Below are 47,307 nucleotides of genomic sequence, written 5' to 3' on the forward strand. Positions count from 1 at the left end.
AGGCGTGCTCTCCCTTCCGAGTGCGCCAAATATAAAAGCCCGGTCTATGCACCGGGCTTTTTCGTTTCTGCTCGTCGGATTTCCAGCCACAGGCATAGCCTGCGGCGTTCGCGCGCCTTGCAAAGCGGTGCTTTGTTAAAGACAGGCGTGCTCACCCTTCCGAGTGCGCCAAATATAAAAGCCCGGTCTATGTACCGGGCTTTTTCGTTTTATCTGCTTGGTGTGGGTTGCCAGCGAAACTCCGCTGTCGTTATATTTAGGCATCAAGTCCCTTCGCACAGCGGTTGTGCTGCTATCATCAGATTTTGCCGCCATTCAAACTCACTCGCTATGAGCCGCACGGCTCCCTAGAGTTGCAGGCTGCGGTACTGTACAATTCGCGCCTCAAAAAATTTTCATTGGCTGAGATTATGGAAATCGCACCCCTGTTGAACACGTTGAAAGATCTTGCTGAGCGTACCGATACGCTTAGGGGGTATCTTTGACTATGCCAACAAGAAAGAGCGTCTGAAAGAAGTTGAATTGGAGCTGGCCGAACCTGAGGTCTGGGAAGATCCCGATCGGGCTCAGGAGTTAGGTCGTGAACGTTCTCAACTTGAGGAAGTGGTTAACACCATTGAAGAGTTGGACGCGGGTGTTGCCGATAATCGTGAACTCCTTGAAATGTCCGCTGAGGAAGGCGACGAAGCGGGCATTCTCGAAATTGAAGAAGAAATAAAGTCACTGGATGCGGCGCTGGAGAAACTTGAGTTCCGGCGTATGTTTTCCGGTGAAACAGATCCCAATAATGCGTTTCTGGATATCCAGTCAGGTTCCGGTGGTACCGAAGCTCAGGATTGGGCGGAAATGGTGCTGCGCATGTATTTGCGGTGGGGTGAGGCAAAGGGTTTTAAGACAACTCTAGAAGAAGCTTCAGCGGGGGAGGTCGCAGGTATCAAAAGTGCGACCATTCGCTTTGAAGGTGATTACGCATTTGGCTGGTTGCGAACAGAAACCGGCGTTCATCGTTTGGTGCGTAAATCGCCCTTTGACTCAGGTAATCGCCGCCATACATCTTTCTGCTCAGTCTTCGTCTCGCCGGAGATTGACGATAATATCGATATAGAGATCAATAAAGCGGACATTCGAGAAGATACTTATCGTTCTTCGGGTGCCGGTGGTCAGCACGTTAACAAAACCGATTCTGCGGTTCGTTTAACGCATATTCCCAGCGGCATTGTTGTTTCTTGTCAGAGTCAACGTTCTCAGCACAAGAACCGGGATCAGGCGTGGAAAATGTTGCGTGCTAGGTTGTACGAACAAGAAGTTTTGAAGCGCAATCAAGAAAAGCAGGCGCAAGAAGACAGCAAAGCGGATATTGGTTGGGGCAGTCAAATTCGATCCTACGTCCTCGATGATCAGCGAATCAAAGATTTGCGTACTGGCGTGCAAACATCAAATTGTCAGTCAGTTCTCGATGGCAGTCTTGATATGTTTATCGAAGCCAGTTTGAAAGCAGGTCTGTAAGGCGTCATTTTTTTGTGACCCTTAAAACTCTCACTCTTAATAGCACGGGAAGATTGCCATGAGCGAAGGTCAACCATTAGCGGACGAAAACAAACTGGTTGCCGAACGTCGTAGTAAGCTGGCGCAAATGCGCGAGGAGGGGAATGCCTATCCCAACAGCTTCCGGCCAGATGCATTAGCCGGTCAGTTACAGCAAGAATTTGGTAGCTACGAGAAAGCCGAACTGGAGAATCTGAGTAAGCTCTGTGCTGTAGCTGGGCGCGTTATTCGCAATCGTGGCGCGTTTATGGAGTTGCAGGATTCTACTGGTAGAATTCAGTTGTATGTGACAAAAGAGGCTCGTCCTTTTGCCAAATCTCTCGATCTTGGCGATATCATTGGCGTACAAGGCAATCTGCATAAGTCGGGGAAAGGCGAATTGTATGTAGAAATGGCCGACTACCAACTATTGACCAAAGCGTTGCGACCTTTGCCAGATAAATATCACGGGCTAGCAGATCAGGAAATGCGTTATCGACAGCGTTATGTCGACTTGATTGCGAATCCGGAGGTTCGTGATACGTTCAGGGTAAGGTCAGAAGTGGTGGCTTTTATCCGTAGCTATCTAAACGGCAAACGCTTTTTAGAAGTGGAAACTCCCATGCTGCAGGCGATACCTGGTGGGGCAACCGCGCGTCCGTTTGTAACTCATCACAACGCCTTGGATATCGACATGTATCTGCGCATTGCGCCAGAGCTTTACTTAAAGCGCTTGGTGGTTGGCGGGTTTGATCGGGTGTACGAAATCAATCGTAACTTCCGTAACGAAGGGCTGTCCACTCGGCACAATCCTGAATTTACGATGCTTGAATTCTATCAAGCGTATGCGGACTATCATGACTTGATGGATTTAACGGAAGATATGCTGCGAAAGCTGTGTGAGAACGTATTGCAGACCACGCAAGTCAGAAGCTCAGTTCGCAATAGCGATGGAGAGATCGAACAGGAGACTGTTTACGATTTCGGGCAGCCATTTGAACGGCTGTCTGTGTTTAATTCGATTTTGCACTTTAATTCGGACATCTCTGCGGAAGACCTGGGGAATCTTGAGTCTGCGAAAAAGATTGCGGCAGACCTGGGCATTCCGTTAAAGGATTCGTGGAGATTAGGTAAGGTACAGATTGAAATTTTTGAGAAGACCGTTGAGCACCGTCTTATCAATCCAACGTTCATTACCGAATATCCCACTGAGGTGTCTCCACTCGCACGCCGCAATGATGAAAACCCATTCGTTACCGATCGATTCGAGTTCTTTGTCGGTGGTCGTGAAATTGCCAATGGTTTCTCTGAGTTGAACGACCCTGAAGATCAGGCAGAACGGTTTCAGGCTCAAGTCGCAGAAAAAGACGCCGGCGATCAGGAGGCCATGCATTTCGATGCGGATTACATTCGTGCCTTGGAATATGGGTTGCCCCCCACTGCGGGGCAGGGAATTGGGATCGACCGTTTGGTCATGTTGTTGACCGATTCTCCGTCCATTCGAGATGTATTGCTATTCCCGGCAATGCGCCCTGAGTAAACTGATCTACCTCTAATAAAAGTTACTGCGGACTCTGATTCTGTCCGCAGCGTCAAAAAACGGACAATCCTTCATAATTTTGTCCGACAGGCACACTTTTCAGCCGGTGTTATACTTATTTCAAGTCTTCCCGAAACGGGAGGCACCGGTGTGTGTTTCTTTTTCATCATATCGCTACTCCGCCGCTGCCTGGTATGTTTCTCGAGGGCTTGTTCGATGTCACAAGGGACGAGCTGGAAGTATGCAAGAGCCACAGTTTGATTTTGACGCGCAGAGTATTGCGGAGGCGGATCCGTCCCGGCAATTCCAAATGTTTTGCATGCTTTTGGAGCGGGGGTTTGCCATGCATACCGGCCACTCTGAGCGGTTGATTGTGGACTATCGTCTAGATGATGGCGGTGCAAAAAGCTACATTCCCAGGGTGAAGCCCAAGCGGGGGGTAAACTTCCGTGTGCCGGAGAGCTGGTTAAAATCCAGTCACCTATTTCTATTTTATGAGCCTAGCAGCGGTACTAAAATGCCGGAGCTGGTGAGTTACGATACTCAAACGGACGGGTTTGTACCTTACAATTTTTCTCAGGATGACTACTTTGACCGGTTACTGTCCAGCCAATCGGATCTGCCGGTGCTCAAGCTATCTACGCTTAGAGGTTTACATTACATCAAAGATACGATTTGTCTGCAGATGTTCTTATTGAACTTCAAGCGATTGAACAGCGCGGATCCGAAGCTTGCGGATCAGATTCGTCAGCTGTTAGTCAGGAAATTACGTCGCTTTGTTGAATACACCCTGCCGTGGATACATGCAGACCATTCGGAGAGTGTCGCCAAAGAGTATTTGCAAGCCCATGGCAACGCACGCCATGAGCCTCAGCCGGACTTTCACTCGGATGACGCAGCGAGCCAGGATCGACCTTTTCTCAGCTGGGATTGATTAAGTTATCAATCCCAGTACTTCTTTTGTCCCATTGTCAGGACTCAACGAAGGCTCTTTCGATGACATAATCTGCTTGATGGCCATGGCGGGATTCCTGATATCCCTCGGCGTTCAGCCAATCCGTGGTGTCCTTCAACATTGCCGGACTGCCACAAATCATAAATCGGTCGTCCTGCACATTCGGCATCGGTAAGTCGATGGCGCGGCTGAGTTGACCGCTCTTCAGTAGCTCAGTGATCCTACCTTGGTTTTTATAGGGTTCACGAGTGACCGTGGGATAGTAAATCAGTTTTTCCTGGATTAACTCGCCCAGGTATTCATCGTTAGGCAGTTGCTGCAAAATAAGGTCTTGGTAGGCAAGTTCGGAAACGGTACGTACACCGTGAGTCAAAATAACCTTGTCATAGTTTTCGTAGGTCGCTGGGTCTTTAATGATGCTCATAAAGGGTGCCAGTCCTGTGCCGGTACTGACCAGGTACAAATGTTTTGCAGGGCTTAGGTGATCCACAAGCAGCGTGCCTGTTGGTTTGGTGCTGATTAACAGGGGATCCCCAACCTGAATATTCTGCAGGCGGGATGTCAGCGGGCCATCTTGAACCTTGATGCTGAAGAACTCGAGTTCGTCTTCATAGTTCGCGCTGGCAATACTGTATGCGCGCATTAATGGGCGGCCTTCGACTTCCAGGCCAAGCATGACAAAGTGGCCATTTTCGAACCTGAGGCCGGCATCGCGGCTGGTGCGAAAGCTGAAGAGCGTGTCGTTCCAGTGATGCACATGAGTAACTGTTTCGCTGATCAATTTAGCCATATGAACTACTCCTATTACTGATGGCGAGAGATTAACCCCATTTTATTAATGGGTAAAACAAATTAATTGACTTATATTTATCAGTAAAACCGATATATGGACGTTTTGAGGGCGGAGTGACATGCATTTTTCTCTTCGGCAGCTGGAAGTGTTTTTAGCCGCTGCTCATTTTGAAAATATTTCCAGGGCGGCAGAGAGCCTATCGATGTCTCAGTCTGCTGCCAGTAGCTCTCTGCGCGACTTCGAGCAGCAATTCAATGTGCAATTGTTTGATCGGATCGGTAAACGACTGCAGCTAAACGATCTCGGCCGAGCAACTCGGACGAAGGCTGAATCCTTGTTGGCTCAGGCTCAGGAATTTGAACGGGGGCTTCGCGACCGGCGCGAACTTGGAGACCTGCAGGTCGGGGCGACGTTAACCATCGGGAATTATCTCGCTGTCGAAATGATGGCGAGGTACATGTCTGATCATCCGGATACGAATGTTCAGTTGAGAGTCGCCAATACAGCCAGTATTGCTAAACAGGTTGAGAATTTTGAACTAGATGTCGGTTTGATCGAGGGGGAGCTGCATCACCCGGATCTCGATGTTATTCCATGGCGGGAAGATGATCTGGTGATTTTCGCTGCGCCGGATCACCCGGCCGTCTCTGGTCGTCCTCTTTCTGATGAGGATCTTCTGAACGTTGATTGGGTGCTGCGCGAGCCCGGTTCAGGGACGCGCCAGACATTTGATCGAGCGATGCAAGGCCTTTTGCCTCAGCTGCGTATTCGCCATGAGCTACAGCATACGGAAGCCATCAAGCGTGCGGTGGAATCCGGGCTGGGGGTAGGGTGTTTATCGGAAATTACCCTGAGGTCAGCCTTTCAGCGTGGAGATTTAGTGCCTCTGACGGCGCCTCAGAGAAACTGGCATCGGCAGTTTTACATTATTCTTCATCGGCAGAAGTACCGAGGGCCGGCGATCCTCGCCTGGCTGACGCTGTGTCAAAACTACTTTGGTGCGTGATCAAAGAGGTATCACGATACAGCAAGACGCTGTTTGCGATCATCGTAGAGCTTAACCAGATCATCAACCGCATCTTGGTCGTAAGGTTTGAGGCTGCCTAGAACCATACGTTTTTCACCTTGGCCGATGGTGTTGCCGTTTTCCTGCAAGGTGAATGGTAGGTGGACGACGCCGCGACGACCTTCCAATTCAAGAAATGGATTATTAAGCGTCAGGCTCGGAGATACAAAATCGAACGTGTTGAGTTCGATTTTCATCGAGGCATAGATAACCAAAGGGCGTGCAGGATTGACCATGACATCGTGTTGCTTCCAGAGAGGGACCAGCACATGGGGAAAGGTGGTTCCAGAAAAGGCAACGTACTGACGAATAAGCTGTTCCAGGTTTTCACCGGACGCTGCGCATTCACCTGCGCTTTCGAGTGTCAAAAGCGTTTTCCCCTGCTCATTGACCAGCACCACTTGCTCACTGTCGTCTTCTTTAAAGTGCAGAGGTGTTTCGTCAGTAACCATATCGGAAAAAGTCACAGACATGGATTCGTGCAAACCCGCGTGCCAGAGTGTGCACGCAAAAAGCAGATCTCCAGGAACACAAAATCGCTTCGCATCAATATCGTGGATAGGATTAAAATCGTCAGCGATTCGTTTGGCAAATTCGCTCGCCTTCTTCTTAGGAATTTGGAAGTGTGCGTCTTTCGAAGAAAGGTCGCCGAGAATGAACTCTTCAATAAACATATCGTTATCAACTGAAACAAATGGCGTCGCAAAATCAGCGTAGGGTAATCGCGAACGCTCTATGTGAGTAGTAAAGGTTTTGTCTTATTATTACATTGTGCCGAGATAATAGCAGTTGTCGGGTGATAGAGCGAAGTTTCGGTAGCCTGAGAGTGATATATGGAAAAATGGGTGTTGTTGGGGACATAAGTGTCATGCAAGAAATCGTCGAAGAGCTGTTATCTCTGAGTGAAGATGTTCCGGTTGAATTGGCAGAACCAGAGTTTGAACACCTGGTGGAAGTCCAGGAAATTATTCTCCTGCCAATCCCCGCTGAATTGAGAGAGTTTCTATTGGGTTGTGGCACCGTTGTATATGGCGATTTAGAGCCGGTTACCATCGCCGATCCTCAGTCCCATACATACCTGCCAGATGTTACCAGCCAGGCGTGGGATCTCGGTTTGCCAAGGGATCTGGTTCCCCTGTGTGAACACTCTGGAGGGTATTTCTGTGTGGATCAGGGGGATGAGGTGCGTTTTTGGCAAGACGGTGATTTCACCGATGAACAGTGGCAAAATGTGTGGTATTGGGTTCGCGACTTTTGGATGCCACGGGGTTAGAAAATGTGAAGGAGAGATCGGCTCGAGCCGACCTCAAATTCTTAAGTATTAATGAGCATTCGTAAACCGCTCAAGCGCAAGGAAGCCCGCCCCAAACGCTCGGAACTGGTCGCTGCTGTCTCTCGCAGGTGAGCGATTTCTTCATCGCGAATGCTTGGATTGATTTGCTGCAGAGCTTCTAGGCGCTCAATTTCCCCATCATAATATTCCTGCATTTGCGCCCGAGCGGTTACTCGCAAATCCGCTTCGATGTCAGATGCACGTTGCTCCAAGTGTTTGACAATCATTTCCAGTGGCTCCCGCGCGCGGGTTACCAGTTGTCTTGCCATATGTGTTTTGACGGGCTTTGCAAGTTGATCCAGTTGAGCGCCAGAGACTGCGCCTTCCAAGGGGCGCAACTGCTGATCGGTTAGAAAGCGTACGACTTTCGATTGCGTAAAACGATGAAGCTGTAATTGGCGTGGCGCAGGGCAATAAAACTGGAACAGCCCCTCTAACAGCAAGCTGCCAGGTGGTAGCGGGGGGAGTTTGATTGTGCAGACGCAATTATTGCCACGTTCGCCGTTTTCGAAGATATCCATCAACGCATCCACCATGGGATGCTCCCAAGTCAAAAACATCATATCTTCACGGCTGAGCGCCTGCGTACGAGACAGAGTTGCCGTAACGCCTTCATCGCCTAATCCGGGCAGTCGATCAATTTGCATGTGATCTGAAGGTCGAATAATCAAAGATTCTGTGCTTTGCGCTTCGTGTTCCACACCGAGAAGATCGAAAGCCGATGCTAAAAAGTCGTGTAGACTGGCGTCAGCTTCTGCTGCTTCAACATCGGCCACCAATTGCTTGGCAGGCTGTTGGCGGCAAGAGTTTAATTCAATCAGGCGATCTCGACCCTGTTTCAACTCGGCCAATAGGGACTCTGTTCTATTTCGAGTTTCTTCGATAACCGGGGAAAGTGATGCATCATCATCGAGAGCCGTTTGAAGCGCTTCGGCGAATTCGCCATAGACTTGTTGGCCGATAGGGCAGACGCGCTCGAAACTGTTGAGCCCTCGATGTAGCCAGTTTAAGATTTTCTCGTCGCGAGACCCTTCGATATAGGGTACATGAATATTCACCGTATGGCGTTGGCCGATGCGATCCAAGCGACCAATTCGCTGCTCAATCAGGTCGGGGTTGAGCGGCAGATCAAACATTATTAAATGGTGGGAAAACTGGAAGTTTCTGCCTTCGCTTCCGATTTCTGAACACACCAGCACCTGCGCGCCGAACTCCAGGTCAGCAAAGTAGGCTGCGGCCCGATCGCGTTCAATCAAACTCATGCCTTCGTAAAAGATAGCGCTACGAATTCCGCCACGTAAACTCAGATAGGTTTCAAGTTCTTGTGCGACGTCTGGTGAACCGCAAATGATAAGGACCTTATCTTGCCGGTGTTCTTTCAGCCAATTAACCAACCATTGCACTTTGGGGTCTTCGGAATAGTCCGAATGCGTTTGTTCTGCGGCGGTCAACGGATGCCGCTGTAGTTGGCGTTCGGGAAACCCTTGTACAGCAGCCCGAGTATTGCGAAACAGTACCCGTCCGGTGCCATGACAATCCAACAGCTGGTTAACAGCATGCTCCCTTGCTGCGCTCGTGTCTTCCTCTGGCGCGTGGAAATACCCTTTCTCTGTCCATTCCGCCACTATACTGAGGCAATCGTCGCTACCGAGTGCGGCCTCAAGAGGCTGGTCTGACAATAGCGCTTCCGCAACGCGACTTACTTGTCGATATTCTGCCTGTTCGTTTTGAAACTCAGCAAAGTCAAAAAAGCGATCTGGGTCGAGTAGCCTTAAGCGTGCGAAGTGACCATCCAAACCCAGCTGCTCTGGTGTTGCGGTTAACAGTAACAGTCCGTTGGCGTTGCCGCCGAGCTGCTCAATGGCTTTGTAAGCTGGCGAGGGTGCATCCTGATGCCACTCTAAATGATGAGCTTCGTCAACGACCAATAGATCCCAGGAGGTGGCGAGAGCCTGGGCGAGAATATCCGGGTTGTCGCTCAAAAGCTGCTGGCTGCAGAGTATGAGCTGTGCAGAATCGAATGGGTTTTCCAGCAGAGGTTCTTCTTCGAGTTCGACTCCGAGATCGTCGGTTTCGGGCGGTTCAAAATACGCAGCGGACAGCAAGGTAAAATGCAAGTTGAAGCGTCGTAGCATTTCTACCAGCCATTGATGAACCAGGGTTTCAGGAACAACGATTAAAACCCGTTGGCTGAGTCCGGTGATCAATTGCTGATGAATGATGAGACCGGCCTCAATGGTTTTTCCCAAACCGACTTCATCCGCGAGCAATACCCGCGGCGAAAAACGGCGGCCAACTTCTCGCGCTACGTAGAGCTGGTGAGGCAGCAATTCAACCCTGGGGCCGGTCAGACCTGTGGTCTGTAATCCCGATAAGCGATGTTGATGCTCCAGCGTTTGATATCTGAGTTGATAATTTTGCAGGGAGTCTATCTGTCCGGCGAAAAGGCGTTCTTGCGGTTTGCTGAATTGCACATGACAATCGAGCAGTACTTCGCCCCAGCTTTCGATGTTTCCCTCTGCGTCCGCGCCGTGATAAGTGATATATCCTGCGTCTTCGGAAATCTCCGTAACAGTAATTTCTCCGCCGTCATTGTCATTGATGGTGTCACCTTCACGGAATCTGACGCGGCTTAGTGGCGCGTTGTTTTTTGCGTAGACTCGTTGTTCTCCGGCAGCGGGAAACGTCAAGGTGACATAGCGATGATCGATATGGCTGACAATTCCCAAGCCTAATTCGGATTCCGGGTTGCTGAGCCAGCGTTGGCCGGCGGTAAAAGAGAGTTCGTTAGATGGTTTCATAACAAGGCGCGTCCTGACGTTAGATCGATGAGTCGACGATGGCGCCTTTCAGCGCACCTTCGAAAGCTTTGACTCGAAATTGATCATTCGGATGAGCGGCGGTTATCTCCTGTGAAAGATGGCGGGCAATCTCTTCGACGGTGGTTTCGCTGTCGATGAGGTAACAGGATTGCTGTGGTAGACAGAGTTCGAAACTGCCTTGTGAGCTTTCGTAAGCGAAGCGGAACTGCTGGCCATCGTCTTGGACGATATCTTCACGGCTGCCAAGGTAAATATCGCGAAATCGTTCCGCCCACTGCATTTCCAATTGCGAATCTCTCTGTCCATTGCGCCAGAGTTGAATTCTTGAACGATGGCCGTGGGCAATACGCTGGCAGTTGCCCTGATGTTTTTTGAGCCCATGACTGTAGTGATAGCAGGCACCATCGATGGTTTCTTGTCGAAAGCTAAGGCGGACGTCAGTGACGCCGGCGGGCAGAAGGGAAGCTATTTTGTCCTGAACCCATGCGCTGATGGATTCTGGTGTAATGGTGGATTTTTGGACCAGAGTAAACGCTTGATGGGGAGCAGATGTCTGCAGGCTCACATCGCCATAGTGCCAGGTCAGGCTGGTGCGACCTGGTGATTGCTGCAGATTTAGACAGTCAGCGAGCTCTGGGACCAAAAGCTTGTGGTCCAAATGTTCGTCCAGCCATTGGCGCAATGTCGATTTCAAAATGCCGAAATCACAGATCATCCCTTGATCATCCAGCGCTCCCTGAACTTCCAGGTCTGCCAGCCAGGTCTCGCCGAGCAGTCCTCGCTCAGGATGTAAATAGCTGAAATCGACGTTCGTCAGGTTGTCAACGAATAGCAACATGAAGGGCACCGCGTAAAAAAGCGGCACATTTTAACCGAGCAGATCGGATGAGTCTCTAGAATGGACTGCTAAATTTACTCCGGGCGTTTTGATTTTCCGTTGGGCGGCCTTTTTCGCTTTGTTATTATGCGGCGGACTTTACTTGGGGAATATCATGTCGGATCGAAAAATTCAGTTGGATGCTTCTTGGCTCGCGTTGTTACAGGATGAGTTTGATCGTGAGTATATGCGCCAATTACGCCAGTTTCTGCAGCAGGAGAAGCTAGCGGGAAAAGAGATTTTTCCGGCTGGAGTCAATATTTTTAACGCCTTGAACAGTGTACCTTTCGATCAGGTCAAAGTGGTTATTCTGGGACAGGATCCCTACCACGGGCCGGGCCAGGCTCACGGATTGAGTTTCTCCGTTCCTCCCGGTGTTTCCGTGCCGCCGTCACTGCAGAACATCTATAAGGAGCTGGCGCGTGACACCGGGTTTGCACACCCTGGGCATGGTTGTCTGCAAGCCTGGGCTGAGCGTGGCGTCCTATTGCTTAATGCCACTCTGACGGTGGAAAAGGGGCAGGCCGGGTCTCACCAAGGCCGAGGCTGGGAAGAATTTACTGATGCTATTGTGACCTTGCTTAACGAGCGGCGAGAGCATCTGGTTTTCATGTTGTGGGGGAGTTACGCACAACGCAAAGGCAAGGTTATTGATGCGTCTCGACATTTGGTTTTGAAGTCGCCCCATCCGTCACCGCTTTCGGCCCATCGCGGGTTTATTGGCAACGGGCACTTTTCAGCAGCGAATGATTATCTGGAATCGCAGGGGCTTGGGGCGGTTGATTGGACGCTTGAGTGACGTCTTGATCTTCCAGAAAAACGCTTAGTCTCCCAGCATCGCCATGGCGGCTTCCATTTCTTCACTGAGATCTTCGATATTTTCAGAATGCATCTCTGGGTCGAGTCCCAGTCGGCCGAAGGCAGTGACCGTTTTGTAGTCAATACGGGCGTAATCGTGGTTGGTGCCCATGTAGCTTTGCAGCATCGCCACCGTCACGATGTCCGCGTAATCCGCCGTGTCTTGTACTCGAGCAAAATCGATATGTTGACTGGGCACGCGACGAATTTCTTCAGGGAATTGCCATTTTTCAAGAATTCGGTCGCCAATGATCGGGTGTAGGGATTCAATGACGCGATCCAGGGTAATCCCGTCTTTAAGCAGTGCCGGATTGCTTTCAGCGTAGGTCAAAATGGGCAGTGCACCAATGCGATGTGTCAGTCCGGCCAGTGTGGCTTGGTCCGGGCGCAATTTTGTACGGTGTTTGCAGAGAACGTGGCATATGCCAGCGATCTCGCTGGAGCGAGTCCAGATTTCACGCAGCCGACGGTCGACCATATCCGACGTTGCCTGAAACATTTGCTCCATAGCGAGGCCCGTGGCGATGTTGCAGGTATATTCCATGCCGAGCCGCATCAGTGCCATTTTGAGGTCTTCGATCTGCTGAGCGCCTCTTAGTAGAGGGCTGTTGGCGACTTTGATAATTCTGGCGGCAATACCGGCATCGTTGCCAATAACCTTGGCCAGGTCTGCAATACTGGCATCTGCATCCTCTGAAATTTCCCGGACTTTCAACGCAACTTCCGGCAGGGTTGGCAAGACCAACTTGTCGGTTTCAATAGCGTTCAGTATTTCCCGGCGAACGGTTTCGATGATTTGGCTCATCCACTATCCCTTCATGGTACTCAGCATTGATTCCATTAAGGTATAGCATAGGGAAGCGCTTCGCGTTTGAACTTATTGGCGTCATTTTCGGCCGTTCTATGCTCTTCAGTTTGGAGTAATTCCCCTTCGGCCAATTCGCCGTTGACGATGGCAAGGCAGTCGCATCCATCTGCTCCAGCAACCGCGTTTACGACAGTTGCTGCCACTTTTTCACTGATATCGCTGTACAGATCTGATCCAGCAGAAGGGGCATCCCCATGACCGGCATGAAAGCGGTACATGTGTCGTTTCAACTGGCCTTTGTACTGCATGCGAGCGATGATTTCCTGGCCCGTGTAGCATCCTTTTGTGAAATTTATGCCAGCGATGGCAGGTGCGTGGAGATTGAGCCAGTGGGGCAGAAATTCACCACTGGTTGTGTCGGTAACCCAGCCTTTACCCGATAAAATTTCTGCGCGTTGCCAGAGTTTTTCGCCGTCTAGGAGGGGGTCATTTACCGCTCCTCGGGGCAGCGGTGCGGTGCTTGGGAGCCAGTATTCCATGCGCTCGTCATCGAGAGAGACGGCATATCCATCTTCAAAGGTTCCCGTCGTGTCTTCAGGGGGCTCGTCGGCGTTTTTCAGAACACCATAAATGTTAAAAGATTCACTAAGATCTTCCACATTGGCTTTCGAAAAAACAATGTATTTGCTTAGTGAAGCCAGGAGCTGCGGCAAAGTCGACGCGGGCAGTCGTATCATGAAATGATCGTCGGCAATTTTCAGAAGGTCGAAATTCGCAACCATACGACCTTTCGCGGTGCAATGGCAGCCATGCTGAAGCTGCCAGGGGGGCAGCGCCAGTACGTCACAACTCAACTGACCTTGAAGAAATTTGCCGGCGTCTTGTCCACGAACTTGCAATAAGGCCAGATGAGAAAGTCGGAAGAGCTTCTCGGTGGTGTTGTCCATGTGACTTTCATCCTGCATTCTGGGTTAAAATCGGTCCAGCCTCGCCTGCTGGATCTAGGCGGACTATAATCTCGCCCTCACAACACTTTCAACTGACTTCGGGATCTTTTGTGGAAAGAAATCGCCTGTTTTGGGCTAGCCGTCGAGGCATGCTAGAGCTGGACTTGGTACTCTTGCCTTTTCTTGAAAACGTATATGACAGCCTCGAGCAGGCGGATAAGGAGCGCTATCAGGCCCTATTGGAGTGTGAGGATCAGGATCTATTTGCCTGGTTTATGCGACGCTCCGAGCCAGAAGACGCTGAGTTGTGCAAGATTGTGCGTATTATTCTGGCAAATACAGGTCTGCAACCGTCGTAGGTGATTGGTAAGTCGGCTCTGTCTTAACTGGCGTTCGATCGATGGAAGCAGGAAGGGGCGAAGTTCTAACGGTTGGTCATTCTACCAGCGAGCGCCGAATTCTATGGGGGAGTTGGGGGCTATCCGTTGTTTTACTGCTGTGCCTGCCGCTGGCTTTGTGGATAAAAACCGGCTTCTTTGTCGTTTTTGTTTTCGTGGCGCTGGCGGTTTCAAAGGCGCAAATGATTTCATCGGCTACGCCCAGGTTAAGGGCGGTCCGCTTGACCGACGCAACTCATGGTTGTTATTTCGATTTCCAAGAGGAGTCTTCAGGGGCGTTTTATTGGCTTGTCAGCAGTTGGGTGCTCGCCGATCATCTCGTTCTGTTATCGGTAGAGAGGGAGTCCTCTTCGGATGCAGCGCCTGTTAGGCGCCAGCGTAAAGTGTCCGTCATTTTATGGCGCGACGCCATGAGTCCCAGGGCTTGGCATCGGTTTCGGGTCTGGCATCGCCGCGCCGTAACGTTTAAGTCGCTAGAATCCGCTCCGCGTTAGCGTCCGCTGACAAACAGCTGCTGTGCGGCAAAATTATTTGGCATTAGAATGGTGTCTCGAGCGAGTTCTTCAGTATTTGGGTAGTCGAGAGAGTAGTGAAGGCCTCGACTCTCTTTGCGCTGCATTGCTGAGCGGATGATCAGCTCGGCTACCATAGCCAGATTTCTCAGCTCTATGAGGTCATTGCCCACTTTGTAGTTGCTGTAGTATTCCTCGATTTCCCTCTGCAACAATTTTATGCGATGTTGGGCTCGTTCCAGGCGTTTCTGTGTTCTGACAATGCCCACGTAGTCCCACATAAAACGGCGCAGCTCATCCCAGTTGTGGGAAATGACAACGTCTTCGTCTGAGTCGGTTACGCGTGAGTCGTCCCAGGGGCGGGTGGGTTCAGGGAGTTCAAATTGGTCGATCGTGGCGGCAATATGCTGGGCTGCTGACCGCGCGTAGACGATACATTCCAGCAGAGAATTGCTGGCAATGCGATTGGCGCCGTGTAGGCCGGTGAAGCTGGTTTCGCCAATGGCGTAGAGTCGATCAAGGTCCGTCATTCCGTGTTCGTTCACCATAACTCCGCCGCAGGTATAGTGGGCGGCAGGGACGACGGGAATACCTTCGCGGACGATATCAATATCGAACTCCAGGCAACGAGCGCGAATATTGGGGAAGTGGGTTTCAATAAACGCTTCGGACTTATGGCTAATGTCCAAGTAAAGGTGGTCAGATCCGAGCCGCTTCATCTCATGGTCAATCGCTCTTGCGACGATATCTCTTGGCGCTAACTCGCCTCTCGGATCAAATTGATCCATAAAGCGTGTACCATCCGGTAGTTTTAGATGAGCCCCCTCGCCACGTAAGGCCTCAGTAACCAGGAAGGCGCCGGCTTTTGGGTGATACAGGCAGGTGGGGTGAAATTGATTAAATTCCATGTTCGCTACTCGGCATCCTGCTCGCCAGGCCATGGCAATGCCGTCCCCGCTCGCACTTTCGGGGGTGCTGGAGTAGAGGTATACCTTGCTGGCCCCGCCGGTTGCCATGATGACCGTTTTTGACTGGAAAAGATTTACGCTATCGCTATCGCGGTCGTACACGTAAGCGCCACTACATACCATGCGGCCGCTCTTAGGGTCTGGTGCGGTTGTTAGATCAACCGCGTAGTGATTTTCAAACGTCGTGATGTTGGGGCGTTCTTTAACCTGTTCGATCAGAGTGCTATGGACGGCCATGCCCGTGGTATCGGCGCTGTGGATGATACGCCTGTGGCTGTGGCCTCCCTCCTTAGTTAAATGGTATTCTCCGTCCTCTTCGCTGCGGGTGAAGCTGACACCAAGATTGATCAACCACTCGATCGCGGCCTTACTGTTTTCTACCGTAAAACGTACGCTATCCGGGTGGCAAAGGCCCGCGCCTGCCGTCAGAGTATCCTGTACGTGGGCTTCAACAGTGTCGGTGTCATCGAGAACGGCAGCGATGCCACCCTGGGCATACCAAGTGGAACCCTGGTGAAGGTGGCCTTTACTCAGTACGGCAATTCGATAGTTGTCCGCTAAACTTAACGCCAGCGTGAGCCCGGCGGCGCCACTGCCGATGATCAGAACGTCGTATTGATGAAATTGCTTTACCATGAGTTCGCCTGCGCAAAATGACACGTCAAGCGCGTAGTATATACACGCGACTTCGCCGACGATATATGATGATTCGTTAACGTTATATCTCTAATGGTAGATATTCGACTTTTTTGTGGTGATTGGCCGAGATTTACCCTATATCCCTGAAAACAGTGTAGTTAATGAACTTTATAACTAAATTTGGGTCTGGCCTTAAGCCCTTGACTGGTTGGTGTTGCTCTGAGGAGCTGCTATCTATTGATGATTCAGAAATCATTCATATATCGCAACCATAATTGAAATGAAGTAAGGCTTTGGAGAGCAGAATGACAGCGCAGAATGCGCCGGACAGTGACCAACAACTGGTAGAGCGAGTTCAGAAAGGAGATAAGCGGGCGTTTGATCTGTTAGTTCTCAAATATCAACACAAGATGATTTCTGTGGTGAGTCGGTACATTCACGACTCACATGAAGTGTACGATGTCGTTCAAGAAGCTTTTATTAAAGCCTATCGGGCATTGCATAACTTTCGCGGTGAAAGTCAGTTTTATACCTGGCTCTACCGTATCGCGATTAATACGGCCAAGAATTATTTGGTGTCTCGGGGTCGGCGTCCGCCGCTTACGGATGTTGATGTCGACGAGGCAGAATTTTATTCTGGTGGTGATCTTCTCAAAGATGTGGATACACCGGAGAACAACCTATTTCGTGACGAGCTACAGGCAGAGGTCGATAAAGCGATTCGGAATCTACCGGAAGATTTACGCACGGCGGTTACTCTTAGAGAGCTTGAAGGCTTGAGCTACGAAGAAATTGCTGATGTTATGGGGTGCCCGGTCGGTACCGTGAGGTCGCGAATTTTTCGCGCCCGGGACGCTATTGACAAATGTATTGCACCACTGATGGATCGCACGAGAGATTGACGCGGTTGATGTCCAGGTATTAAAAACCTTTGCGTTGCGGATGATAATTATTCTAAACAAATCGTCGAATTAACCAAAAAATGTGCAATAAATTCAAAGCGTCACGTGAACTTTTTGACATTTGCAGCTTCTAAGGTTTTGCTATAGGGGGTTGAATACCTCAATAAGCAAACTGCTTCAACTCTGCTATTTTTAGATCAAAAGTTGGCATGACTAAGGTCTAAACTGATTGGTTGTGGCAAAAAAACTATAAATTTTTGCGAGCCGGTTATTCTGATACTCGCATCATCGTTTTGTACTTTGTGTTTCTTGATCAATTTTCGCCGATTTGGTAGGAACTTTGTTGAGGCGCTGTACTCTGTGTCGTGAGACTGATCGCTGTTTGACCAAAACGGACAGCGAATGAGGCAAGGGCTTCTAATAAAGTGTGTTTGGTTTTAATGAAGACAGTACCTGGCGAATCATACGGTCTGTCAATGACAAGAACATTTGTTTGGGTAGGATTTATTCAATAATGGTGAGTGTTGGGGAACGGGATAGATCTCCGGGCTTAAGTTGGGAGGGCGTTATGCCTGAAGTCGACAAAAGTATCTGTGAGTCAATATCAGCGATGGTAGATGGTGAAGCCTCTACTATGGAGCTGCATCGAGTTTTAAAAGCTGGGGAAAGCAACTCTGGTGTACGTGAAACCTGGGCCAGATATCAGATGGTCAGCGCGGCTATGCGCGGCAAGTCTGATGGTTTGACGATTGATTTGTCCGGCGCTATCCGGGATGCGATTGATGAAGAGCCTGAGGTGGTTACTAAGGCTGATGCTCGCAAGCCCATGTGGATAACCAATGTGTCTAAGATGGGGATCGCTGCCTCGGTTGCAGCCGTTGTGGTTCTCAGTGCACAGTTTGCCGGAGATTCTATGACATCCTCGCCAGCTCAATTGGCTGATATGGAGCGGGTGTCTGATCAGTCGACGGACGCGGCGGTTCGTAATGGTGCTCAGTCTGGTCCAGCGCCAGCGGTGCAGCCGGAGGGTATCAATGCTCGTACGGTCAGTAACCAAGTGAGTGTACCTGTCTCTTCTCCACGCTATCCCGTTGTACCTGGTGCAGGCGTTTCCGTTAGCAGTACACCCAGTCCCGAGGTGCAAGAGTACTTGCAGCGGGTTATGGAGCTGCAGGCTGGCAATTCGGCTCTGAACAGTGGACGCGGTATGTTGCCTTATGCGCGTGTGCCTGCTTCCGAAACAGAATAGGTCCCTCCAAAGGGCTGACGGGGGCTCTGGCAGGTTTGCCAGGGCGCCCATTGCACTTTCCCTAGCGCAATTCTTATAGGGTTCTATGGTAGCCTTCGCTTTTTTCCGTTATTTGCCCGTCGCAGTACCCTCAGTCCCATCAGTTCGCTCCATTTTTAGCTATATCTTTCTTGTTCTCGTTGGGCTTCAGTCTATTGCTCACCCTGCTTTTGCTGATGAGTACGAAGAGTCCATTAATCTGCTCAGTGAAATGTCCAGGGCGCTGAGAGAAAAGGACTATCGAGGCATTTTCATTTACGAGTACGCGGGTGTATTACGGACCATGCGGGTGACGCATCACGTTAGCGATGGTCTCGAATATGAGTATCTGGATAATGTCAGTGGGCCGGAGTTGCGCATAGAAAGGCGTCGTTCAACGACAGAATGCGTGTCGCCGGCGGATCGACTTTTAAGGGGAATGGGCGCCCGGTCAAACAGCGAGTTGTATGGCTTGAGCCAGCACTATCATCTGTATTTGCGTGATTCAGAGCGAGTGGCTGAGCGGGATGCCAGGGTTTTGCGTATCGTTCCCAGGGACAAGTATCGATATGCCTACAGTTTCTCCATTGATAAAGAGACGTCTCTGCCTTTGGTTGCGATTATCTTTAGTCAAAAATCAGGGCAGGTGCTCGAGCGCTTTCAGTTTGCCGATTTGGATATGACGCCTGATGACGAGTGGGTAAGTGGTGTGCAGTCATCCGACCACATCAGGCGCCCGGAGTGGCCGAAATGCTCAGCTGAGAGCAGTGCGGAAGAAGGGCCTTTCCCCTGGGCTGTAAAGTGGGTCCCCAGCGGCTTTGTTGACGCGGGACATGGCCATATCGATGAGTTGGGTGATGTACAATTCTTCACCGATGGGTTGTCGTCATTCACCGTATTTGTTAAGCCTCAAGAGGCAAAAATGGCGGTTCAGGGGAAGGCTCAGCGCGGGGCTACGGTTGCCTTTCTCACCCAGCAAACCTTTACTGTGGGCAACTACATGGTAACGGTTGTTGGTGAAATTCCCGCTCTCACAGCCCAGCGTATTGCGGGCAGCTTGCAGCCCCTGATGCCCACAGAAATGGAGCAGAAAACACCGGGTTCTTGAGTGCTAACCCCTTCAGCCGCTATAGTCTTAACGTGTTAGATGGCTGGAACGGGGGGCGTGATGATTACTGAAAGCGGTCGAGTCGTGTTAGTCGAGCAGGATTGTCTATGGGTCGAGACTATTCAGAGGTCGGCCTGCGATACGTGTTCATCAAAAAAGGGCTGTGGTCAGCAGGTCATTTCCCGGTGGTCTCGAAAAAATAATTTTATACGTGTTCTGCTTGAAGGGCGTGACCCAGAAGAATATCGAATCGATGACGACGTGGTTATCGGCATTCCTGAAAACATTATCGCAAACAGCTCTCTGCTGGTGTATCTGACGCCATTAATCGCCATGATCATCGGTTTGGGCGTTGCTGACAGTATTGGTGGAAGCGAGGCTGCAGCCATGTTTGGTGCACTAGGGGGCTTTCTGGCGGGGGCGGCACTGGTTTATCTCTATAATGTGCGGCATAAAAACGACCCTCGATTTCAACCGGTTATCGTCGATCAGCAGAGAGCATTGCTTTGCGACCCATAAATAGCTCTCTGCGACGCAATGGGTTGTCTACCCGTGGGGTGCGACGAGTTTTGGGCTGCCGTCTATTATGTAACGTATCGTAAAATAAGGTTAACTCCGGATTTTTTCTGCGTTTCCATTATCTAGAGGAAGACATCCCAGTTTGTGCGATGGCTTACTATTTTTTTTCGTGATCTTCCCGGCCGGTTTGTTTGGCCACTCAAGTTAATAACGAGAGGTTGATTTTGCAGAGTTTGATGATTTCCGCGAGTCGCTATGTGGCTGCTCGTATGGCGATTTTAGGTATCTTAATGGCACTGATGAGTGTTAACGCAAGCGCCAAGGCCGGCCTGCCGGATCTGACAGATATTGTCGAAGACGTTAGCCCGGGCGTGGTTAAGATTACGACGGTAGAGACGATTCAGGCGAGCCCGCAGTTCAATGGGCCTCAAGGACAGGAAATTCCGGATATATTTCGGCACCTGTTTGGACCTGAGGGGATTCCAGAGCAGAATCGCCAATCCATGGGGTCAGGTTTTATTGTTTCGGAAGATGGCTACATCATCACCAACAATCACGTGGTTGAAGGCGCAACTGAGATTCAAGTGCGTCTGACTGATCAGCGGGAATACGACGCAGAAATTATCGGTCGTGATGAGCGCTCCGATCTTGCGCTGCTGAAGATTGATGCCACCGACCTTCCAGCGTTGAAACTGGCTGAGGGCGATAATCTCAAAGTTGGTCAGTGGGTGTTGGCCATCGGCTCTCCGTTCGGGCTTGATTTCTCTGCCAGCGCGGGCATTGTCAGTGCCATTGGGCGCAGTATTCCCAGTGAGCGTAATGAGAACTATGTTCCTTTCATTCAAACCGATGTCGCCATCAATCCAGGTAACTCTGGCGGGCCGCTGTTCAATATGGATGGCGAAGTTGTCGGCGTGAATTCTCAGATCTACACCCGCAGTGGTGGCTCGATCGGTCTGTCATTCGCCATTCCGGTGAGTGTCGTTCATGAGGTCGTGACTCAGCTGAAAGAGAAAGGTCGCGTCGATCGTGGCTGGCTCGGGGTCGTTATTCAGCAGGTTGATAGAGACCTTGCGGAGTCCTTTGGACTGGATAAGCCTGTAGGGGCGTTGATTGCCCAGATGGATCCTACTGGACCCGCCGCCAAGTCTGGCCTACAAGTTGGTGATGTTATTACTAAGTTTGGTGACTCAGAAATCCGTACCTCAGGTGATTTGCCACATATTGTCGGTGCTATTGCTCCCGGAACATCTGTAGACGTAACGGTTATGAGGAAAGGGAAATCTACTATTATTCCCGTCACAGTTGGTACGCTTGGTGGTGATGAGTTGGAGGCCTCAGCTGAAAGTCGTGAGTTTTCTGGCGATAAGCTCGGTGCGTTGGTTTCTGAAATTGAACCCGAACTCGCTGAAGAGTGGCAAATGGAGGGCGGTGTCCTCGTCAAGCAGGTGTCCAAAGATGGTCCAGCTGCTCAGGCAGGGTTGCAACCAGGAGATATCATTGTGCAATTGCGTTTTGATGACATCTCGACGTTGAAAGATTATCAGAAGGCAGTCAAAAATTTACCGGAAGACACCCTGGTTCCCATTCGTTTTTATCGGGAAGGTCGGGCGCTCTTCCGCACGATCCGCTTGTCTGAAAAGTAACTTGGCTTGGAGGGTGGGGTGTCATGCCGCGCATGGCACCCTTTTCGCAAATGGGGTAGACTTGCGACCCGCTGCGGTATGCCCTAACAACAGTGCGTATCTAAGAACTTCAATCCGGGGTGCCTGGTCAGGCATCCCGGATTTGGTTGTGCCTGACACTTTTTGACGACTTCGACCGGGACAGTAATTACACTGTGACAGACCTGAGCCATATCCGTAATTTTTCCATTATCGCCCACATCGATCATGGTAAATCCACAATCGCCGACCGCTTCATTCAGGTTTGTGGTGGCCTTTCCGATCGGGAAATGGCCGCACAAGTACTCGACAGTATGGACATTGAGCGCGAGCGCGGCATTACCATCAAAGCTCAGAGTGTGACTCTGGATTATCAAGCTTGCGATGGCAAAGTGTACCAACTCAACTTCATTGATACTCCGGGGCATGTTGACTTTACCTATGAAGTATCCCGTTCGTTGTCTGCCTGTGAAGGCGCACTGTTGGTTGTCGATGCTGCTCAGGGGGTTGAAGCTCAATCTGTCGCCAATTGCTATACGGCAATTGAGGAGGGGCTCGAAGTCATTCCTGTGCTCAACAAAATTGATCTGCCCCAGGCTGAGCCTGAGCGTGTTGCGCAAGAAATTGAAGAAGTTATCGGCATTGATGCCACGGAAGCTGTGCGTTGCAGTGCTAAATCTGGCGTTGGAATCGAAGACGTTTTAGAAGAGTTGGTGCGCTTGGTGCCACCTCCAGAAGGAGATGTCGAGGCACCGTTGCAAGCTTTGATTATTGATTCCTGGTTTGACAATTACCTCGGTGTTGTCTCTCTCGTTAGAGTTAAGCAAGGCACGTTGCGAGTTAAGGACAAAATTATCACCAAGAGCATTGGCAAGGCTCATGTCGTTGATAATGTGGGCGTCTTTACCCCGAAAATCAAACAGACCGGCGTTTTAAAAGCCGGCGAGGTCGGTTTTGTTGTTGCGGGAATTAAAGACATTTTGGGTGCTCCCGTTGGCGATACGATTACTCACTCAAAAACTCCTGAAGTAGACGCCGTCCCCGGTTTTCAGCGAGTCAAACCGCAGGTTTATGCCGGCTTATTTCCAGTCAGTTCAGACGATTTTGAAGCTTTTCGAGAGGCTTTGGCAAAACTAACCCTTAACGATGCAGCGCTGTTTTATGAGCCGGAAAGTTCCGATGCGCTCGGTTTTGGATTTCGCTGTGGATTTCTCGGCATGTTGCATATGGAGATCGTCCAAGAGCGACTTGAGCGAGAATATGATCTAGATCTGATTACTACCGCGCCAACGGTTGTCTTCCAAGTGGTGAAGTCCGATGGTGAAGTCATCGAAGTGGATAACCCCTCGAAGCTACCCGATCCTGGGGCAATCGAAGAAATGCGTGAGCCCATTGTTCAGGCGAATATTCTCGTGCCTCAAGATCATTTGGGACCTGTCATTACACTCTGCAGTGAAAAGCGTGGCGTACAGAAAGACATGCAGTATATGGGTAGCCAGGTTGCGGTTACCTATGAGTTGCCAATGAATGAAGTGGTCATGGACTTCTTTGACCGCTTGAAGTCCGTGAGTCGCGGGTTTGCGTCTTTGGATTACAGTTTTGATCGATTTGAACCGGCCAAATTAGTGCGTCTCGACATTTTAATTAACGGTGAAAAAGTCGATGCCCTCGCTCTGATTGTGCACAGAGATAGCGCCCAATTTAAAGGTCGTGCGATTGCAGAAAAAATGAAGGATCTGATCCCTAGACAGATGTTTGATGTCGCTATCCAGGCGGCCATTGGGGGGCAGATTGTCGCGCGGACAACCGTTAAAGCATTGCGTAAGAATGTAACCGCAAAATGTTACGGTGGTGACGTCACCCGTAAGAAAAAGCTGCTGGAAAAACAGAAGGCAGGTAAGAAGCGCATGAAGCAGGTTGGTAGAGTCGAGATCCCTCAAGAGGCTTTCCTTGCCGTGCTGAAGGTGGACGAATAATTTTCAGAGAGCAGCAAGGCAGCTTGATTTAATGGATATCAATTTTCCTCTTATTCTGGTGCTACTGGTGTTTGTCAGTGGCTTGATTTGGCTTTTCGATCTGATTTTTTTGGCCGGAAAGCGCCGCAGTGCGGTCGCCAGTGCCAAGGCTCAGTTTCCCGAGGGGGATAACACCAACGACGAGGCCTCACGCGAGGCGCGTGAATTAGCGGTTAGCGCGGCAGGTCGCGAGCCGGTGATGGTGGAATATGCCAAGTCATTTTTCCCCGTTTTATTTATCGTCTTGGTTTTGCGTTCTTTTCTCGTGGAGCCGTTTCAAATTCCATCAGAATCCATGGTGCCGACGCTGAACACCGGGGATTTCATTCTGGTTAACAAATATACCTACGGTATCCGCTTGCCGGTCGTGAGAACCAAGGTTTTTGACATCAATGAACCCAAGCGTGGCGATGTCATGGTGTTCTTTCCTCCTCATCGGCCAGACACTTATTTTATTAAGCGTGTCGTCGGGCTGCCTGGTGACGAAATTCACTATGTCAATAATGTCCTCTATGTGAATGGGGAAAAACAGCCTCAGCATTTGGTTGCATCACTGCCGGCGGGCGACCCTCAATATCAAATTATGAAGGAAAGCATTGGCGAGAAAGAACATCTGATGCGCAAGCAGATGCAACCCGGAAGGCTCAGCGTTCGTGGGCACTGGATCGTACCCGAAGGTCACTATTTCATGATGGGTGATAATCGCGACAACAGCTCAGACAGTCGCGAGTGGGGGCCAGTATCCGAAGATGCGATTGTTGGTAAAGCCTTTGCTGTGTGGATGCACTGGGACTCTTTCTTCAGTCTGCCAAGCTTTAGCAACGCGGGGCGTATTGAATAGTTGCTAGGTCTTGGCGGAGTAGCCGGGCTTTTGCGCATGAGCAGTGTATGCCGTTGTCGTCAGATGTTTCATTAAGCATGGTTGGCATTTGAATGCTAGAATTTTCTATGTATTTGAATGCCAATCGGTTTTCTCGATTGGTAGAAGTCTCCCAACATACAGAAAGTAAACGGAGTTCGTATGGTTTGCTCCTATAAGCGGCAAGCAGGAATGTCGTTGTTGATGTGGCTCGTTACTTTGGGCGTCGCCGGATTTTTTTTGCTTTGTGCATTCCGTATTATTCCGACCTATGTCGACGATCGTTACCTGAAAAGTGCTTTACGCAACCTCGGGCAAAGCGAAACCAATGTCGATGATATGACGGATGATGAGATCCGTAAAAAGCTTGGAAACTTCTTCATGGTGAATAACATCAGGAATTTTTCCACAAAAGACGTTAAAATTGAGCGTTTGCAGGGGCACACCCTGATTCGGCTTGAGTACGAAAAGCGTGTGCCAATTCTTTATAACATCGATGCGGTAATGTCTTTTCACAATGTTCTCGACAGTTCAAATCCCGGAGCTTGCTGCGACCCTTTCGCAAAATGACAGGTTAGGCGCTTGTGTCTGAATTATTAAGGCGCCGTCTCTGTCAGCGAATTCACCATGATTTCTCTAAAGGTGAGCTCCTCACTACCGCATTGACCCATCGCAGTTTCAGTGCAGATCACAATGAACGTTTGGAGTTCCTCGGTGATTCTGTACTGGGTCAGATTGTCGGTGAATGGCTATATCGACGTTTTCCCGAAGCGACCGAAGGTCAGTTAAGCCGTCTTCGCTCTCGTCTTGTCAAAGGCGATACCCTTGCTGAAATGGCCAGAGAGTTTGATCTGGGTCCTTGCATTCGACTGGGGGAAGGCGAGCTTAAAAATGGTGGTCAACAGCGCAGCTCAATTCTCGCAGATTGTGTTGAAGCGATCATCGGCGCCATATATCTCGACAGCGATCTTCGAACGACTGCGGATGCCGTGCTGACTTGGTACAAATCCCGTCTCGACACCTTGAAATTAAGCAGCTCCACCAAAGACCCAAAAACCGAATTGCAGGAATACCTGCAGGCCCGCCGAGAGCCACTACCCGATTATGAAGTTGTCGAGACCACTGGAGATGCCCATGAACAAACGTTTAAGGTTCACTGCAAAGTGGCGCCATTGAAGCAACCAACGATTGCTTCAGGCCGTAGTCGTCGTATCGCCGAAAAACAAGCAGCCGCCAAGGCTTTGGCAATTTTGCGTGGGGAAATGTCATGAGCACGGATACCGAATTTCGCTGTGGATATGTCGCTATTGTAGGTCGCCCCAATGTGGGTAAGTCGACATTGCTTAACCATATTTTGGGACAAAAGCTCAGCATTACGTCCAGAAAGCCACAGACGACACGGCACAATATTGTCGGTGTGAAGACCAGTGCCAATGCACAGGTTCTTTATATCGATACACCAGGATTACACAATAACAACAGCAAAGCGCTTAATCGTTCGATGAATCGATCTGCAAGAGCGGCGTTGAAAGATGTGGATGTGGCGGTATTCATGGTAGATCGCCTACGATGGACAGAAGAAGATGAACGGGTTGCGGAGAGACTGGAACATTTTGAAGGCCCGCTCATCATCGCAGTCAACAAAGTCGACATGTTGGAGCGTAAAGAGGACCTCTTACCGCAATTGCAATCGTTAAGTGAGCGCTTCCCAAACGCTGAAATTGTCCCCCTTTCTGCATTGCAATCGAAAAACCTTGATCGCTTTGAAAGCTTGGTGGAATCCTTTTTACCGATTTCGCCGCCGTTTTATCCCGAAGATCAATTGACGGATCGCAGCTCTAAATTTCTTGCAGCTGAAATCGTGCGGGAAAAAATAACGCGTCAATTGGGAAATGAACTGCCTTACCAAATGGTTGTAGAGATCGAAGAGTTTAGTCATGAAAATGGCGTGCTTCATATATCAGCTTTGGTATTGGTGGAGCGCGATGGCCAAAAGAAAATACTCATCGGCAACAAGGGCGACAGGCTCAAAAAAATTGGGGAGCAGTCGCGTAAGGATATGGAGGCGCTGTTTGACAGTAAGGTCATGTTAAAGACCTGGGTCAAAGTCAAAGCCGGTTGGTCGGATGATGAGCGTGCACTCAAGAGTCTTGGTTTCGATTGAGTAATCTCTGTGGCGTTTGGCGTTTTTCTCTCGCGATAGCCCTCTTGGTATAAGGGGATAGTCAGTGCAGGTCAATCTGGAATCCGGGTATATTCTGCACTCCCGACCGTTTCGAAATACAAGCCTGATCTTGGATTGCCTGACCCTACATCATGGTCGTCTCAGCCTTGTCGCGAGAGGCGTACGGTCGGCGCGATCAACCGATAGAGCATTGCTTCAGCCATTTCATCCTCTGCTCTTCTCCTGGCGTGGTAAAAGCGCAATGAAAACGATGATTCAAGTCGAGCGAGGCGAAGCAACAAGGCGCTTAGTTGGCGTTTCTCTCTATGCGGGTTTTTATCTTAATGAACTGGTGTGTCGGATCGTGCCAGAACACGATCCCAGCGAGACCCTCTACGATATATACGAATGGTCACTCTCTCGATTGGCTGATGGTGATGCGCTGGAGCCTGTGCTGCGTCAATTTGAATTTTCGCTTCTTCAACTATTGGGGTATATGCCTGATTTGACCCTGGAACTCATGTCAGGCACGGAAATTAATGCATTAAAAGAATATTATTGCGATCCAGAAAGTGGCTTATTGGAATCATCGCAAGGTCAGTTTCCGGAAAGGTATTCAGGGCGGGCTTTGCTGGCAATTGCTAACGAAGACTACTCTGAGCCGGAAACTTTGCGAGCAGCGAAGCGGCTTGCTCGTCAATTGTTAAAGCCTCTACTCGGAGAAAAGCCACTTAAAAGCCGTGAATTATTTGCGAATATAAGGCCATCATGATTATTGGACTTGGCACGGATATCGTCGAGACTCAGCGTATCCTCGATGTATTAGATCGACTGGGTACCGGTTTTGCCCAACGAATTTTAACCGATTTCGAACTGCAGGAGTTTTCCAAGACAAAGCAGCAGGGCACATTTCTTGCGAAGCGATTTTGTGTCAAAGAGGCTGCGTCTAAAGCTCTGGGGACAGGAATCGGTCGAGGCGTCTCTTGGCAACATATTCAGATTGAGCATTTACCGACAGGAGCCCCCCTCCTAAAATTCTCAGGAGGGGCGCAGTTACGGTTTGCCGAGCTGGGAGGGCGTTCCACATGGGTCAGTGTCTCTGACGAAAAACACTATGTAACAGCGACGGTCGTGCTTGAATCCTGTTCCTGAGCAAAGGAGATATCCGGCAAGTTTACTGACTGTCGGACAACGATCAATTCAAAAAACCTGTCACATTTCTTACAAGAATTGCTTATGAATTATCCGACTATTGAAGCATGTATCGGTAACACGCCGCTCGTTCGATTGCAGCGTTTACCAGGCAATACCACCAATACTGTTCTCGTTAAACTGGAAGGCAATAACCCCGCGGGCTCCGTTAAAGATCGTCCGGCCTTATCGATGATCCGACAAGCTGAGTTACGTGGGGAAATACAACCGGGTGACACACTGATCGAAGCAACCAGTGGTAATACGGGCATCGCTTTGGCCATGGCGGCGGCCATAAAAGGGTATCGGATGATTTTAATCATGCCGGAAAATGCGACAGAAGAGCGCAAGGCCGCAATGACAGCATACGGCGCTACGCTAATTCTGGTCAGCCGGGAAGAGGGGATGGAAGGCGCTCGCGATCTCGCGATGAAAATGCAGAAAGACGGTGATGGAAAAGTTCTTGATCAGTTTGGAAACGGAGATAATCCACTGGCCCATTACCAATCGACAGGGCCTGAAATTTGGCAGCAGACTGGTGGAACCATAACCCATTTTGTTAGCTCGATGGGTACAACGGGAACAATCATGGGAACTTCGCGTTACCTTTTGGAGCAGAATCCGAAGGTTCAGATTGTGGGCTTACAGCCAGAAGACGGTGCTAGCATCCCTGGAATTCGTCGCTGGCCGAAAGAATATCTGCCATCAATTTTCGACGAATCTCGTGTAAACCGAACCATCAACATGGATCAAACGACGGCCGAGAATACGATGAGATCCCTCGCGCGCGAGGAGGGTATTTTTTGTGGTGTTTCCAGTGGTGGAGCTGTCGCCGGCGCGTTGCAGATAAGTCGAGAAACGGAACATGCTGTGATCGTTGCTATTATTTGTGATCGTGGTGATCGCTATTTGTCATCGGGTGTTTACCAGCCATGATTGAGCCGACGTTGAGTCTCCGGGTGCTAATGTTGACGGTTTTATTTTTATCCGATCGTTGAAAATTGTATGAACGATCAGCAGGCGCGCTAGCAAAGCAATAACTCTATGGTACGTTTTTTTAAACATGCGGATAAATCCCGTCGCGGATCCGCAAAGAGCAACGCAATTCATAAACCGCTCGAAATCGTCGGATTTTCCAGTGAAGGCAGAGGTATTGCCAAGCAGCAAGGGCGAACGGTTTTTGTTGACGGTGGCCTGCCGGGTGAGCTTTGTACCGTGAAAAAATATACCGCACGTAAGTCCTATGATGAATGTGCTGTCGCGGATGTTTTACGCCCTTCGAAGTTTCGTCTCGAGCCTTCTTGCCGTCATTTTTCTCAGTGTGGAGGCTGCCAATTGCAGCACTTAGATTGGCGTGAACAAGTCGATCTTAAATCACAAGACATGCTGTCTCTGTTCCGACGAAAATACCAATTGCAGTCGAAAGAGCACTCTGAGCCTATAGCGGTTCTACCGTTTGAATACCGAAGCCGGGTTCGGCTGCGAGTTGATAAAAAGGGGCGCCTTGCTTTGGTGGAAAAAGCCTCGCAGCGGCTGGTGCCGATTACTGAATGTCCTATTCTTGCCGAGGAATTGCAGTCGCTATTGCCCTCGCTACAAACGTTTGTGAGCCAATGTTATAAAGATCCGGCTATTCCCTATTGCTTTGGCCATATCGATCTGATCGAAGCTCTGCCGAAAACACAGTGGGTTATCAGAGTTTTGCAGGAGGACTCGTGTTCTCCAGAAAGGATTCAGCAGGTCTGTCAGAGTATCGCCGAGAAGTTGCCTTCAGAGCTTTTTGCTTTGGTGAAATGCTGGTTACAGTTTGAAAATAAGGGCCGCTTGATTCCTGTGCCACTTTTAACTTCAAATGATGAGGTTTCTTCAGAGGTTGCCGATGAGGGCTGCTACTACAACTTGCAGAATGGTCATTGTCGGCTGTATTTTGCACCAAATGGTTTCACGCAAAATAACCGTAAGGTTAATGATGCTTTAGTTACGCAGGTTTTATCCTGGCTGGCACCTTCCTCATCCGATAGATTGCTGGATCTTTTTTGTGGCAATGGGAATTTCACAATTCCCGTTGCCAGTCGAGCGCATTCCGTCGTCGGTATTGAATGCCAACCACAGTCTCTGGCCTTGGGACAGCGCAATGCGGAAGTGAATCAACTGTCTAATATCGAATTTGTCTGTGCGGATCTTTTTTCAGAGGCGGATATCGACTCCATTAATCTCACCGAATACGATAAAATATTGTTGGATCCGCCGAGATCCGGCGCAGAATTGATCTGTCATCGCCTGGCAAAACATCGGTTTAAGTGCCTTGTTTACGTCTCTTGTAATCCGTCGAGTTTTGCTCGTGACGCTAAAATTTTGGTGGATGCCGGTTATCAGTTACAACATTTGCAAGCGGTGGATATGTTTCCCCAGACGGCACATTTAGAAAGTGTGGCATTGTTTGTGCCTTCCAATTAGCCGATAAGGGCGACTGGATAGGAACAATGGCGTTTTAGTTTCTATCATTACCCAGAATAGAGAACTCTATGATTGTTGCGGCAAGGTATGGGCCATGGCCTAGTGCTGAGTGCTTCATCTGTTCTATTTGCCAGAGTACATAAATTTTATCATGGTCAAAGTCAGAGACGATCACCCCATTTCGGCGGATGGTAACGTCGACATCGATGCGTGGATAGCACGCATGCACGGAATCAATCCGCTCACTGAAAACGATGCACAATTGCTTCATACCGCGTGTGAAGTAGCGCTTCAAGCAAATTTGAGCGGAAAGAGCAAAGTGTCTTCTTGGGGAGAAGGCGCCAACAGTTTTCTTACTGGGCTGGAAATGGCCGAAATTCTGGGTGATTTGCATCTGGATTCGGAAACCTTGCAGGCGGCATTGCTGTATCGGTCCGTCCGTGAAAGTAAAATATCATTACATCAGGTGAGAGAGACATTCGGCGACGGCGTCGCCAAGTTGATCAAAGGCGTATTGCGTATGGCGATTATTACGACATTACGCAACGATAGTGATGAATCTGTACTGGGTACCCCGTCCCAAGAGCAGTCAGAGAAAGTGCGCAAAATGCTGGTGGCAATGGTCGACGATGTTCGAGTTGCCTTGGTCAAGCTGGCTGAAAGAACCTGTGCAATTCGTGCAGTGAAAAATGCCGATGGGGTCAAGCGCCGCCGTGTAGCGAGGGAGGTGGCTGACATCTATGCGCCTCTTGCTCATCGCTTGGGCATTGGACATATTAAGTGGGAGCTAGAAGACCTTTCGTTCCGATATTTAGAACCCGAAGATTATAAAACCATCGCCCGACTATTGGACGAAAGGCGTGTCAGCCGGCAAGAATTCATTCATAGGGTGATTGATATTCTTCAGGGGGAGTTGCAGAGCGCCGATGTCCAGGCGGATATATCGGGTCGAGCCAAACACATCTATAGTATTTGGCGAAAGATGCGCCGTAAGGATATCGGCTTCTCGCAAGTTTATGATATTCGTGCGGTAAGGATTCTGGTACCGACAGTACGCGATTGTTATTCTGCATTGGGTATTGTTCATACGCTGTGGCGTAATATTCCCAATGAATTTGATGATTATATTGCGTCGCCTAAAGAGAATGGCTATCGGTCATTACATACTGCTGTCATCGGGCCGGATCGCAAAGTATTGGAAGTCCAAATACGCACCCATTCGATGCATGCGGAAGCAGAATTCGGTGTTTGTGCACACTGGCGTTACAAGGGGACGGATAACGAATCCAGTGAAGACAGCTATGAACAGAAAATTGCCTGGTTGCGGCAAGTTCTAGAATGGCATGAAGAATTGGGCGGGATTCCCCTGCAAGATGATCTAAGTTCCGGCGTGGAACAAGATCGCGTTTATGTGTTTACCCCCGATGGACATGTCATTGACTTTCCTCAGGGATCTACACCGCTTGATTTTGCCTATCGAGTCCACACTGAGGTAGGGCACCGCTGCCGTGGCGCGAAGGTGAATGGCCGTATTGTGCCATTAAATTATGCGCTCAAAACTGCGGATCAAGTTGAGATTCTTACTGGTAAGAACGAGGCTCCGAGTCGCGATTGGATGTCTTCTGCGCTTGGCTACCTTAAAACCTCCCGCGCCAGAGCCAAGGTTCAACATTGGTTTAAGATGCAGGCTCGGGAACAGAATATCGCAGAGGGGCGCGCTATTCTTGACAAAGAATTTCGTCGCCTGGCTGTCGATGAGTTGGATTACGAACAGCTTGCCCGAAATCTCAACCTGGTTGGTCTGGATGATCTCTACGCGGCAGTGGGTGCCAGTGATATTGGTGTCGGTCATGTGGTGAATGCCGCACAGAAATTGATTTCTCCGACAAATGTTCACGACCCCGTCATTAGTTTGGTTGGTCGCGCCTCTCAAGCTAGTACAGAAAAGGACATCTTTATCGACGGTGTCGGCAATTTGTTGACCCATATGGCGGGATGCTGCACGCCGGTTCCTGGCGATGCCATTATCGGATATATCACGTTAGGACGAGGTGTCTCTGTTCATCGGCAAGATTGTAGTAATGTTTTACAGCTACAATCGGACGAACCAGAACGAATAATCAAAGTCGACTGGAGTGAAGCTCCACAGAACAATTACTCAGTTGAGGTGATGATAGAAGCGTTTGACCGCCACGGTTTATTGCGTGATATCACGCAACTGCTCGATGCTGAGCGTATCAATATTAGCGCCATGCAAACCCTGTCGGATAAACGCAAAAATACGGTAGACATGCTGATTACTTTGGAAATCGGCAGTTTTGGTGAATTAAGTCGGGTTTTAAGCCGATTAAATCAACTGCCTAACGTCGCATCTGCACGGCGTAAGCATCAGTAGTTCGTCATGGAAAGAGATAAAGCTGTCGACATTTTATAAGGAAAAATATTTTTGAGTCAGAAATCCCAAGACAGTACGCTCCAATACACGGTTGAAGACCTAGTTGCTCTTATGGAGATGTTGAGAAATCCCGATAATGGTTGCCCGTGGGATGTAAAACAGACTTATAAGTCGATTTTGCCATCAACGGTTGAAGAAGCGTACGAAGTTGCAGACGCGATCGAACAGGAAGATTTCCGTCAGCTTCGGGAAGAATTGGGTGATTTACTCTTTCAGGTCATTTTTTATAGCCAAATGGCGGCCGAAGATGGACACTTTTCGTTTCCTGAGGTGGTCTCTGGATTGGTTTCCAAATTAATTCGGCGTCACCCACATGTTTTTCCCGGGGGGACATTAGATAGTTTCGGTGATGCGCCTGTTGATTTGCCTCAATCGGGCGTTTTGTCTCAATGGGAGCAACTTAAAAAAGACGAGCGGGAAGCAAAGGGGTTTACCGGATTACTCGATGATATTCCTGCAAATATGCCTTCGATGACCCGCGCTGTTAAATTACAGAAGAGGGCGGGGACGGTCGGCTTTGATTGGCCTTCGATTGAAAATGTGCTGGCTAAAATTAAAGAGGAGCTGGAAGAGGTCGAAGACGCTCTGAAGGCGGGGGATACCGAAAACCTTCATGAAGAACTCGGCGATCTATTATTCGCCGTTGTTAATGCTTGTCGCCATACAAAAGCGGACCCAGAAACGGTATTGCGAGCCACTAACCGAAAATTTTCAAATCGCTTTGCCTACATTGAGTCGACACTTAAATCGGCAGGAAAAACTTTGGAGGAGGTGGACCTGGAAGCAATGGACCACCTTTGGGATGAGGCAAAAACGAAATTGAAGTGACAAATGGTTTACTGAATTTGGCAATAATAATTAGACTTAAGTCCAAGCGCTTTTTGCTAACTTGATACAAATCAATGAGTTACCCCAAAGATAAGCCAGGCTAGATAGGAACGGCCTTGTTTCACTTTTGGCCAACGTGTATTGTAGCTTCCTTTGCGGGTGGTCGCTTTCAGGGCATCCACAGGCCGCGCATCGAGCCTGACACTTAATGACGATACTTCTTATAACAGTCAGTTTCTCGAAAAGGATTTATCAGTTAGGAGAATAAACCCTCATGCGAATCATCTTATTGGGAGCGCCCGGCGCAGGTAAAGGCACTCAAGCTCAATTTATCACTGAGAAATACGGTATTCCGCAAATTTCTACAGGTGATATGTTGCGCGCAGCGGTGAAAGCTGAAACCCCTCTCGGTTTGAAAGCCAAGGATATCATGGCGTCAGGTGGCCTCGTTTCCGACGACTTGATCATTGCCTTGGTCAAAGACAGAATTGCTGAGCCCGATTGTGCAAATGGCTTCTTATTTGATGGCTTTCCTCGCACAATCCCCCAGGCGGAAGCTCTGACAGAGTCCGGAATTGCGCTGGATCACGTACTCGAGATCAATGTTGATGATGAAGAGATCGTTGGCAGAATGAGTGGCCGCAGAGTTCATCCGGATTCCGGGCGCACTTATCACATTAAATTTAATCCACCCAAAGAAGAGGGTAAGGATGATGTGACGGGCGAAGCGTTAATTCAACGGGAAGACGACAAAGAAGAGACTGTTCGTAAACGCTTAGCGGTTTATCACGATCAGACCAAGCCTTTGGTCGGTTATTATCAACAATTAGCGACAACGACTGGGAATGCGCCCAAGTATTCCAAGGTAGAAGGCGTTGGCAGCTTGGATGATATTAAGGCAAAGATCTTTGATGCGTTGAAGTGATCTTCCGGTCGCTACCTTCGTCTTTGACGTCTATATAGAAGCGGTATTTGTCTTCTTTCTATATATAAGAATGAAGACGCCGTACTAAGAGGCCCCTTTTGGGGCCTTTTTTATTGCCGTATGCATTTTGTCGCTGATCTCTGTTCGTTGACTTGGATTCCGTTTAAAGGCCATTGACGGTGTTGTCATCCTCGAACAGCGCTCAAGGAATCGAGTAAATCCCGAGCCTTTATTCGTTTAATCTGTGCCCTAAGACGCTCTTAGCTCCTATTCCATGATGCGCAATGAAAAGGGTTCTGTAAAAAATACTGGGTAATGACCGACGCTGAGATCGCCGCCAGGCGAGTGGCATCCCTTTTCTAAGGAGAAGCCAGATTCCGGTGAAAGAGGGTACGTAAAGGGCAAAAGCAAAAGATCCGCGATGGTTTAAAGGCCTTTATTGTGGATCTTACTTGGTTGGCCCTCTCATGATTTGCCAGAGGCGTTTCATTTTCCGTTCATTGCGATGTTGTGCTCCTGTGACCGTTATTCGCAGTGCCCTAAACGGCCGCCCTCGGCATGTTGGATTAACGAGACTGAAAAGCAGGGATCTCGCCCAGTACGTAAATAAACGTTTTTGATCAAACTTATCTTGTGTGCTCCCACGTCAACGGCAGATGGTGAAATAGCCGAAGTTGCCATAGATCTTGGGAACCTCTGATTAATGTCAGCGAGGCAGCCAGCGTAAGGCAAAAATGACCGAAAAGCGGTGGGACCGACCCTTCGGGTAACGCGGTGTAGATGAGCATTTTGAGATCATTTTTAACGCAGCGATGGCAGCGCAGGTAATTAATCAGAGGTTCCCTTGGTTAAGATTAGCCATTTACGTAATAGGACTGCTGTGATTCCGGCCTTGTCATCGATTCAGCTATCCAATGTTGTTTGTTGATGAGTTGGATAAAGATAAAGGAATGGAGTACTCGGTTATAGAGGTTGGGACTTGTCGTCATGATGATTTCCCATACAGTGTACTTTTAGATTCGATACTGAAAAATGATGGCATCAATCAATCTCTTGTAACCTGGTACTGCTTTTCGAGTTCGATGGAAAAGCCATTTGAGCAGCTCCTAGTCAATTTCCGAACGAAATTTTCTATTTTGGTTTAAACCTGGATTTCTCAGCTTTTTAACTCATAAACGTCGAGTTCCCCCCTGAGTTCAATTGACGGATTTATCCGGCAAAGAACAAAACATGAATTTTCTGATTTAAAACCTCAAACATTTTCTCCACGTAGAGTAGAATGCTGCCCCCCAATGGTGGCGGTATATGTTTGCCAGGAGATTCTGATGGATGTGAATACCGAAAAAGCTGCAGTGATTCTAATGAACTTGGGGACGCCGACAGAAGCTTCTGCGAGTGCTGTACGGAAATTCTTAAGGGAGTTTCTTGGAGATTCCCGTGTGGTTGAAGTCCCTCGTGTAATTTGGAAACCGCTATTGGAGGGAATTATTCTGCCGCTTCGTTGTGGAAGGGTTGCCAAGCTTTACCAGCAGATATGGACCGAAGAGGGGTCTCCGTTGCTGGCCATAACGAAGCGACAAACGCGTAGATTGCAGGAGTCTCTTAATCCCGAACGGATTAAAGTGACCTACGCGATGACTTACGGCGCTCCAAAATTAGAGGAGCGGGTGAAAGAGCTGACTCATGAGGGGATTAAGAAAATTCTTCTGCTGCCGCTGTATCCTCAATACTCAGCGACGACTACGGGGGCAATTTTCGACCAATACGCCAAATTGATTTTACGTCAAAGAGATATCACTGATATCCGTGTCGTAAAAAACTATTGCACTCGGAGCGATTACATCGAGGCTCTTGCGAAATCCATAAGTGAGTACTGGACATTGCATTCCAAACCTCAAAAGCTGCTCTTTTCATTTCACGGCATACCTAAGCGCTGCATTGATCGAGGTGATCCCTATCAAAATGAGTGTGTTACCACTGCAAATCTGGTGGCCGAAGCTCTGAATTTGAAAAATGACGACTGGGAAATCAGTTATCAGTCTCGCCTGGGAAAAGCTGAGTGGTTAAAACCCTATACGGATGTCGTCTTGTCTGAGTTTCCACAATTGGGGATACGAGATGTTCACGTCGTCTGCCCGGCCTTCGCGTCAGACTGTCTTGAAACGTTGGAAGAGATTGCCGTGGAGAATAAAAAGACCTTTTTGGACTCAGGAGGGGAGAGCTATGAGATGATTCCCTGCTTGAATGACCAGCCCGCTCATATCGAAATGATGAGAGGAATTGTGGCTGAACATTTTGGTTGGTCGACGGTTAATAAAAGCTCGTCGAAATGATTTTGAAGGAGACTTTTTTGAGTCATTTTCCTCTTAAAAAAAGCGCCCGTATCGTGTCGAATTTCCAAAATTGGATTGGTTGTCCACATGACGCAAAAAGCGTTGTTGAAACAGCCAAAAATTGAAAATGGTTCTTTTTTTGAAAAAAAATGGTCTGAAAACAAAAAAAACGCATTTTTTTTCAAAAAAAACCGAAAAAAATGATGTTAATGGGTGGAAAAATCATTTTTTTTAAATAATATTCTTGTAAATGCCATAAATAAAAAATTTCTATGGCAAAACCCGTTGTTGAATCGCAAAAAAAATTTTTGTCAGGAGATTAAAAATGGCAAGAGCCCCAAAAGCAAAGTCTAAAAAAGCTGCGGCTAAAACCCGTGGACCAGCAAAGAAAAAAGTCGCCTCAAAAGCGTCTCCCGCGGTTGCAAAAGCTCAGGCTGCTTTTGATCAACTGACCAAGCAATTGCAGACTGAGACTAAAAATCAGGCTGCTGCTCGTAAAAAGGCTGCTGCGGCAAAAGCCAAAGCAGCGAAAAGCAAGCGAGTCACGGATAAGCGTGCAGCTGAGTCTGCAACCAATGCCGTGGCCAAGCAGGTTGCCAAGGTCAGAACATTAAAAGACAAAGCGGTTGAAGCTAAATTGGCTTTAGCGAGCGCCAAGAGCATTGCTTCGGCAGAAGCTGCATCCCAGTCAGTCGACATGACGCTTGAAAAGCTGACTGCTTCTCTGGATCAAAAGTCCAAAGCTGATCTGGATAAGGCTATTAAAGCGTTTGAAGCCAAGTGGACCAAGCAGCGTACCAAGCAAGACACCAAGAAATTGGCTGCTGCTAAGAAAAAGCTGAAAGCTAAAGCCAAAGCAACCATTGCTAAAGTGAAGGCTAAAGTGAAAGCAGCGGAGAAAAAAGCCGCTGCCAAAGCCAAAGCGGCCAGCAAAGCTGCTGCAGTCAAGCAGAAAAATGCTGAGAAAAAGGCTAAAGCCAAAGCTAAATTGGCCGAAAAGAAAGCCGCTTTACGTCTGAAAATGGCGGAAAAGAAGGCCGCAGCTAAAGCGAAAGCCGCAGCTAAGAAAAAACCTGGCCGTCCAGGTCGTCCCCCTGCAACCAAGCGCAAGACCAAGGCGGCAGCGGCGACAAGCACTCCCAAGGTAGCAACCAAGCGTAAGGCTCGCAAAGCGCCAGCTAAACGTAAGGCTAAGGCAGCTCCAGCGGCCGCAGCGCCTACTGCACCGGAAACTCAGGGCGAATAATTTCCTTTTCGTCTTTTCGGTACTGAAAAACACCCCACAAGGTCACTTGTGGGGTGTTTTTTATTTCCATATAGGATTATTTAGGTCATCATTGCACCGGAAAACTGAAGATTTTCCAATCCTATGTCTCTTATTCTCTCTATAGATAGCTCCGGGAGCTATTGTTCTGTTGCGATCCATTCTCAAAACGCCGTTTTTGAACGCCGAGTGGAGTCGCCTCGTGAGCACAGCCAAAAAATCCTTCCTTTATTGGAATCCATACTCGGTGAAGGCAAACTTTCTCTTGCTGACATTGATGCGATAGCATTTAGTCGCGGTCCAGGGTCATTTACTGGCTTACGAATCTGCTTAGGTATGGTTCAGGGCTTGGCATATTCTTGTAATATTCCAGTCATTCCCGTATCGACACTAGCAGCAACAGCGATCAGTGCTGTCCGAGCGGCGAATCTCGCTGTGGGTTGTCGTGTGTTTGTCGCGATAGATGCCCGTATGAACGAGGTTTATTTTGCCACTTACGACGTTTTAGGTGTGGATTCCTTCGGTCCTGTGTTGCGGGAAATGGGGGAGGAGAGTTTGCTTTCTCCGTCAGCCGCAGCGGCATACGTTGAAAAAAACCTCAGTGGTGAAACTGTCTTGATAGGATCCGGTCTGAGTTATCCGGAGTTGGCTTCTATGGAGGTCAGTGTCTTACCAGATATTCAGGTGGCGGCTGTAGACTTGTTGCCTTTAGCTGCTCGTGAGTATGCTTCCGGTTATTCGATTCCCATTGCACAAGCCGAGCTCACCTATCTCCGTAATCAGGTGGCGCAACCCAGCGTCAAAACTGATCTTCCCAGGGTGTGAGCGGTAAATTAATAGCCTTTGTAAGTAGTGTCATGCCCATTGCCCTTGTCTTGGTTGGACGTCAATCGGCATATTCAATTTCGCATTAATCTGTCTGAGAGTTATTTCTATGGATTTTATTCAGCTGGTGGTTTTAGCTGTCATTCAAGGCCTCACCGAGTTTCTTCCCATTTCAAGCTCAGGTCATCTGATCTTACCCAGTGAGGTTCTTGGTTGGCCTGATCAAGGTTTAGCCTTTGATGTTGCTGTGCATGTTGGGTCGTTGATTGCTGTTCTTGCTTATTTTCGGCGTGATGTCTGGGCGCTGCTGACTGCCTGGTTTGGCAGTTTAAAGGGCTCGCATACAGACGACAGTAAACTTGCTTGGTTCGTCATTCTGGGGACGATTCCTGCAGGTCTAGCCGGGTTAATGTTTAATGATTTTATCGAGGCAAATTTACGATCTATCGCGGTGATTGCGACTACGACCATCGTTTTCGGCCTGGTATTGGGGTGGGCTGATAAAACGGGCAGTCGGAAATTTTCTCTGAAAGATCTCAACATCAAAAACGTTTTGATCATAGGTTGCGCTCAGGCGCTGGCTCTAATACCTGGAACATCTCGCTCTGGAATAACGATTACGGCGGCGCTGGCGTTGGGTTTGGATCGTAAATCTTCTGCGCGCTTTTCCTTTTTCCTCTCGATCCCTCTGATTGTTTTAAGTGGTGGCTTTAAAGCTCTGGAGTTGATGGAGGGGCACGCCATTAATTGGGGAGATATTTTCCTTGGAGTGCTGCTCTCGGCGCTCAGTGCTGCCGCGTGTATTCATCTATTTATGTCCTGGATTGATCGAATTGGCATGATGCCATTTGTCATTTATCGTCTGGTGCTCGGTCTGTTGTTGTTTACGTTGATTCTATTCTAGCGCGGGGGCTGGGGTGCGATATCAGCTCTTTTCTATACTCAGTGTAGAGCGACTCGCCTCACTGTGTATTGTAGTAGTGTTGTTTGGCAGAGTAACCGATTCAAATAAAAGGTAATATTTGTGGAAAAACAAGTGTTTAGCGACGAGCTGTTGGCGTTTTTAAACGGCTCTCCAACGCCGTTTCATGCGGTTATGTCCCTCAAGAACTTATTTGAAGACGCCGGTTTTAGTGAATTAAGGGAAGGAGAAGCTTGGTCGGTAATTGATGGCGGTAAGTATTATCTGACCAGAAATGACTCATCGATTATCGCTTTTATAAAAGGTCAGGAAAACTTAGCCGACACGGGTTGGCATATGGTTGGGGCGCATACAGACAGTCCGTGCCTCAGAGTAAAGCCCAACCCAACTGTTGAAAAGAAAGGGTACTTTCAGGTCGGCGTTGAAGTTTATGGTGGCGCACTTCTCAACCCCTGGTTTGATCGGGATCTATCGTTAGCAGGGCGAGTCAGTTATTTGGATGATTCCGGCAGTGTTCGCAGTGTCATAATCAATCTCAAAGAGCCCATAGCAATCATCCCCAGTTTGGCTATTCATTTGGACCGCGAGGCTAATCAAGGTCGTAGTGTAAATCCGCAAACGGATATTTTGCCGATCCTATCTTGTACCGATGAAGATACTGCTGCTGACTTTGATACCTTCTTGTTGGCGATATTGTGTGAACAGGGCGTTAACAGCGCAAAGAAAATACTGAGCCACGAGTTATCTTTCTATGATGTTCAGCCACCTGCGTACGTCGGGGCGCGTAAGGAATTTTTAGCGAGTGCGAGGCTCGATAATCTACTGAGCTGTTATATCGGCGCGCAATCGCTGATTCATTCTTCTGGTGGTGGAAATAAATTGCTTGTGTGCAATGATCATGAAGAAGTTGGAAGTCGGTCAGCCTGTGGCGCACAGGGACCAATGCTGGCAGATTTTTTAGAGCGACTACAACCAGAATCAGAGTCTCGATTGAGGGCTATCAGTCGTTCCATGATGGTCTCAGCGGACAATGCCCATGGTGTTCATCCAAACTATATTTCCAAGCATGATGGCAACCATGGGCCCATTTTGAACAAAGGTCCGGTCATAAAAGTGAATGCCAATCAGAGTTACGCCACGAACAGTGAGACTGCTGCTTGGTTCAAACATTGTTGTGATGCGGTTGAAGTGCCGGTGCAGACCTTTGTGACGCGCACGGATATGGGGTGTGGAAGTACCATTGGTCCGATTACTGCCGCTCAGGTTGGAGTAAATACCATCGATATTGGGGTGCCAACGTTTGCAATGCATTCTGTTCGTGAGTTGGCGGGAGACAAAGATGCCTTTCACCTGTTTCAGGTATTGAAGCAATTTTATTTGGCACAACTTCCCTGAATAACGTCTGGCCGGTAGGGTGAGAGACTGCCGGCCCGTCTAAAATCTTGTGCAGCCGCCGCGTGAATATCTCTTCGGGCGTTGCTTCTTGTGACGTCAACTTATCTTTACTTTCTTTGCTGTTTGCCTCCCTTTACTGCTAAAATTGCCATGCCACCGACAATAGACTGCCAAATATCGCAGAAATAAAAGTGTGGTAAACATTCAATTTGACCAACCTCTCGAACGCGCAGATCAACGTATTTCTTGCGGAAATTGTGCCGGAGACGCATAGGTATTCGCCGAAATTCTGTGTTGTTCCGGTGTGTTGCAAAGAAAAAGGAATCGCCTGATGCGTGAGATATCATTAAAAGCAAGCTCAAAATCGAATTCATCAAACTCGTCGTTACTTGGTCGTGAAGCAACGGAACGTATGGCGTCTCGTCCAGTGTTTAAGATGGCGGTCCTGCCGCTAGCGTTGATGTCAATTATTCATTCTGACGCACTTTTTGCGCAAAACACCGATGATGAATACGCCACGATTGAAGAGGTGGTCACGTTAGGGACACGGACGAAAAGCCGCACCGCGGAAGAAGTCCCGGTACCCGTCGATGTTCTCTCAGCCGACGCACTGGCTCAGACTGGACAAACGGAAGTGGGGCGTATGCTTCAGCAAACGGCGCCGTCGTTTAACTTTTCAAGCTCCTCTGTGAGTGATGGCACCGATGCGCTTCGGCCTGCCACTTTACGTGGATTGGGGCCTGATCAAACTCTGGTGTTAATAAATGGTAAGCGCCGGCACCAAGCTGCGTTGATTCATATTAATACCTCGGTTGGGCGGGGTACTGCAGGTACTGATATGAACGCAATTCCTGCATCTGCAATCGAGCGAATTGAAGTGTTGCGTGACGGTGCAGCGGCGCAGTACGGCTCTGATGCGATTGCGGGAGTTATTAATATTGTTTTGAAAGAAGACCCGGAAATGGGAACCGCCTCGGCGTCTTATGGCGAGACCAGTGAGGGGGATGGAGAGACAACCAACCTTGATTTGAACAAGGGGTTCAGTTTTGGCGATACCGGATTTTTGAATGTAACTCTGAATTATCGTGATCGAGGACGAACCAATCGAGCGGATCCTCAGGGATTGTGTTTGTATGGAGGTTGTGTTGATACCGACGGAAATGGTTATCTGGAGCCCGCTGCAGGTTTTGAGTCTGCAGAGGTCAGTGGGCAGGGGCGCGATGGATTTAGGATCGGCGATGCCGACTCGGAACAAGTTGCTTTCGTCGCTAATGCGGGGGTTGAGGTTGGTGTCGGTGAGGTCTATGGTTTTCTGACTTATTCCGAACGGGATAATAAGTCTGGTGCGTTTTACCGCAATCCGACCGGAACCAACGGTGTTGACGAGGCTCTTTTGAGTGATGGTTTGAATCCGAAGGATGTTGACGGCTTTGTACCCATCATTCAATCCGATATCGAAGACATCTCTTTCGACCTGGGATACCGTATGGACTTATCCTGGGATGCGACGATCGATGTTTCCTATACCTATGGTAAAAACGAAATCGACTATACGACTGAGAACAGCGCCAACTATTCCTATGCTAACTTTTTGCAGTTTGGTCAAGGGCTCAGTGATGCTGAGATTCGCTCGTCGATTCCCGGTTCAGCCTATGCCTATGGTTTAGAGCTAGAACTGAGTACGTTTGATGTTGACTACACTCAGCAGCTGGGAGACTTATCGCTGGCTGCGGGCATGCAATTACGTACAGATTCCTACAAAGTAAAACCGGGAGATGAATATTCCTGGTTTGATTATGATACCGATCCTTTAACTGGCGCCTCGCTGTACACACAGGATGCTGGCGGAAGTATTCAGGGATTTAACGGTATATCTCCAGAATCTGCGGTCGATGAGGAGCGTGATGTCTTTTCTCTTTATCTGGATGGCGAATATCAATTAACGGACTCCTGGTTGATCAATGCCGCGGCTCGTTATGATGATTACGACGGATTTGGAGATACCACGAATTTCAAGTTGGCAACTTCTTATGCGATTACCGATAACTTTCGGGTTCGCGGCGCGATCAGTACCGGATTCCGTGCGCCATCAATGCAGCAGCTCTACTTCAACAATATCAGCACGCAAATCCGCTCAGATGGTGCTGTCACCGTGGGAACTTTCCGAAATGACAGTGAGGTGGTACAAGCCATTGGTGTTCCCGAGTTGTCAGAGGAAAAATCAGACAATTACAGTATTGGTTTTATCTGGGGGATTACGGATCAGTGGACACTAACGGTCGACGCTTATGCGATAGACATCGATGATCGCATTGCGATCAGTAATCAACTTGATGCTGACGATGATCCGATCGATCCCGTAACCGGTCCTCTGGCAACGGCTTTGGATGATGCCGGTGCCGGTGCCGCGCAGTTCTTTTTGAATGGCGCCAATACAGAAACCCGAGGTGTTGATATCGTATCAACGTATTCGGGTATTGAACTCGGTCAAGGGTATTTGGATCTGACCTTTGCTGCGAACTTCACCGATACAGATGTTACGGATATTTTTGTACCAACTGGCGGTGCTCTTGCTGGAGTGGATCCTGATGTTGTTTTTAGTGAGCAGGATATTTCTATTATTGAAGAATGGCAGCCGAAAGATCGGATCAGTATCTCAGGAAATTGGTCCCTCGACCGACTGACGGTTAATTTGGCTCTAAATCGCTATGGCGAATACACGGTTCTGGACGACACGCGGCAGACCTATGGTGCAGAAATTCTCACTGATATTCGCGTCAGCTACGAGTTTCTGGAGGGGGTGAATGTCTTTCTGGTCGGCAACAACATCTTTGATGTAACACCAGATGAGGCAACCAACACCAGTTCTCGTGGCGGGCTGTTCGAATCCACTGCAGGAGCGGAAGACATGGCCAGTGATACAGTGTTCAAATATTCCCGCCGCTCGGCTCCTTTCGGTTTTAATGGGGCCTATTTCGCAGCAGGTGTCACCTACACATTTTAAGCTGCTAGGTACGCCAAAAGAAAAGCCTTGCAGTTTTGCTGCAGGGCTTTTCCTGATCTTGAATTTAGGAATCCCGTTGGCGGTTTTATCCAGTGGCTGCGGGCATCTGCGGGACGTCTCCAGTTAAGGAGAACTCAATCACAGTATATCACCCCCTGTCTTTTTAAAATTCCTCTGTCAGTGGCGTTGTATTCGACGTCAAAATTGCTATTTCAGAGTGTTCAGACATGCCAAACGTTGACCGTAAAACACTTTTACAGTTTTCGCCCTTTGATACTATGAAGGCAGACTTTCTTGACAAAGTCTGCGAGCACGCAGAGGTTCGTGATGTAGCCCAAGGTACGCTGCTGTTCCGTCGTGGCAAGCCGTCACCAACTCGATTTTATCTTCTCGATGGCAAGGTAGAGCTGACCAGTGCCGGTTTCAAAAAAGAATCTGTAGAAGCGGCGACGCCGCGAGCCCGCTTGACGCTGGACGACAGTTCGCCCACACGTACATCGGCGATGGCGACATCGGCAGTCAAAGTTCTCTGTGTGGAGGCGGATTTTCTGGATTTGGCGTTGGCGTGGAACGAATCCGCGAAGTCAGAAGCGACAAGTTTGCAGCCTGCGCCAGCGGACTGGAGCGTAGATGCTGGTGGAATCGAAATCGAAGAGGTTGCCACTGATTGGATGTCAGCGTTGCTTGCATCACCGTTATTGCAAAAAATACCGTCAGCAAACCTACAATCGCTCTTCGCCCGATTTGATGCCGTTGACGTAGCCGCAGGCGAAACCGTCATCAAAGAAGGGGGAACGGGTGACTACTTCTATTTGATAGACCGTGGTCGAGTTGCCGTAACTAACGTCGCAGGTGGAATCAATGCGACCCTCGAAGCGGGGCACTTCTTTGGTGAAGAGGCCTTAGTAACCGATGCGCCTCGCAATGCCACCGTAACCATGTTGAGCGACGGCCGCTTAATGCGTCTTTCAAAAAAGGATTTCTGCGAACTGCTTCACGCGCCTGCGCAAAAATATGCCGGTGATAGTGAGTTGAGTGGGAATAATCGCAATGTTGTATTTGTCGATGTCCGTATGCCCTTGGAATACAAAGTTCAGCATTTGCCTGGCAGTCGTAATTTTCCCTTGGCGAGTCTCAGGGATCGATTGACGGACTTGGATCCTGCTGTGAAATACGTCATAACGGCATCTGCAGGGCGAAGAAGTAAGCTAGCCGCCTATTTAATGACGCAGCGGGGCTTTGATGCTTATTTAATGCCTGGTACTGATTGAAGCAAATCCTGGATCGGGTTTTACTGGAAATTGATGTCGTCAAATGATGTTACACCGATACTGTAAAAACACAGTGCATGAGTTGGGTGTTCTTGGCGAGGTCTTAACGTGAGTTTAGAAGAGTCTCGGTTTGCCGAGATGTCTCCTTGCCAATAGCAAAGTACGAATCGATTGTGAAAATTTTACTTTTATCCGCTTATCATGCATCCAGTCACAAATATTGGTGTGACGGTTTGATGCAGCATTTATTTGAGCATCAATGGACGTTGCTAACGTTACCCGCGCGACACTTTAGTTGGCGGATTCGTGGCAATGCCATGAGTTGGGCGATGGATTATCAAGATATCCTGGAGCGTGACTATGATTTGCTCGTGGCCACCTCAATGGTTGATCTTGCCACATTGCGAGGACTGGTTCCAAAGCTGGCTAGTATTCCCAATCTCGTGTATTTCCACGAAAACCAGTTTTCCTATCCTGTGCGAGATCAAGCGGTAAAGTCACTCGAGCCACAGATGGTCAATCTTTATTCTGCGATGGCAGCAGATGGCTTATTATTTAATTCAAACCACAATCGAGAGACGTTTTTGGAAGGTTGCGAGACGCTTTTATCAAAAATGCCCGATTGTGTTTCGGAAAAATTGCCATCTCAGTTGCGGGAGAAGTCATGTCTTCTTCCCGTTCCGTTATACGAAGAGATTTTCGCACAAGGGCATGCGCCCATCCGGCTTCCGGACAGCAGTTCAGCTGGCTATACCCTGGTTTGGAATCATCGGCGTGAATACGATAAAGGGCCAGACCGATTGCTGGAATTCGTAAGGCTTTTGGTGGACCGCAGAGAGAATTTTTATCTGGTTATATTGGGGCCGGAGTTTCGCCAGAGCCCGGCGGAATTTGCCGAAATCGAAGCCCTTGCTGGCTCGCGTCTGCTGTTTTCGGGATATGCCTCGTCTCGCTATGAGTATATTCAGTATTTGCGACAAGCCGACTTTGTTTTGTCGACTGCGATGCATGAGTTTCAGGGCTTGTCCGTCGCCGAAGCGGTTGCATGCGGGTGTGTTCCATTACTGCCACGTCGACTGGCTTATCCAGAAGTGTTTCCAGATGAGTATCTCTACAAAGGATCGATCAATCTGGAGGTAGAGGCCCGTAACATGTACCGCCTGTTGCGGCGTTTACGAGTATCCAATGCAGAAGCACCGGATATCTCACGAAGCTCTTGGCGATACCTTGCGGATCGCTATCGTAATCTTATCAAGGATATTGGTTCGGGAGTTTTCGTTGGCTCTCATCACGACATTCCTTCAGATTCATCAGTTTCGCTGATTCAATCGGGGAGGTCCTGAGGCTTTCGCATCAGTGTTGGTGACATTTCTATGGGGCAAACGGGTGCAATTTTCTTAAACGATTTTGCATAGTGTTTCTGCACGCGATCGAAGCTCACCAACGACATCCCGGCTGAAAATCCAAACCACACGTACAAGCCAGATAAATCTCGGAAAATTTCAGGTAAATACCGCGGTGGCTCGATAAAGCCTTCTAGGTACGCCTCGTAGAGTGCAGGGATGTCTTCTAGGGTCACTTTGCCGACGAACATCATAAGAGTCAATTCGGGCAGCCCCGCGTTGATTGCGGAACGAATAAAGTTCACGTTTTCAACGTAACCCTTGACGTAAGAAAGGTCTTTGGTAAAAAACGAGCCACCTTTTACATTTCCTCCTCGAAAGACTCTTTGAGCCGTCGTGTAGGCGTCGTTTGGCGGCAGCCCTCGGGAGGTTAAGTGCTCATAGGTTTCAATAAAATCTGCGCCTTGCTCTGCGACATGGATAGCGCTGACTCGGTCTGCAACTCGCCGAGCGCGAAATGGAAAACTGCTGAATGTCAGTGTTTCCATGAGTAGTG

At 49.0% G+C, this 47,307-nt stretch carries 42 protein-coding genes; 33 read left to right on the forward strand and 9 right to left on the reverse strand.

Going from position 1 to position 47,307, the window contains the following annotated elements:
* Window positions 1-410 precede the first annotated feature (410 nt).
* The 3 genes from prfB to ACXAFR_RS25630 all read left to right on the forward strand — a co-directional run bounded on the left by prfB (window position 411) and on the right by ACXAFR_RS25630 (window position 3,998).
* A protein-coding gene (gene prfB, locus ACXAFR_RS25620; protein WP_475182591.1) for a peptide chain release factor 2 occupies window positions 411-1,506 on the forward strand; the annotation gives its coding sequence in 2 pieces (ribosomal slippage) (window positions 411-482 and window positions 484-1,506; 1,095 coding nt in all).
* 58 nt (window positions 1,507-1,564) lie between these two features.
* Complete coding sequence (gene lysS / locus ACXAFR_RS25625) at window positions 1,565-3,064, forward strand: lysine--tRNA ligase (RefSeq protein ID WP_475182593.1); 1,500 nt, start codon at window positions 1,565-1,567, stop codon at window positions 3,062-3,064.
* A gap of 241 nt (window positions 3,065-3,305) precedes the next feature.
* Window positions 3,306-3,998, forward strand: coding sequence for a hypothetical protein (locus ACXAFR_RS25630; RefSeq protein ID WP_475182595.1), 693 nt, complete (start codon window positions 3,306-3,308; stop codon window positions 3,996-3,998).
* Between the two features lie 37 nt (window positions 3,999-4,035).
* On the opposite strand, the gene ACXAFR_RS25635 is transcribed toward ACXAFR_RS25630, so the two are convergent.
* Window positions 4,036-4,809: a ferredoxin--NADP reductase gene (locus ACXAFR_RS25635; protein WP_475182597.1), complete on the reverse strand. Its 774-nt coding sequence runs from the start codon at window positions 4,807-4,809 to the stop codon at window positions 4,036-4,038.
* Window positions 4,810-4,930: 121 nt separating this feature from the next.
* On the opposite strand from ACXAFR_RS25635, the gene ACXAFR_RS25640 reads away from it, so the two are divergent.
* On the forward strand, window positions 4,931-5,818 hold the full coding sequence (locus ACXAFR_RS25640; RefSeq protein WP_475182600.1) for a LysR substrate-binding domain-containing protein: 888 nt from the start codon (window positions 4,931-4,933) through the stop codon (window positions 5,816-5,818).
* 11 nt (window positions 5,819-5,829) lie between these two features.
* On the opposite strand, the gene ACXAFR_RS25645 is transcribed toward ACXAFR_RS25640, so the two are convergent.
* Window positions 5,830-6,552, reverse strand: a complete 723-nt coding sequence (locus tag ACXAFR_RS25645; RefSeq protein WP_475182602.1) for a DUF3581 family protein — start codon at window positions 6,550-6,552, stop codon at window positions 5,830-5,832.
* 194 nt (window positions 6,553-6,746) lie between these two features.
* Here ACXAFR_RS25645 and ACXAFR_RS25650 point away from each other — a divergent pair, with 194 nt between their 5' ends.
* The gene (locus ACXAFR_RS25650; RefSeq protein WP_475182605.1) at window positions 6,747-7,151 is read left to right on the forward strand and encodes an SMI1/KNR4 family protein; all 405 of its coding nucleotides are present in this window, start codon (window positions 6,747-6,749) and stop codon (window positions 7,149-7,151) included.
* Between the two features lie 41 nt (window positions 7,152-7,192).
* Here ACXAFR_RS25650 and rapA read toward each other — a convergent pair whose 3' ends face one another.
* Both rapA and ACXAFR_RS25660 read right to left on the reverse strand, forming a co-directional pair.
* On the reverse strand, window positions 7,193-10,012 hold the full coding sequence (gene rapA, locus ACXAFR_RS25655) for an RNA polymerase-associated protein RapA (RefSeq protein ID WP_475182608.1): 2,820 nt from the start codon (window positions 10,010-10,012) through the stop codon (window positions 7,193-7,195).
* Window positions 10,013-10,031: 19 nt separating this feature from the next.
* On the reverse strand, window positions 10,032-10,871 hold the full coding sequence (locus ACXAFR_RS25660; protein ID WP_475182611.1) for a 6-pyruvoyl trahydropterin synthase family protein: 840 nt from the start codon (window positions 10,869-10,871) through the stop codon (window positions 10,032-10,034).
* A 154-nt stretch (window positions 10,872-11,025) separates the two neighbouring features.
* On the opposite strand from ACXAFR_RS25660, the gene ung reads away from it, so the two are divergent.
* Window positions 11,026-11,709, forward strand: coding sequence for a uracil-DNA glycosylase (gene ung / locus ACXAFR_RS25665; protein WP_475182614.1), 684 nt, complete (start codon window positions 11,026-11,028; stop codon window positions 11,707-11,709).
* A gap of 24 nt (window positions 11,710-11,733) precedes the next feature.
* Here ung and ACXAFR_RS25670 read toward each other — a convergent pair whose 3' ends face one another.
* Together ACXAFR_RS25670 and ygfZ are read right to left on the reverse strand one after the other, a co-directional pair.
* On the reverse strand, window positions 11,734-12,573 hold the full coding sequence (locus ACXAFR_RS25670) for an HDOD domain-containing protein (protein ID WP_475182617.1): 840 nt from the start codon (window positions 12,571-12,573) through the stop codon (window positions 11,734-11,736).
* 35 nt (window positions 12,574-12,608) lie between these two features.
* Entirely contained in the window at window positions 12,609-13,523 is a 915-nt protein-coding gene (ygfZ, locus tag ACXAFR_RS25675; RefSeq protein WP_475182619.1) for a CAF17-like 4Fe-4S cluster assembly/insertion protein YgfZ, read from the reverse strand.
* A gap of 110 nt (window positions 13,524-13,633) precedes the next feature.
* On the opposite strand from ygfZ, the gene ACXAFR_RS25680 reads away from it, so the two are divergent.
* Complete coding sequence (locus ACXAFR_RS25680; protein ID WP_475182622.1) at window positions 13,634-13,882, forward strand: FAD assembly factor SdhE; 249 nt, start codon at window positions 13,634-13,636, stop codon at window positions 13,880-13,882.
* Between the two features lie 41 nt (window positions 13,883-13,923).
* Window positions 13,924-14,415, forward strand: a complete 492-nt coding sequence (locus ACXAFR_RS25685; protein WP_475182624.1) for a protein YgfX — start codon at window positions 13,924-13,926, stop codon at window positions 14,413-14,415.
* On the opposite strand, the gene nadB is transcribed toward ACXAFR_RS25685, so the two are convergent.
* A complete protein-coding gene (nadB, locus tag ACXAFR_RS25690; RefSeq protein ID WP_475182627.1) occupies window positions 14,412-16,037 on the reverse strand; it encodes an L-aspartate oxidase in 1,626 nt (541 codons plus the stop codon). The two genes, ACXAFR_RS25685 and nadB, sit on opposite strands and share 4 nt — an antisense overlap.
* A 308-nt stretch (window positions 16,038-16,345) precedes the next feature.
* Between nadB and rpoE the strand changes: the two genes are divergently transcribed.
* The 17 genes from rpoE to adk all read left to right on the forward strand — a co-directional run bounded on the left by rpoE (window position 16,346) and on the right by adk (window position 34,394).
* The gene (gene rpoE, locus ACXAFR_RS25695) at window positions 16,346-16,942 is read left to right on the forward strand and encodes an RNA polymerase sigma factor RpoE (protein WP_475182630.1); all 597 of its coding nucleotides are present in this window, start codon (window positions 16,346-16,348) and stop codon (window positions 16,940-16,942) included.
* Window positions 16,943-17,510: 568 nt separating this feature from the next.
* Window positions 17,511-18,191, forward strand: a complete 681-nt coding sequence (locus ACXAFR_RS25700) for a sigma-E factor negative regulatory protein (RefSeq protein ID WP_475182631.1) — start codon at window positions 17,511-17,513, stop codon at window positions 18,189-18,191.
* 85 nt (window positions 18,192-18,276) lie between these two features.
* Entirely contained in the window at window positions 18,277-19,317 is a 1,041-nt protein-coding gene (locus tag ACXAFR_RS25705; RefSeq protein ID WP_475182634.1) for a MucB/RseB C-terminal domain-containing protein, read from the forward strand.
* A 60-nt stretch (window positions 19,318-19,377) separates the two neighbouring features.
* A complete protein-coding gene (locus ACXAFR_RS25710) occupies window positions 19,378-19,836 on the forward strand; it encodes a SoxR reducing system RseC family protein (RefSeq protein ID WP_475182635.1) in 459 nt (152 codons plus the stop codon).
* 236 nt (window positions 19,837-20,072) lie between these two features.
* Window positions 20,073-21,482, forward strand: a complete 1,410-nt coding sequence (locus ACXAFR_RS25715) for a DegQ family serine endoprotease (RefSeq protein WP_475182637.1) — start codon at window positions 20,073-20,075, stop codon at window positions 21,480-21,482.
* Window positions 21,483-21,676: 194 nt separating this feature from the next.
* Window positions 21,677-23,476, forward strand: a complete 1,800-nt coding sequence (gene lepA, locus ACXAFR_RS25720) for a translation elongation factor 4 (protein ID WP_475182640.1) — start codon at window positions 21,677-21,679, stop codon at window positions 23,474-23,476.
* A gap of 31 nt (window positions 23,477-23,507) precedes the next feature.
* A complete protein-coding gene (gene lepB / locus ACXAFR_RS25725) occupies window positions 23,508-24,356 on the forward strand; it encodes a signal peptidase I (RefSeq protein ID WP_475182643.1) in 849 nt (282 codons plus the stop codon).
* 180 nt (window positions 24,357-24,536) lie between these two features.
* Window positions 24,537-24,944, forward strand: a complete 408-nt coding sequence (locus tag ACXAFR_RS25730) for a DUF4845 domain-containing protein (RefSeq protein ID WP_475182645.1) — start codon at window positions 24,537-24,539, stop codon at window positions 24,942-24,944.
* 14 nt (window positions 24,945-24,958) lie between these two features.
* Window positions 24,959-25,645, forward strand: coding sequence for a ribonuclease III (rnc, locus tag ACXAFR_RS25735; protein ID WP_475182648.1), 687 nt, complete (start codon window positions 24,959-24,961; stop codon window positions 25,643-25,645).
* On the forward strand, window positions 25,642-26,538 hold the full coding sequence (gene era, locus ACXAFR_RS25740) for a GTPase Era (RefSeq protein WP_475182652.1): 897 nt from the start codon (window positions 25,642-25,644) through the stop codon (window positions 26,536-26,538). The genes rnc and era overlap by 4 nt, the downstream gene beginning before the upstream one ends.
* Window positions 26,539-26,602: 64 nt before the next feature.
* On the forward strand, window positions 26,603-27,310 hold the full coding sequence (recO, locus tag ACXAFR_RS25745; RefSeq protein WP_475182655.1) for a DNA repair protein RecO: 708 nt from the start codon (window positions 26,603-26,605) through the stop codon (window positions 27,308-27,310).
* A complete protein-coding gene (acpS, locus tag ACXAFR_RS25750; RefSeq protein ID WP_475182658.1) occupies window positions 27,307-27,690 on the forward strand; it encodes a holo-ACP synthase in 384 nt (127 codons plus the stop codon). Before recO ends, acpS begins: the two co-directional genes overlap by 4 nt.
* 84 nt (window positions 27,691-27,774) lie before the next feature.
* Window positions 27,775-28,665 carry a cysteine synthase CysM gene (gene cysM, locus ACXAFR_RS25755; protein ID WP_475182660.1) on the forward strand — a complete coding sequence of 297 codons (891 nt, stop codon included), beginning with the start codon at window positions 27,775-27,777 and terminating at the stop codon, window positions 28,663-28,665.
* Between the two features lie 108 nt (window positions 28,666-28,773).
* Window positions 28,774-30,186, forward strand: coding sequence for a 23S rRNA (uracil(1939)-C(5))-methyltransferase RlmD (rlmD, locus tag ACXAFR_RS25760; protein ID WP_475182662.1), 1,413 nt, complete (start codon window positions 28,774-28,776; stop codon window positions 30,184-30,186).
* Between the two features lie 151 nt (window positions 30,187-30,337).
* Window positions 30,338-32,581 carry a GTP diphosphokinase gene (relA, locus tag ACXAFR_RS25765; RefSeq protein ID WP_475182664.1) on the forward strand — a complete coding sequence of 748 codons (2,244 nt, stop codon included), beginning with the start codon at window positions 30,338-30,340 and terminating at the stop codon, window positions 32,579-32,581.
* A 51-nt stretch (window positions 32,582-32,632) separates the two neighbouring features.
* The gene (gene mazG, locus ACXAFR_RS25770) at window positions 32,633-33,469 is read left to right on the forward strand and encodes a nucleoside triphosphate pyrophosphohydrolase (RefSeq protein WP_475182666.1); all 837 of its coding nucleotides are present in this window, start codon (window positions 32,633-32,635) and stop codon (window positions 33,467-33,469) included.
* Between the two features lie 274 nt (window positions 33,470-33,743).
* Entirely contained in the window at window positions 33,744-34,394 is a 651-nt protein-coding gene (gene adk, locus ACXAFR_RS25775; RefSeq protein WP_475182667.1) for an adenylate kinase, read from the forward strand.
* A gap of 854 nt (window positions 34,395-35,248) precedes the next feature.
* On the opposite strand, the gene ACXAFR_RS25780 is transcribed toward adk, so the two are convergent.
* Window positions 35,249-35,383: a hypothetical protein gene (locus tag ACXAFR_RS25780; protein ID WP_475182670.1), complete on the reverse strand. Its 135-nt coding sequence runs from the start codon at window positions 35,381-35,383 to the stop codon at window positions 35,249-35,251.
* Between the two features lie 336 nt (window positions 35,384-35,719).
* Between ACXAFR_RS25780 and hemH the strand changes: the two genes are divergently transcribed.
* From hemH to ACXAFR_RS25820, 8 genes are all read left to right on the forward strand, one after another.
* Window positions 35,720-36,727 (forward strand): ferrochelatase, encoded by a 1,008-nt coding sequence (gene hemH, locus ACXAFR_RS25785; RefSeq protein ID WP_475182672.1) that lies wholly within the window; start codon window positions 35,720-35,722, stop codon window positions 36,725-36,727.
* 460 nt (window positions 36,728-37,187) lie between these two features.
* Entirely contained in the window at window positions 37,188-37,973 is a 786-nt protein-coding gene (locus ACXAFR_RS25790; RefSeq protein ID WP_475182674.1) for a hypothetical protein, read from the forward strand.
* Between the two features lie 123 nt (window positions 37,974-38,096).
* On the forward strand, window positions 38,097-38,816 hold the full coding sequence (gene tsaB / locus ACXAFR_RS25795; protein WP_475182677.1) for a tRNA (adenosine(37)-N6)-threonylcarbamoyltransferase complex dimerization subunit type 1 TsaB: 720 nt from the start codon (window positions 38,097-38,099) through the stop codon (window positions 38,814-38,816).
* A gap of 109 nt (window positions 38,817-38,925) precedes the next feature.
* Window positions 38,926-39,720 carry an undecaprenyl-diphosphate phosphatase gene (locus ACXAFR_RS25800; RefSeq protein WP_475182680.1) on the forward strand — a complete coding sequence of 265 codons (795 nt, stop codon included), beginning with the start codon at window positions 38,926-38,928 and terminating at the stop codon, window positions 39,718-39,720.
* Between the two features lie 120 nt (window positions 39,721-39,840).
* A complete protein-coding gene (locus tag ACXAFR_RS25805) occupies window positions 39,841-41,133 on the forward strand; it encodes a M18 family aminopeptidase (RefSeq protein ID WP_475182683.1) in 1,293 nt (430 codons plus the stop codon).
* A gap of 331 nt (window positions 41,134-41,464) precedes the next feature.
* Entirely contained in the window at window positions 41,465-44,137 is a 2,673-nt protein-coding gene (locus ACXAFR_RS25810) for a TonB-dependent receptor plug domain-containing protein (protein ID WP_475182685.1), read from the forward strand.
* Between the two features lie 227 nt (window positions 44,138-44,364).
* A complete protein-coding gene (locus tag ACXAFR_RS25815) occupies window positions 44,365-45,408 on the forward strand; it encodes a cyclic nucleotide-binding domain-containing protein (RefSeq protein WP_475182687.1) in 1,044 nt (347 codons plus the stop codon).
* Window positions 45,409-45,581: 173 nt separating this feature from the next.
* Window positions 45,582-46,751: a tRNA-queuosine alpha-mannosyltransferase domain-containing protein gene (locus tag ACXAFR_RS25820; RefSeq protein ID WP_475182690.1), complete on the forward strand. Its 1,170-nt coding sequence runs from the start codon at window positions 45,582-45,584 to the stop codon at window positions 46,749-46,751.
* Here the strand turns inward: ACXAFR_RS25820 and ACXAFR_RS25825 are convergent.
* Window positions 46,733-47,307: tyrosine/phenylalanine carboxypeptidase domain-containing protein (locus ACXAFR_RS25825; RefSeq protein ID WP_475182692.1), on the reverse strand; the 575-nt coding region annotated here is incomplete at its 5' end. The two genes, ACXAFR_RS25820 and ACXAFR_RS25825, sit on opposite strands and share 19 nt — an antisense overlap.

It is taken from the genome of Pseudomaricurvus sp. ABR4_320 (assembly GCF_056159445.1).

What these genes read in the sequence shown, in the direction of transcription:
- lepB (WP_475182643.1), top strand. Translation starts at nt 23,508, where the DNA reads ATGGATATCAATTTTCCTCTTATTCTGGTGCTACTGGTGTTTGTCAGT.
- ACXAFR_RS25635 (WP_475182597.1), bottom strand. Translation starts at nt 4,809, where the DNA reads ATGGCTAAATTGATCAGCGAAACAGTTACTCATGTGCATCACTGGAAC.
- ACXAFR_RS25630 (WP_475182595.1), top strand. Translation starts at nt 3,306, where the DNA reads ATGCAAGAGCCACAGTTTGATTTTGACGCGCAGAGTATTGCGGAGGCG.
- ACXAFR_RS25650 (WP_475182605.1), top strand. Translation starts at nt 6,747, where the DNA reads ATGCAAGAAATCGTCGAAGAGCTGTTATCTCTGAGTGAAGATGTTCCG.
- rlmD (WP_475182662.1), top strand. Translation starts at nt 28,774, where the DNA reads ATGGTACGTTTTTTTAAACATGCGGATAAATCCCGTCGCGGATCCGCA.
- era (WP_475182652.1), top strand. Translation starts at nt 25,642, where the DNA reads ATGAGCACGGATACCGAATTTCGCTGTGGATATGTCGCTATTGTAGGT.
- ACXAFR_RS25815 (WP_475182687.1), top strand. Translation starts at nt 44,365, where the DNA reads ATGCCAAACGTTGACCGTAAAACACTTTTACAGTTTTCGCCCTTTGAT.
- ACXAFR_RS25670 (WP_475182617.1), bottom strand. Translation starts at nt 12,573, where the DNA reads ATGAGCCAAATCATCGAAACCGTTCGCCGGGAAATACTGAACGCTATT.
- adk (WP_475182667.1), top strand. Translation starts at nt 33,744, where the DNA reads ATGCGAATCATCTTATTGGGAGCGCCCGGCGCAGGTAAAGGCACTCAA.
- rapA (WP_475182608.1), bottom strand. Translation starts at nt 10,012, where the DNA reads ATGAAACCATCTAACGAACTCTCTTTTACCGCCGGCCAACGCTGGCTC.
- cysM (WP_475182660.1), top strand. Translation starts at nt 27,775, where the DNA reads ATGAATTATCCGACTATTGAAGCATGTATCGGTAACACGCCGCTCGTT.
- hemH (WP_475182672.1), top strand. Translation starts at nt 35,720, where the DNA reads ATGGATGTGAATACCGAAAAAGCTGCAGTGATTCTAATGAACTTGGGG.
- ung (WP_475182614.1), top strand. Translation starts at nt 11,026, where the DNA reads ATGTCGGATCGAAAAATTCAGTTGGATGCTTCTTGGCTCGCGTTGTTA.
- ACXAFR_RS25715 (WP_475182637.1), top strand. Translation starts at nt 20,073, where the DNA reads ATGATTTCCGCGAGTCGCTATGTGGCTGCTCGTATGGCGATTTTAGGT.
- acpS (WP_475182658.1), top strand. Translation starts at nt 27,307, where the DNA reads ATGATTATTGGACTTGGCACGGATATCGTCGAGACTCAGCGTATCCTC.
- relA (WP_475182664.1), top strand. Translation starts at nt 30,338, where the DNA reads ATGGTCAAAGTCAGAGACGATCACCCCATTTCGGCGGATGGTAACGTC.
- ACXAFR_RS25645 (WP_475182602.1), bottom strand. Translation starts at nt 6,552, where the DNA reads ATGTTTATTGAAGAGTTCATTCTCGGCGACCTTTCTTCGAAAGACGCA.
- ACXAFR_RS25685 (WP_475182624.1), top strand. Translation starts at nt 13,924, where the DNA reads ATGGAAGCAGGAAGGGGCGAAGTTCTAACGGTTGGTCATTCTACCAGC.
- ygfZ (WP_475182619.1), bottom strand. Translation starts at nt 13,523, where the DNA reads ATGGACAACACCACCGAGAAGCTCTTCCGACTTTCTCATCTGGCCTTA.
- ACXAFR_RS25660 (WP_475182611.1), bottom strand. Translation starts at nt 10,871, where the DNA reads ATGTTGCTATTCGTTGACAACCTGACGAACGTCGATTTCAGCTATTTA.
- ACXAFR_RS25710 (WP_475182635.1), top strand. Translation starts at nt 19,378, where the DNA reads ATGATTACTGAAAGCGGTCGAGTCGTGTTAGTCGAGCAGGATTGTCTA.
- rpoE (WP_475182630.1), top strand. Translation starts at nt 16,346, where the DNA reads ATGACAGCGCAGAATGCGCCGGACAGTGACCAACAACTGGTAGAGCGA.
- nadB (WP_475182627.1), bottom strand. Translation starts at nt 16,037, where the DNA reads ATGGTAAAGCAATTTCATCAATACGACGTTCTGATCATCGGCAGTGGC.
- ACXAFR_RS25700 (WP_475182631.1), top strand. Translation starts at nt 17,511, where the DNA reads ATGCCTGAAGTCGACAAAAGTATCTGTGAGTCAATATCAGCGATGGTA.
- ACXAFR_RS25800 (WP_475182680.1), top strand. Translation starts at nt 38,926, where the DNA reads ATGGATTTTATTCAGCTGGTGGTTTTAGCTGTCATTCAAGGCCTCACC.
- ACXAFR_RS25640 (WP_475182600.1), top strand. Translation starts at nt 4,931, where the DNA reads ATGCATTTTTCTCTTCGGCAGCTGGAAGTGTTTTTAGCCGCTGCTCAT.
- ACXAFR_RS25730 (WP_475182645.1), top strand. Translation starts at nt 24,537, where the DNA reads ATGGTTTGCTCCTATAAGCGGCAAGCAGGAATGTCGTTGTTGATGTGG.
- ACXAFR_RS25780 (WP_475182670.1), bottom strand. Translation starts at nt 35,383, where the DNA reads ATGACGACAAGTCCCAACCTCTATAACCGAGTACTCCATTCCTTTATC.
- tsaB (WP_475182677.1), top strand. Translation starts at nt 38,097, where the DNA reads ATGTCTCTTATTCTCTCTATAGATAGCTCCGGGAGCTATTGTTCTGTT.
- lysS (WP_475182593.1), top strand. Translation starts at nt 1,565, where the DNA reads ATGAGCGAAGGTCAACCATTAGCGGACGAAAACAAACTGGTTGCCGAA.
- ACXAFR_RS25810 (WP_475182685.1), top strand. Translation starts at nt 41,465, where the DNA reads ATGCGTGAGATATCATTAAAAGCAAGCTCAAAATCGAATTCATCAAAC.
- ACXAFR_RS25705 (WP_475182634.1), top strand. Translation starts at nt 18,277, where the DNA reads ATGGTAGCCTTCGCTTTTTTCCGTTATTTGCCCGTCGCAGTACCCTCA.